We start from the raw sequence: 53,437 nt of genomic DNA on the forward strand, positions 1-53,437 counted from the left end.
GGTGGCCGGGGCCGAGTACCAGCCGGCCCAGCTCGCCAACGGTGCGAGCGAGCTGCTCACCGAGGTGTCGACCTCGAAGGTGACGGGGGAGGAGGACGCGTTCTCGCACACCGACCTCTCCGACTTCGACGCCAACATCGCCGGCGCGCAGCAGGCGTTCGAGCTGCTCAAGCCGTCCCTGCAGGCCAAGGATCCGGCCCTCGCCACCCAGCTGCAGGCGCGCTTCACCGGCATCACCGACGAGCTCACCCCGTTCCGTCGTGGTGAGTCCGCGCCCGGCATCCCGGCCTACGTCGACTACTCGACCGTGAGCGAGGAGCAGCGCCGCGTGCTCGCCGACCGGGTCAACGCGCTGGCCGAGCCGCTCTCCCAGGTGTCTGGGAAGGTGGCGTGACGCTCAGCAGACGTCGGTTCCTCGGCCGCGCCGGGCTGGTCGCCGCCGGCGCCGGCGCGGCCGGGGGCGTGCTCGCCGGCTGCTCCACCGACACCGCGCCGCCGCCCGCGGTGGTGCCGTTCCGGGCCGACCACCAGGCCGGGATCGACACCGCCGCGCAGGACCGCCTGGCCTTCGCCGCGTTCGACGTGGTGCCCGGCTCGACACGGGCGGATCTCGTCGCCCTGCTCAGCACCTGGAGCGCCGCGGCCGAGGCGATGACCGCGGGCCGACCGGTCCCGGGGGAGAACGACGACCAGAACTCCCCGCCCGCCGACACCGGCGAGGCGTTCGACCTGGCGCCGGGGAACCTCACGGTCACCGTCGGCTTCGGGCCCGGGCTCTTCGACGCCCGCTTCGGGCTGGGCGCGAAGCGGCCGGCCGAGCTGGCGGTGCTGCCGGCCCTGCCCGGGGACACCCTCGACCCGGCCATCTCCGGGGGCGACCTGTGCATCCAGGCCTGCTCCGAGGACCCCCAGGTCGCGTTCCACGTCGTCCGCAACCTGGCGCGCCTCGGCCGCGGCACCGTCGTCACCCGGTGGACCCAGCTCGGCTTCGGGCGCACGTCGTCGACCTCCACCAGCCAGGTCACCGCCCGGAACCTCATGGGGTTCAAGGACGGCACGCGCAACCTCAAGGTCGAGGACCCGGCCGCCATGTCCCGCTCGGTGTGGGTCGATCCCGCCGACGTGCCGGACGCGGGCTGGCTGGCCGGCGGCTCCTACCTCGTGTCCCGCCGGATCCGGATGATCCTGGAGACCTGGGACCGGGACGTCCTCTCCGACCAGGAGGACGTGTTCGGGCGGGCCAAGGGGACCGGGGCGCCGTTGTCGGGGGGCGAGGAGTTCACCGCGCCGGACTTCCGCAAGACCCTCGCGACCGGGACCCCCGCGATCCCGCTCAACGCCCACATGCGGCTCGCCGCCCCGGAGAACAACGGGGGCACCGCGATCCTGCGCCGCTCCTACTCCTACACCGACGGCATCGATCAGACGACGGGCATGCTCGACGCCGGGCTGTTCTTCGTCGCGTTCATGCGCTCGCCCTCCCAGTTCGTCACGCTCCAGACGAAGCTGGGCGGGGGCGACGCGCTCAACGAGTACATCCGGCACACCTCGTCGGCCCTCTTCGCCTGCCCTCCGGGGGTGCGGGCGGGCGATCCGGGCGACTACTGGGGTCGCGCGCTGCTCGAGGGGTGAGCCGCTCCCACACGCGGGAGGAAAGCGTCGTTGCTGTCGTCCGGCGGGAGAATCGCCCCGTCGTCGGGCCGGGGGAAGATCACGGTGACCGGCCCGTAACCTTCTCCGCGATGAGCACGAGCGTCGACTCCCACCGCGGAGCGGGCCCGTCCGACGAGGACGGCGAGCCCGACGACGTCACGGCGCCCCTGCGGCGTCCCTCCCCGGGGCCGCGGCTCGACGCGGACACCGAACGCCTCCCACGTCCCGACGTCGGGTCGCGTGGCCCGGCGGCGGTCGGGTGGTTCGACGCCGGCCCCGGGGTCGTGGTCCCGCCCGCCGTCCCGCCCGCGACCCCGGCGGTCGCGCTCGCGGCGACGGCGCCCACGGAGGACCCCGGCGGAACGGCTCCCTCCGACGGGGTGTCTCCCCCCACGGCCGCTCCCGACCCGGCCGCCCCCGACGGGGCGCCCTCCGCGGGAGCCGCTCCCGGCGACCCGACGACCGCCCCGCCCTCGGCACCGGCGACCGTCGACGGCTCCCCGGCGGAGGCCCTCGCCGCGACGTCCCCGGACCGGCCGTCCGACACCCGGCCACGTCGGCGCTCCCGGGGGCTCCGGGTCCCGACGGCCCCCGTCGCCGCAGCACCCGCCGCTCCGGCCCCCGCGGGCGCGGCACCCGCCGGCCCGGCACCCTCCGGCGCGGCCGCCTCCGCCCGGGGCACCACCACTCCGCCGGACCCGGGGCCGCCACCGTGGCGTCCCGGCGACCGGCCCGAGGCGCCGACCACCACGTCGGCCACCACGTCGGTCCGCCCGCGGCCCACGCCCCGGCCCCGCCCGACCCCGTCCCCGCGCCCGACGGGCACGTCGTCCCCGTCGTCGGGAATCGACCTGCTGCCCCCCGTGGGCGGGCCGCCCCCGCCGCGCACGCCGAAGGAGCCGCCGAAGAAGCACACGGCCGCACTCGGGCGACTGGCGCTGGTGCTCGTGCTGGTGGCGGCGGTGGTCGGGACGGTCGTGGTGCTCCAGCAGGGCAGCCGGTTCGGGCGCACGGACGCCGGTGCGGACGAGATCCCGGCCCTCGAGGTGGCGCCGGCGCAGGTCGACCTGAACACGGTCGGGCAGCCGAACGCGATCGCGCCGCCCTCGGCCCTGCTGCCCGGTTCGACGTCGACGCCGCAGGCCGGCCGGCCGCCGACGATCTCGGCCTGGGCGAACGGGCTGGCGCCGCGGACGAACATCCCGCCGATCGCGCTGCAGGCGTACGGCATGGCGGACCTGGCGATGCGCAAGCTCGACCCGGGCTGTCACCTGAGCTGGGTGACCATCGCGGGGCTCGGGCGCATCGAGTCGAACCACGGCCGCTACCGGGGCGCCAGCATCGCCCCGAACGGCGCGGTGACGCCCCCGATCATCGGTGTCCCGCTCGACGGCACGAGCGGGAACCGGGCGATCGCCGGCAGCGACGGCAACTACGACCGCGCCGAGGGCCCGATGCAGTTCATCGAGTCCACCTGGGCGCGGTGGGGCTCGGACGGCAACGGCGACGGCGTGGCCGACCCGAACAACATCTACGACGCCGCGTTCACCGCCGGCCGCTACCTCTGCGCCGGCAACCGGGACCTGGCGACGGGCGAGGGCTGGCGCGACGCGGTGCTCTCGTACAACTTCTCCGACGACTACGGCCGCCGGGTCTACGCAGCCGCCCAGGCGTACGCGAACAGCACGACGCCCTAGCCACCTCCCCCTGGTAGGAAAGCGTCGTTGCTGTCACCGGACGACAGCAACGACGCTTTCCTGCCACCGGGGCCGTTCCTGCCTACCGGGGCGGGGGTTCACGCCCCGCGACGCAGCGCGATGGACGCGCTGACCTCCCCGAGCGCCTCCTGGTACTCGGGCCGCGGGTCCATGGCGGCGGCCATCCGCAGCTGCGCCCGGGCCTCGGGCAGGCGCGACTGGCGCTGCAGGCACCGACCGAGGGCGAACCGGGCGTAGTGGTCGGCGGGGTCGAGCTCGAGGACCCGGAGGAACGAGGCCTCGGCGCGGCGCAGCTGGGCCGACGCGAGGTACGCCCGCGCGGCGAGGAGCTGCACCGACGCGGCCTCGCTCTCGGTCTCGGGCAACGTGCCCAGCGCCTTCAGCGCGTCGAGGGGCCGCCGGTCGTCGAGCAGCTGCTCCGCCCGCCGGAAGGCCGTGACACCGGATTCGGGAAAGTTCGCCGCCCTGCGCTCCGATGACATTCCCGCACGGTAGGACCCGAACGCGCCGGACGCGAGAGCTGAACCGGGCCCCGCGGGGTGTGACGCTGCGTGGCGCACCTCGATCACGGACGAGGAGCGGTTAGAGTCGGCGCCCGACCAACAGCGATCAGCATGGAGGCGGAGCCCGTGGCGGTCATCGAGCAGGTCGGCGCGCGGGAGATCCTGGACTCCCGGGGCACCCCGACGGTCGAGGTGGAGGTGGCGCTCGACGACGGCACGCTGACGCGCGCGGCCGTCCCGAGCGGCGCGAGCACCGGCGAGCACGAGGCCGTCGAGCTGCGCGACGGCGACAAGGGCCGCTACCTCGGCAAGGGTGTCGAGCGGGCGGTCGCCGGGGTGCTGGACGAGATCGGCCCGGGCATCGTCGGGATGGACGCCACCGAGCAGCGGGTCGTCGACCAGAAGCTGATCGACCTCGACGGCACCCCCGACAAGTCCCGGCTCGGCGCGAACGCGCTCCTCGGCGTCTCCCTCGCGGTGGCCCGGGCGGCCGCCGAGTCGGCCGAGCTGGACCTCTTCCGCTACATCGGCGGACCGAACGCGCACGTGCTGCCGGTGCCGATGATGAACATCCTCAACGGCGGCGCCCACGCCGACTCCGGGGTGGACATCCAGGAGTTCATGGTCGCGCCGATCGGCGCCGAGACGTTCCGCGAGGCCCTGCGCTGGGGCGCGGAGGTCTACCAGGCACTGAAGTCCGTCCTGAAGCAGAACGGCCTGTCGACCGGGCTCGGCGACGAGGGCGGCTTCGCCCCGTCCCTGAAGACCAACCGCGAGGCGCTCGACCTCATCGCCACCGCGGTCGGCCAGGCGGGCCTGACCCTCGGCCGCGACGTGGTCCTCGCCCTCGACGTCGCCGCGAGCGAGCTCTTCTCCGAGGGCACCTACACCTTCGAGGGCCAGAAGCGCTCCGCCGCGCAGATGAGCTCCTACTACTCCGAGCTCCTCGACGCCTACCCCCTCGTCTCGATCGAGGACCCGCTCGGCGAGAACGACTGGGAGGGCTGGGCGCGGATGACCGCGGACGTGGGCGACCGCGTCCAGATCGTCGGCGACGACCTCTTCGTCACCAACATCGAGCGGCTCGAGGAGGGCATCGAGCGCCGCGCCGCGAACGCGCTGCTGGTCAAGGTCAACCAGATCGGCACGCTGTCCGAGACGCTCGACGCGATGAGCCTCGCCGGCCAGTACGGCTACCGCTCGATGATGAGCCACCGCTCCGGCGAGACCGAGGACACCACGATCGCCGACCTGGCCGTCGCCACGAACTGCGGCCAGATCAAGACCGGTGCCCCGGCCCGCTCCGAGCGCGTCGCCAAGTACAACCAGCTGCTGCGCATCGAGGAGGCGCTCGGCGACGCCGCCCGCTACGCCGGCGACCTCGCCTTCCCGCGCTTCGACCCGGAGGCCTGAGCCCCCGCATGGCCGCCACCGCGCCCGACCAGCCCCTATCGGCGTGCTCGTCTGAATCGGGATCCTTCCCGACGACGGGTGCGGGCGCGGCGCGGTCGCGCGGTCGCCAGCGCGCCCGTCAGGGTCCGCGCCGCGATCCGCAGCGGGCCGCCCTGCGGCGGCACCCGCTGTCCGGCCGCGGGAAGAACACCCCGGCGGCGGCGCAGGCCGCGGCGCGGGCGGTCCACGCCACCCGCGGCGCGCTGGGCCTGTCCACGGCCCGCCGCGCGGCCCTGCTGGCCGTGGTGGTCTGTGCGCTCGCACTGACCGTCGCGGTCCCACTGCGCAACTACGTCTCGCAGCGTCACGAGATCGCGGCGGTGGCGGCCCAGCAGCAGCGGCTCGACGCCGAGGCGGCGCAGCTGCGGGGCGAGCGCGCGGCGATGGACGACCCGGCGCACGTCGAGGCGCTCGCCCGCGCCCGCCTCGGGTACGCCCGGCCGGGGGAGACGCCCTACCGCGTCGAGCTGCCCGGCGACGCGGCCCGCGCCCCGGAGCAGGACACGCCGATCGCGCCGAGCGAGGCCGACCTGCCCTGGTACACCCGTGTGGCCCGGGGAACGCTCGGTACGGCGGGCGCCCAGCCCTGATGGAACCCGTCCGTGCGGGCGATCGCGAGGCGATCGCCGCCCAGATCGGCCGTGCCCCGCGTGGGCTGCGTGGCGTCGCGCACCGCTGCCCCTGCGGGCTGCCGGACACGGTGCAGACCGCCCCGCGCCTCGAGGACGGCACGCCCTTCCCGACGCTCTACTACGCCACCTGCCCGCGCCTGACGTCGCGGATCGGGTCGTTGGAGGCCGACGGGCTGATGCGCGAGCAGCAGGACCGGCTCGCCACCGACCCGGAGTTCGCCGCCGCCTACCGCGCGGCCCACGAGACCTACCTGGCCGAGCGCGACGCGATCGAGCCGCTGGGCACCGACGTCAGCGCGGGAGGCATGCCGGAGCGGGTGAAGTGCCTGCACGTGCACGTCGCCCACACCCTGGCGGCCGGCCCCGGCGTCAATCCGGCCGGCGACGAGGCCCTGGCGCTGCTCCCCGCGTGGTGGGCGGCCGGGCCCTGCGTGGCGGTCGCCCCCGAGGAGTGAGCGGTCCGGTCGCCCGCGACGGGATTGGCGGACACCTCGGACGGCACGCAGCGTCGCGGCCGCGCACGACACGGGTGATCACGGGCCACGGCCCGGTGTCGGAACCGGTTCCGGATTGCCGTCGGGGGTCCCGGCAGGCGACGATGGTGGCGTCGCCGGCGACGGCGACCCGGTTCCCGGTGGTGCGGACGGCCCACCGGACCGCGGGGTTCTCCGCCGGACCCCGCGTGCCAGGACCGGCTACCGGGAGGCGACACCCGCCGTCCGCCTCCCGGTAGCCGGTCGTAGCCGGTCGTAGCCGGTCGTAGCCGGTCGGGCAGCCCCGGCGCGGCGTCGCGGCGGGGCCCCTGCCGTAACCTCACGCGCGACCATCCGCCGGAGGGAGCGCCCATGCCGCGCGTCGCGGCCATCGACTGCGGGACCAACTCGATCCGCCTGCTCGTCGCCGACGTGACCATCCGCGAGGACGGGTCGCAGTGGCTCACCGACGTGCACCGCGAGATGCGCGTCAACCGCCTCGGCCAGGGTGTCGACGCGACGCACCGGATCGCGCCGGAGTCGCTCGCACGGACGAAGGAGGCGCTGCTCGCCTACGGCGAGATGCTGCGGCGCACCTCGACCACCACCGTGCGGCTGTGCGCCACGTCGGCGTCCCGCGACGCGGAGAACCGCGACGAGTTCTTCACGATGGTCCGCGACATCCTCGGGGTCGAGGCCGAGGTCATCACCGGCGAGGAGGAGGCCCGGCTGTCGTTCGCCGGCGCCGTCGCCGACCTCGATCCCGACGAGGGCCCGGCCGTGGTCGCCGACGTCGGCGGCGGCTCGACCGAACTGGTCGCCGGGACGTGGGATGCGGTCGCCGCCGAGGTGGCCGCGGCGTACTCCGCGAACGTGGGCTGCGTCCGGCTCACCGAGAAGGTGCTGCACGACGACCCGCCGTCCGCCGCGCAGGTCGCGGAGGCCGAGGCCTTCACCCGCGAGACCCTGGCGCCGGCCTTCGACGCGGTCGACGTCGCCGACGTGCAGACCTGGGTGGCCGTGGCGGGGACCGCGACCACGATCGCCGCCGTCGCGATGGGGCTGCGGAGCTACGCGCCGGAGAAGATCCACCTGGCGCGCCTCGGGCTCGACGAGGTCCGGGAGACCTGCCTGCGCCTCGAGGCGATGCCGCGCGCGGAGCGCGCCGCGCTCGGCCCGATGCACCCGGGGCGGGTGGACGTCATCGGCGGCGGCTCCCTCGTGGTGCGGGTCCTGGCCGAGGAGCTGGCCGAGCGGGCGGGCATCACCGAGCTCGTGATCTCCGAGCACGACATCCTCGACGGCATCGCGCGCGAGTGCGCCCGGGCGAGCCGCACGCAGTGACCGCGCTCGCGGACCTCGACGCCGAGATCTGCGCGTGCCGGGCCTGCCCCCGCCTCGTCGCCTGGCGCGAGCAGGTCGCCCGCGAGAAGCGGGCCGCGTTCCGCGACCAGACCTACTGGGGCCGGCCCGTGCCCGGCTTCGGCCCCGGCGACGCCCGCCTCGCGATCGTCGGCCTCGCCCCCGCGGCGCACGGCGCCAACCGGACCGGGCGGATGTTCACCGGCGACCGCTCCGGGGACGTGCTCTACGCCGCCCTGCACACCGTCGGCCTCGCCTCGCAGCCCACCGCGACGTGGCCGGGGGACGGGTTGGAGCTCCGGGGGGTCCGCATCGTCGCGCCGGTCCGCTGCGCGCCGCCGGAGAACAAGCCGACCCCGGCCGAGCGGGACACGTGCCGGCCGTTCCTCGAACGCGAGCTGGCGCTGCTCACCGCGGTCCGGTCCGTCGTCGTGCTCGGCGGCTTCGGCTGGCAGGCCCTCCTTCCGGTCCTCGACGCCGGCTGGGTCGTCCCGCGGCCGCGCCCGCGGTTCGGCCACGCGGCCACCGTGACGCTCGAACCGCGGGACGAGCGCGCCCCGTTGGAGCTCTTCGGCTGCTACCACGTGAGCCAGCAGAACACCTTCACCGGGCGGCTCACCCCGGCCATGCTGGAGGAGGTCCTGGCCGCGGCCGCGCGGGCGGCGGGCCTGCGAGACTGACGACGGCAAGGCCCCTGTAGCCCAATCGGCAGAGGCAGGCGACTTAAAATCGCCGCAGTGTGGGTTCGAACCCCACCGGGGGCACGTCACACGACGTTCACGCGCCGTCGGCCCCGTGTCGGGCGTGTCGTCGTCACCCCGTCACCGCATCGTCGCTCCGGCGAGAGACGGCCGTCGTCCCGGCCTCACCCGGCCGCGCCAGCATCGTGGCAACGGGAGGACGGCGGTGCAGCAGGGCGTGACCGCTCGCGTCCCGGCCCGGACCGCTCGGCGTTCCCGTCCGTGTGCTGCTCCGATCGGGCGAGATCCATGGTCCAGACTTGCGAAGGGGAGGTGAGCAGGGTGGCTGACTTCGCGGGACCGTCCGACGCGCTCCGGGACGCGGGCGCGTCCGTGCGGGCGCCCTGGAGCGCGCTGGAGACGCTGCGTCCGCTCACCCTGCGCTCGTGCCGCCGCATCGTGGTCGTCGCACCGCACCCGCGCGACGAGATCCGCGCCGCCGGTGGGCTCCTGCGGCGGCTCGCGTCGCGGCACGCCGAGGTCGACGTCCTCAGCCTCACCGAGCGGCCCACCCTGAGCTGCCCGCCCACCGGGCCGGTCGACGACCCGGCGCCCGACGGCCGGGTCAGCCTCGACGACCTCGTGGCCGGCGCCCTGGACGACCTCCCCGAGGACGGCGAGGACGACAGCACCGACGGGCCCGTCGACCCCGACGAGGCGGCCGCCGAGGCCGCGTACCGGGCGCTCGGGCTCTCGGTCGTGCGCCGGCACCGGCTCGGGCTGCCCGACGGCGGGGTCGCCGCGGCCGAGTCCGACGTCGTCGCCGCCGTCAGCGAGATCGTCGGGTTCTCCGACGACCCGGGCGGCCTGTGCGTGCTCGCGCCCTGGTCCGGCGACGGGGACGACGACCACGAGGCGGCGGGTCGCGCGGCCGAGGTGGTCACCGCCGCGTACCGGGTGCGCCTCGTGCGGTGGCTGGACCGGGCCTGGACGTGGGCGGGGCCGGACTCGGCGGAGGTCCCGTGGCGCCGTGCCCGCCAGGTGCTGCTCACCGACACGCTGATCGAACGCAAGCACGCCGCGAGCGCGGCGTTCACCGCGGCGCTGACCGCGCCCGGGCGGGACGCGGGCCACGACGGCGAGCACGACGCCGAGCTGCCCGACGGCTGGGCGCCCGGGCCGCGCGAGGTCTACCTCGTCTGATGGCCCGTCCGCCCACCCCGTTGCATCCCAGTCCGACGCAACGCCGAGGGGGCCCCGGTCCGGGTCATTCCGCGCATCCGTGTCGGGCCGAGGTGGCGCGGGGTGGCTAGGCTGCCCGAGGTGACGAGGAGGTCGAACGGAGACGGTCACGCCGACGACGGCGCGGTCGTGGCGTCGGCGCGTCCCCGGGACGTCCGCGACGCAGGGGTGACGGGAGGAGTCGGGATCGAGCACGTGGAGACCGCAGACGGCGCGCAGCGGGGCTCGGCCATCGACGCCGGCGATCCCGGGCGTGCCGACGGCGTCGGCGCCGACCCGGGGATGGCCGACGAGGCCGCGCGCGTGCGCGACAGCCTGACCTTCGACGCGAGCAGCGGCGACCTCCCGCAGGTGTTGCACACCGCTCCCGCCGCCGTCGCTCTCATCGATCTCGATGCCGGCACCGTCACCTACGCCAACGGCTCCGCGCAGGACCTCACCGGCGGCAAGGCCCAGCTCCCGCTCGACATCGACGCCTGGAGCGAGGCGGCCGGCCTCACCGACCTGTCCGGCCGCCCGATGCGCGACACCGCGTCCCCGCTCTCCCGCGTGGCGCAGGGCATCCCGGTCTCCGGGGAGCCGGTCGCGGTCGCCGACGCCGCCCGCCGTGGGTCCGAGGCGACGGTCGAGGAGCGGGAGGAGGCCGAGGGCCGCCTGCTCTGGGTCACCGGCTTCCCGCTCTCCGAGGCCGAGGACGACGAGCGCCGCCGGCTCGCCCTGGTGGTCTTCCTGCAGCTCTCCGGGGCGGGCGCACAACGCCACCTCGAGATGATGCGCGACCGCGCCGTCGTCGCCACCGAGCTCTCCTTCACGATCTCCGACCCGGGGCGCGAGCAGAACCCGCTCGTGTGGGTCAACCCGGCGTTCACCCGGCTCACCGGGTACGACCTCGACGAGGTGCTCGGACGCAACTGCCGCTTCCTGCAGGGACCGAACACCGACCCGACCTCGATCTCGCGGATCCGGGCCGCGCTCGCCGACGAGCGTCCGATCACCGAGGTGCTGCTGAACTACCGGCGCGACGGCACCGCCTTCTGGAACCAGGTGTCGATCTCCCCGGTGTTCGACGGCGGCGGCCGCGTCGTCAACTTCGTCGGCGTGCAGGCCGACGTCACCGAGCGCGTGATGGTGGAGAACGAGCGCCGCGCCGCGCTCGCCGCGGCCGAGGAGACCCGGGAGCAGCTGCGGTTGCTCACCGACTCCACGGCGGCGATGACCGCCTCGCTCGACTCCGGGGGTGCGGCCCGGGCGCTCGCGCGCATCGTCGTGCCTGCCCTCGCGGACTACTGCTGCGTGGACCTGCTCGACGAGGTGGGCGACCCGTCGTCGTCGACCCGCGTGGCGGTGAACCACCGCGACGACTCGAAGACCGGGACGGTGTCGGCGCTCGGCCGCTGGATCACGCCGACCGAGGACGGCGACGACCCCGTCGACCGGGTCCTCGCGGGCGGCGCCCCGTCGCTGCTGCCCGAGCTGCCCGTGCGCCCCGAGGGGCTCCGCGACGACCCGGAGCTCATCGCGCACTACGAGCAGCTCCGGCCGCGGTCGGCCATCGTCGTGCCGCTGCGCGCCCGCGGCCAGGTGCTCGGCGCGCTGACCCTCGGCACCGAGCTGCCCTACGGGCGCCGCTACTCCCAGCGCGACCTCTACCTCGCGAGCGACCTCGCGGCCCGCGCCGGGCTCGCCGTCGACAACGCCCGCCTCTACGCCCGCGAGCACGGCGCGGCCGAGACCCTGCAGCGCAGCCTGCTGCCGGCGGTCCCCGAGGTCCCGGGGCTCGTGGTGGCCTCCCGCTACCTCGCGGCCACCGACGGCGCGCAGGTCGGCGGCGACTGGTACGACCTGCTGCCGCTGCCCGACGGGGCCGTCGGCATCGCCGTGGGTGACGTCGTGGGGCACGACCTGCGCGCCGCGGCGGCCATGGGCGAGCTGCGCGGTGTGCTGCGCTCCTACGCGTGGGAGGGCCTCGGCCCCGACGCCGTCATCGACCGCTGCAACGACCTCGTGCAGGGCATGCACATGGCCGCGGCGATGGCCACGGCGGTGTTCGGGCGCCTGGAGCGTCCGCAGGACGGCGGGGACGGCTGGATCCTCGGCTACTGCAACGCGGGCCACCCGCCGCCCCTGCTGCGCCGCGGTGACGGCAGCGTCGAGCTGCTGACGGGCAACCTGTCCCCGCTGATCGGCGCCACCCGGGCCGCGGCGCGCGACTGCACCGAGGTGCACCTGCACCCGGGCGACCTGCTCGTGCTGCACACCGACGGGCTGATCGAGGCCCCGGGCACCGACCCCGACGAGCGGACGGACCTGTTCGCCCGCACGCTCGCCCAGGCCCCGGACGTCGACGACGTCGGCGCGATCTGCGACCGCGTGCTCGAGGTGCTCGGCGCGGACGGGCTGCGCGACGACGCGGTGCTGCTCGCGGTCCGGATCGACTGAGCCGCGACCCCCGGTCACGACGACGGCCGGTGTCTCTCCTGCGCGGAGGGGCACCGGCCGTCGTCGCGGTGGGGCCTACTGCTGCGGCGGGGGCGGCGGCTGCTCGCCCTCGGCCGGCGGGGGCGGAGCCTGGCCGCCCTGCGGGCCGTGCAGGTAGTCCTTGGCCTTCTGCGAGGCCTGGTCGAACTGCTGGTCGTGACCGGCGAACTTGCCCTTGAGGGCGTCGCTCCCCTTGTCGACGAAACCGTCGGCCTTGTCGGGGTTCTTCCCCGCCCACTCCTTGGCCTTGTTCACCATGTCGCCGAGGCCTGCCACGACGAACCTCCTGGTGCTCTCGGGTACACGTACTCCGGACACCCCGAGAGTGACCCGACCGGCAGGGTTCCATGCCCCATCACGCGCATCGGGGGTGTCGGAATCCCCCGTATGCTGGACACCGTCACGGACCGCGCAGGCCGTCTGTCCGGATCGCCGGTTTCAGGGCAAAAATTCTTTTACCCTCGCGGGAACCCGAGGCCGGGGTCGTGCGTTGGAACCAGTGTGAGCGGTCGCGGTGACCGCTCTCGTGCACGTGGAGGAGGACGAGTGCGCACCAGCAGCAACCCGGCGTTCCGGAACCTGCCGACGTCACCCGGTGGGTACGCGCGGTTCGGTGACGCGCCGGCGGGCCTGGGCGGCGCCTTCGGGGGAGGTCCCGCGGGGCAGCCGCCGATGGCGGGAGCCTCGGACCGGCCGCTGACCGTCGACGACGTCGTCCAGAAGACCGCGCTCAACGCCGTCATCACCATCGGTGTCGGCATCGCGGCCGCGATCCTGCTCAGCCCGGTCCTCGGGATCCTGGGCTTCGTCGTGGGCCTCGTGGTCTCGCTGATCATCATCTTCAAGCAGAGCACCAGCCCCGCGCTGGTCCTCACCTACTCGGTGTCGCAGGGCCTGGCCCTCGGCACCATCACCGGCTTCCTCGAGGCCTCCAGCAACAGCTACGCGGGCATCGGCTTCCAGGCCATCGTCGGCGTGGTCGGCGTCTTCGTCGGCATGCTGGTCGTCTACAAGACCGGCGCGATCCGGGTCACCCCGCGCCTGACCAAGATGGTCATCGGGGCGGCGATCGGCGTGGTCGTGCTCATGCTGGTCAACCTGGTGGTGTCGTTCTTCTCCACCGGCGGTATCGGGCTCCGTGACGGCGGCCCGCTGGCGATCGTCTTCTCGCTGGTGTGCATCGCGGTCGGCGCCTTCATGCTGCTGCTCGACTTCGACCAGGCCGACCAGGCCGTCAAGGCGGGCGTGCCGGCGAAGTTCGCCTGGTACCTCGCGTTCGGGTTCATGACGACGCTGGTCTGGCTCTACATCGAGATCCTGCGCCTGCTGAGCTACTTCCGCGGCGACTAGCCGCAGCGACACGACGACGAAGGCCCGCCCCGGGATCCCGGGGCGGGCCTTCGTCCTCCTGGTCGTGGGACCCGTCGTCAGGACAGACGCTCGAGGACCATCGCCATGCCCTGGCCGCCGCCGACGCACATCGTCTCGAGCCCGATCGTCGCGTCCTTCGCGCGCAGGCCGTTGAGCAGCGTGGTGGCGATGCGCGCGCCGGTCATGCCGAACGGGTGCCCGACCGCGATCGATCCGCCGTGGACGTTGAGCTTCGACTCGATCGTCTCGTCGGTCAGCCCGAGGCCGCGCGCGGAGGGCAGGACCTGGGCGGCGAACGCCTCGTTGATCTCGACGAGGTCGACGTCGTCGATCGACAGCCCGGCCCGGCGCAGCGCCTGCTGCGAGGCGCCGACCGGCCCCAGGCCCATGATCTCGGGCGAGAGCCCGGTCACGCCGGTGGACACGATCCGGGCGAGCGGGGTGATGCCGAGGTCGGCCGCGCGCGTCGAGGACATGACCACCACGGCGGCGGCACCGTCGTTGAGCGGGCACGCGTTGCCGGCGGTGATGCGCCCGTCGGGGCGGAACACGGGCTTGAGGCCGGCGACCGCCTCGTAGGTGGTGCCGGCCCGCGGGGAGTCGTCGGCGGCGACGACCGAGCCGTCCGGGAGCGTGACCGGCGTGATCTCGCGGGCCCAGAACCCGTCGGCGGCCGACTGCTCGGCGAGGTTCTGCGAGCGCACCGCGAAGCGGTCCATCTCCTCGCGGGAGACGTCCTCGAGCAGCGCGACGTTCTCCGCGGTCTGGCCCATGGCGATGTAGGCGTCGGGGAGCAGGCCGTCGGCGCGCGGGTCGTGCCACTCCGACGCGCCGGCGGCGGCGGCCTCCGCGGTGCGGGCCTGCGCCTCGTCGAACAGCGGGTTCTGGGTGTTCGGCAGCCCGTCCGAGGAGCCCTTCTCGAAGCGGGAGACGGTCTCGACGCCGGCCGCCACGAAGACGTCGCCCTCACCCGCGCGGATGGCGTGCGCGGCCATGCGGATCGTCTGCAGCGAGGAGGAGCAGTAGCGGGTGATGGTCGTGCCGGGCACGGTGTCGAGCCCGAGCGCCACAGCGACGATGCGACCCATGTTGTAGCCCTGCTCGCCGCCGGGCAGACCGCAGCCGAGCATGAGGTCCTCGACCTCGGCGGGCGGCAGGGAGGGCACCTGGTCGAGGGCGGCGCGCACCATCTGCGCGGCCAGGTCGTCGGGGCGCATGCCGGCGAGCGTCCCCTTGCGGGCCCGGCCGATGGGGGAACGGGCGGCGGACACGATCACGGCGTCGGGAGTGGCCATGACCTGCACCTTAGGCGGGCGTTCCGCTCCCGGTCGGCGGTGATTCGCGCGACAGTCCGGCCGCGGTCGACGGCGTTCGGCAGGATGGGGGCCATGCAGTACGCCGAGCACATCGCCGACCTCGTCGGACACACCCCGCTGGTGAAGCTCAACAAGGTCGTGCCGACCGGGCCCGACGCGCCGCTCGTGCTCGCGAAGGTCGAGTACTTCAACCCCGGCGGGAGCGTGAAGGACCGCATCGCCGAGAAGATGATCGACGCGGCCGAGGCGTCGGGGGAGCTCAAGCCCGGCGGCACGATCGTCGAGCCGACCTCCGGAAACACCGGGATCGGCCTCGCGATCGTCGCCCAGCAGCGCGGCTACCACTGCATCTTCGTGTGCCCGGACAAGGTCTCGCCCGCCAAGCGGGACGCGTTGCGCGCCTACGGCGCCGAGGTCGTCGTGTGCCCGGCCGCCGTCGAGCCCGACCACCCCGAGTCGTACTACTCGGTCTCCGACCGGCTCGCCCGCGAGACCGAGGGCGGCTGGAAGCCCAACCAGTACGCCAACCCGGCCAACCCGGCGTCGCACGTGGAGTCGACCGGCCCCGAGATCTGGGAGCAGACCGACGGCCGCATCACCCACTTCGTCGCGGGCGTCGGCACCGGCGGCACCATCTCGGGCACCGGCAAGTACCTCAAGGAGATCTCCGGCGGCCGCGTGCAGATCGTCGGCGCGGACCCGCTGGGCTCGGTCTACTCCGGCGGGGACGGGCGGCCCTACCTCGTCGAGGGCGTCGGCGAGGACTTCTGGCCGAGCACGTACGACCGCGGGATCGCCGACCGCATCCTCGCCGTCTCCGACGCCGACTCCTTCCACATGACCCGGCGGCTCGGCCGGGAGGAGGCGCTGCTCGTCGGCGGCTCCTGCGGGATGGCGACCGTCGCGGCGGCGCGGCTGGCCGAGGAGCTCGGCCCCGACGACGTCGTCGTCGTGCTCCTCCCCGACGGGGGGCGCGGGTACCTGAACACGGTCTTCAACGACCAGTGGATGCAGTCCTACGGGTTCCTGCGTGCCGACACCGCGGAGTACACCGTGGGCGACGTGCTGCGGCTGAAGGACGGCTCGATCCCCGACCTCGTGCACGGGCACCCGAACGAGACGGTCTCGGACATCGTCTCGATCATGCGGGAGTTCAGCGTCTCGCAGATGCCGATCGTGCAGGCCGAGCCGCCGGTGATGATGGCCGAGGTCCGCGGTGCGGTGACCGAGCGCGACCTGCTCGACAAGCTGTTCACGGGCAAGGCGGCGCTGACCGACAAGGTCGCCGACCACCTCGCGCCCGCGCTGCCCTCCGTCGGCATCTCGGAGCCGCTGTCGGAGGCGATGGAGAAGCTGCAGGGCGGCGACGGGCTGCTGGTCATCTCCGACGGGCGCCCGGCGGGCATCGTCAGCCGAGCCGATGTGCTCGCGTTCCTCGCCGGTCGATAGGGAACACTGACCAGGTGAGTCAGGACCACGGTTTCGCCACGCGCGCCATCCATGCCGGCCAGGAGCCGGACCCGGCCACCGGTTCGGTCGTCGTCCCCGTGCACGCCACGTCGACGTTCGCCCAGGACGGGGTCGGCGGGCTGCGCTCGGGCTACGAGTACGCCCGCACCGGCAACCCCACGCGGACCGCGCTGGAGACCCAGCTGGCCGCGCTCGAGGGCGGGCGGTTCTGTCGGGCGTTCGCGTCGGGCATGGCGGCCGAGGACACGCTGTTCCGCGCCGCGCTGCGCCCGGGCGACCACGTCGTCATCCCGATCGACGCCTACGGCGGCACCTTCCGCCTGGTCTCGACCGTCCTCGCGGACTGGGGCGTGCGCTTCTCGGCGGTCGACCTCTCCGACCTCGACGCCGTCCGGGCCGCGGTGCTGCCCGAGACGAGGCTGCTCTGGTGCGAGACGCCGACCAACCCGCTGCTCTCGATCGCCGACATCCCGGCGCTCGCGTCGATCGCGGACGAGGCCGGCATCCGGCTCGTCGTCGACAACACCTTCGCCTCGCCCTACCTGCAGCAGCCGCTGGGCCTGGGCGCGCACGTGGTGCTGCACTCGACGACGAAGTACCTCGGTGGGCACTCCGACGTCGTCGGCGGCGCGGTGGTCACCTCCGACGAGGCGCTCGCGGCCGACCTCGGCCGGCTGCAGAACGGCATGGGCGCCGTCCCCGGCCCCTTCGACTGCTTCCTCACCACCCGCGGCATCAAGACCCTGGCCGTGCGGATGGACCGGCACTGTGACAACGCCGAGCGGGTCGTCGAGGCCCTCACGGCGCACGACGCCGTGTCGACCGTGCTCTACCCGGGCCTCGCCACGCACCCCGACCACGAGGTCGCGGCGAAGCAGATGCACCGCTTCGGCGGGATGGTCTCGATCCGGCTCGCCGGCGGGGAGCAGGCGGCTCGGGCGCTGTGCGCGGCGACGAAGGTCTTCACGCTGGCCGAGTCGCTCGGCGGGGTCGAGTCGCTGATCGAGCACCCGGGCGCCATGACCCACGCGTCGACGGCGGGCTCCCCGCTCGAGGTGCCCTCGGACCTCGTGCGGCTGTCGGTCGGGATCGAGGAGGCCGACGACCTCGTCGACGACCTGCTCACCGCACTCGGGCGGCTCTGAGGCTCTCGCGGGTCTTCGCGACGCCGGGGCGACTCAGCCCCGGCGCGCGTCCGCCTGGTCCTCGGCGGAGCCGTGCGGCGCCGTGTGACCCGGCGTGACGAGCGCCGGGACGCTGCAGCCGCCGACGAGGACGGGCCCGTGGTGGGTGATCACGAGCGAGCCCGGGTCGTCGCAGCCGGCCCGTTCGACCGTGAACACGGCGGCCCCGGTCAGCGCGGCGGCCAGGACGAGGGGCGCGACGAGGCCCAACCGGGCGGCACGGCGTCGCGTCTCCATCGGGGTCCTCCCAGAAATCTCACGCTCTCACCACAGGCTACCGACGACGTCCGGTACGCACGCCCGAACGGTTCGGGCGGTCCGGTCGGCGTCGGGACCCGCGCGGCGACCGGACCGTGGGACGGCCCGGACGTCCCTCGGTTGCCCGTCCGTCGTGGGCGGGAACCGGTCGGCGACATCACCGTGTTGCCGGGAACTCGCCCGCGATCGGCCCTCTCCTCCCGCGTGAGGGGAACCCTCATGCCACAAGAGCGCTCGATTCCTCCCCTCACGCGGGACGGGGGTCGCGGGGCGGGGGCGGCGGTGGGGCACCATGCCCTGCGTGCCGACCCTCGTCACCCGCGCCGACGTCGAGGCCGCCCGTGCCGAGCAGCACGGCGTCGTGCGCCGGACCCCCGTCGAGCCCTCGCGGGTGCTGTCGGTCCCCGCGGGAGGCCCGGTGCTGCTCAAGTGCGAGAACCTGCAGCGCACCGGGAGCTTCAAGATCCGGGGCGCGTACCGGCGGATCCAGCGGCTCTCCGACGCCGAGCGGGCGCGGGGCGTGGTGGCGGCGAGCGCCGGCAACCACGCCCAGGGCGTCGCGCTCGCGGCGGGCCTGCTCGGGGCCGAGGCGACCGTGTTCATGCCCGCCGGTGCGCCGCTGCCGAAGCTCGCGGCGACCCGCGGCTACGGGGCGCGGGTCGAGCTCGTCGACACCTTCGACGCCACTCTGCTCGAGGCGCAGGCGTTCGCCGACCGGACCGGGGCGGTGCTCATCCACCCCTTCGACCACCCCGACATCATCGCCGGGCAGGGCACCGCCGGGCTCGAGATCGCCGAGCAGGTGCCCGACGCCCGCACCGTGGTGGTGTGCACCGGGGGCGGCGGTCTCGTGGCCGGGATCGCGGCTGCCCTGCACAGGACCGGGGTGCGGGTCGTCGGCGCCCAGGCCGAGGGGCTCGCCGCGTGGCCGGCGTCCCTGGCCGCCGGCACCCCGACGTCCGTCGCGGGCGCCACGATCGCCGACGGCATCGCCGTGCCCCGCCCCGGCGACCTCACCTTCGCGCAGGTGGCCGCCCAGGTCGACGAGATCGTGACCGTGTCCGAGGAGGCCCTGAGCCGGGCCGTGCTCCAGTGCCTGGAGCGCAGCAAGCTGCTGGTGGAGCCGGCGGGCGCGGCGGCGGTGGCGGCGATCGCCGAGTACCCGGGCCGCTGGGAGGCGCCCGTCGTCGCGCTGCTCTCGGGCGGGAACGTCGACCCGCTGATGCTCGCGGAGTTCGTGCGCCGGGGCATGGTGGCGGCCGGGCGCTACGCCGGCCTGCGGGTGCGCATCCCCGACCGGGCCGGCTACCTCGCCGACCTGCTCGCCCTCGTCGGCCGCCTGGGCGGCAACGTCGTGGACGTCGAGCACCGCCGCCTCGGGGCGTCGGCCGATCTGGGCCCGCTGGCCCTCGGCACCGTTGAGGTGGCGCTGACGCTCGAGGCCCGCGGCCCCGAGCACCAGGACGCGATCCTCATGGCCCTCCGCGACGCGTCCTACGTGGTCGCGGAGGGAGCGGTCTGAGGATCCGGGGTACGGATCAGGGGGAGTACGGCTCCGCGGAGACCAGCGTGACCTCCATCGACCCGCCGTCGGGGAGGTCGTAGCTCACGGTGTCGCCGGCCTTGGCGCCGATGAGGGCGGAACCGAGCGGCGAGTTCGGCGAGTAGACCTCGATCGACCCGGCCGAGCCCTCCTCGCGGGACCCGAGCAGGAAGGTCTCGGTGTCGTCGTCGCCCTCGAAGCGGACGGTGAGCACCGTCCCCGGGACGGCGGTCCCCGACTCGGTGGGCGTCTCGCCGACCTTCGCGGTGTGCAGCAGTTCCTGGAGGTGCCGGATCCGGGCCTCCATGACGCCCTGCTCCTCACGGGCGGCGTGGTACCCGCCGTTCTCCTTGAGGTCGCCCTCCTCGCGGGCCGCGTTGATCTTCTGCGCGATCGCGGGACGCTGCCCCACCAGGTCGTCGAGCTCGGCCTTGAGGCGGTCGTGGGCGTCCTGGGTCAGCCAGGTCACCTGGGTCTGCGTCTCGGTCACGGCGATCAACTCCTCGGGGTCCGGTCCCGCGGGTGCGGGGCGGCGGCCTGCACGCACCGCGCCGGGCACGGGGCGTCCACAGACGGAAAAACACGACCCGCGGCATGCGGGCCGTGTCGGTGGACACTAACACGGTCGGGGCCCCGTCGAGCCGGTACGAACTTCCCGACCGAGAGGTTCCCGGATCTCGGGAGAAAGTCACAGGACCCCGCTCACCTGCGACGATCCGCTCGACGGGGGTCACGGGGGCGGTGGGCGCGGCGGGCTGTCGGGGGGTCGGGGGATGATGGAGTACGTGGGAGACCAGCTGCGACTGATGTCGGTTCACGCGCACCCCGACGACGAGTCGAGCAAGGGTGCCGCGACGTGCGCGCGCTACGTCGCCGAGGGCGTCGAGGTCATGGTCGTGACGTGCACCGGGGGCGAGGCCGGGAGCATCCTCAACCCGGCCATGGACCGCCCCGAGGTGCTCGCCGACATGGTGGGCGTGCGGCGGGCGGAGATGGCGCGGGCCGCGGAGATCCTCGGGGTCGAGCACCGGTGGCTCGGATTCGTCGACTCCGGGCTGCCCGAGGGCGACCCGAAGCCGCCGCTGCCGGAGGGCTGCTTCGCGCTCGAGCCGCTCGAGGTGCCCACCGAGGCCCTCGTCCGGGTGATGCGCGAGTTCCGGCCGCACGTCGTGGTGACCTACGACGAGAACGGCGGCTACCCGCACCCCGATCACATCCGCTGCCACGAGGTGTCGATGGCGGCGTGGGAGGCCTGCGGCGACCCGGACCGGTTCCCCGCGGCGGGCGAGCCGTGGCAGCCGCTGAAGCTCTACTACTCGCACGGGTTCTCCCGGGCTCGCATCGTCGCCTTCCACGAGGCGATGCTGGCGTCGGGCGAGGAGTCGCCCTACGCCGAGTGGCTGGAGAACTGGGACACGTCGTCGCGGCCCGACCCGGGCGCGCGGGTGACCACGCGGGTGCGGTGCGCCGAGTACTTCCCGGTGCGCGACCGGGCGCTGCTCGCGCACGCCACCCAGATCGACCCCAACGGCCGCTGGTTCCAGACGCCGATGGAGCTGCAGCAACGGGTCTGGCCCACCGAGGACTACGAGCTCGCGCGGTCCCTCGTCGGCGACCCCGCCACGACCGAGTCCGCCGAGGACGGCGACCTCTTCTCCGGCGTGCGCGAGCGGGTGCTCACCTCGTGATGCCCGCGAGCCTGGTGATCCTCCTGGCGCAGGCCCAACCGCCCGCGCCGGGCTCCGACCGCGGGGAGGAGTTCGGCAAGACCTCCCCGATCGCCCTCGTGGTCATCCTGCTGCTCGGCATCGCGACGTTCCTGCTCATCCGCTCGATGACCAAGCGGCTGCGGAACGTGCCGGAGTCGTTCGACGCCCCTGGCGAGGGCGGCGAGGAGGCGCCGGCCGCGGACGGGACGCCCGACCCGTCGTCGGGACCCGTCGACTCCCCGTCACCGCGCGGTCGGTCGGCGCCCGACGGCTGACCCGGCGGCTCACCCGACGGCGCAGCCGTGCGGTGACGCCGTGCGACGATCGACGGCATGGCCAACCGGCTCGCCGACTCGACCAGCCCCTACCTGCGCCAGCACGCCGACAACCCGATCGACTGGCGGCCGTGGGAACCCGCCGCGTTCGCGGAGGCCCGTGAGCGCGGGGTCCCGGTGCTGCTCTCGGTGGGCTACTCGGCCTGCCACTGGTGCCACGTCATGGCCCACGAGTCGTTCTCCGACCCGCAGGTGGCCGCGTTCGTGAACGAGCGGTTCGTGGCGATCAAGGTGGACCGCGAGGAGCGCCCGGACGTCGACGCGGTCTACATGGAGGCCACCCAGGCCATGACCGGCCAGGGCGGCTGGCCGATGACCTGCTTCCTCACGCCGACGGGTGAGCCGTTCCACTGCGGCACCTACTACCCGCCGGACCCGCGCGGGGGCATGCCGTCGTTCACGCAGCTCGTCGCGGCCGTGGCGAAGGCGTGGGAGACCGACAACGACACCGTGCGCGAGGCGGCGTCGGGCATCGCCGCGCGGCTGGCGGGCGTCGCCCGGTCGCTGCCCGCCGCGTCCGTCGACGCCGAGGTGCTGGCCGGGGCCGTCGCCTCGCTGGAGTCGGAGTTCGACGCGAACCACGGCGGCTTCGGCGGCGCGCCGAAGTTCCCGCCGTCGTCGGTGTGCGAGTTCCTGCTGCGCCACCACGAGCGGACCCGCAGCGCCGCGGCCTGGCGGATGGTCACGGCCACGCACGAGCGCATGGCCCGCGGCGGCCTGCTCGACCAGCTCGCCGGCGGCTTCGCGCGGTACTCGGTCGACGCGCGGTGGGTGGTGCCCCACTTCGAGAAGATGCTCTACGACAACGCCCTCCTGCTGCGCAGCTACGCGCACGAGGCCCGGCTCGGCGGCACCCTCGCCCGGCACGTCACCGAGCTGACCGCCGCCTTCCTGCTCCGGGACCTCCGGACGCCCGAGGGCGGATTCGCCGCGGCCCTCGACGCCGACGCGGCCGGGGTGGAGGGCTCGACCTACGTCTGGTCGCCCGCCGAGCTGGTGGACGTCCTGGGGCCCGAGGAGGGCGCGTGGGCGGCGGATCTGCTCGGCGTCACCGCCGAGGGCACCTTCGAGGAGGGCCGCTCGACCCTGCAGATGCCGGTCGACCCGGCGGACCCCGCCCGGTGGCAGGCCGCCCGCAAGGCCCTGCTCGCCGCCCGGGCGACGCGGGCGCAGCCGGCGCGCGACGACAAGGTCGTCGTCGCGTGGAACGGGCATGCGATCACCGGGCTCGTCGAGGCGGCGGCGGCGCTCGGACGGTCCGACCTGCTCGCGGCCGCCCGGCGTGCCGGAGGCGTGCTGCTCAAGGTCCACGTCGTCGACGGGCGTCTGCGGCGGACCTCGCGGGACGGGGTGGTGGGGGACGCCCCCGGTGTCCTCGAGGACCACGCCGCGCTCGCCGAGGCCCTGCTCGCGCTCCACCAGGCGACCGGCGAGGCCCGGTGGCTCGACGAGGCGTGCCGGCTGCTCGACCTGGCGCTCACCCACTTCGCCGACGCCGACCCCGGGCTGTTCTGGGACACCGCGGACGACGCCGAGGCGCTGGTCACCCGGCCGCGCGAGATCACCGACGGCGCCACCCCGTGCGGGTCGTCGGTGCTGACGTCGGCGCTGCTCACCGCCTCGGTGCTGGTCGGGCCCGAGCGCTCCGCCCGGTACCGGACGGCCGCCGACGCCGCGCTGACCACCGCCGGCACCCTGCTGGCCCGCCACGCCCGGTTCGCGGGCGGCTGGGCCGCGGCGGCGGAGGCGGCCCTGGCCGGCCCGCTGCAGGTCGCCGTCGTCGGGACGACCCCCGGGGACCGGGAGGCGCTGGTCGGGACGGCCCGGCGGCACGCGCCCGGTGGCACGGTGGTCGTCGCGGGGGAGCCCGACGCGCCGGGGGTGCCGCTGCTGGCCGACCGCCCGCTCGTGGACGGGGCGCCCGCCGCCTACGTCTGCCGCGGTTTCGTGTGCGACCGCCCCGTCACCACGCCGGACGAGCTCGCGGGTGCTCTGCACGTGGGGTGAGCCCCGCGCCGTGGCAGGAAAGCGTCGTTGCTGTCAGCCAGTGGCAGCAACGACGCTTTCCTGCCACCGGGGAGGGGTGTCCGTCCGCTCCTCGCGAACCGACTCGACCGCTGTGCCTGCGTAATGCTGTAATCAGTGCATCGGCAGAGCACGCTGAAGGAGTCGATGATGATGGTGGGACGTGGACACCGGGGCCGCCCGAGTGGCGGCGGACGTGTGAGCCGGGGCGGTCGCCCCGCGGGGGACCTGCCCCCGACCGACGACGTCGAGGCCTGGCTGACCGGCCGCCTGCCCGAGGGCTGGTTCCTGGAGGCCCCCGAGGTGACGGTGGACCGCGAGGAGATCCTGATCGTCGGGCAGCTGCCCGCCCCCGAGGTCGAGGGCGACGCGGCGGCGCGCGCGGCCAGCGCGGTCGGGCGCATCAGCCGCTTCCGGGAGGAGACCCGCGAGGACCGGATGGAGATCGCCCGGCAGGCCGAGCACCGCTACGGCCGCAAGGTCGCCTGGGGCGCGCGGATCGCGGACGGCAGCGACGACACGGCCGGCGTCGAGGAGCTGTTCACCACGCTGTCGGTGCCGGTCATGACGCGGCTGCGCCAGCCGGAGCGCCGGGTGCTGGACACGCTGGTCGACGCCGGGGTCGCCCGCTCCCGGTCCGAGGCGCTGGCGTGGGCGGTCGCGCTGGTCGGCGAGCACACCGAGCCGTGGCTCGCCGAGCTGCGCGAGGCGATGAGCACGGTCGACGAGCTCCGCACCCGGGGGCCGCGCCTGGACCCGCCGTCGGGAACGCCCGGCGAGGGTGACCCGGGCGAGGGTGACCCGGGCGAGGAGACCCCGGACGACGGTCAGGCGTAGAGGACCAGCCAGATCGCGACGTGGTGACAGATCGCGGCGACGACCGTCGCCGCGTGGAAGAACTCGTGGTAGCCGAACGTCGCGGGCCAGCCGGCCGGGCGGCGGAAGGCGAAGCAGAGCGCGCCGGCGGTGTAGAACGCACCGCCGACCACGAGCAGCACGAACGCCGCGACACCCCCGCGCGCGAGCAGGTCGGGCAGCACGAACACCGCGACCCATCCCAGGGCGAGGTAGATCGGGACGCCGACCCAGCGCGGGGTGTGCGGGCGGAACAGTTTGAGGGCCGCGCCCGCCACTGCGCCGGTCCACACGACGGCCAGCACCACCAGGCCGGTCGTCTCGGGCAGCGCCAGGACGGCGAACGGCGTGTACGTACCCGCGATGAAGATGAAGATCATCGCGTGGTCGAGCCGCTTCATCGTGGTGTGCGCGCGGGGCGAGACCCACGACCGGCGGTGGTAGAGCGCGCTGATCCCGAAGACGCCGAGGACCGTCGCGGAGTACACGGCGACGGCGGCCGCGGCCTCCCCGGAGACCGTCGACCCGGCGAGGGCGATGAGGGTGGCGCCGGCGGCGATCCCGACGGCGAAGGACCACAGGTGCAGCCAGCCCCGCAACCGCGGCTTGGCGGGCCCCGTCGGTCCGGTGTCGACGATGGTCACGCCTGCAGAGCGTAGGACAGCCGGCTGTGGAAGCGGAGAAGTCCGGGCGACGGGCGGGTGACGAGGGGTCGGCAGCTCGGCCCGGCGGCGTAGCCTGGCCGCCCGTGAGCGTCCGCGCAGGAGTCCGTGAGGTGGCCGTCTCGCTCTACGAGCGACGGCTGCGTCGCAAGGTCGCCGCGAGCCACCCGCCCCGCCACGTCGGGGTGATCCTCGACGGCAACCGGCGCTGGGCGAAGGAGGTCGGGCTCACCGACCCGAGCGACGGCCACCGGGTCGGTGCCCGCAAGATCGTCGACATGCTCGACTGGGCCGACGAGGCCGGCGTCGAGGTGGTCACGCTCTTCCTGCTCTCCACCGACAACGTCGGGCGGCCGCCGGAGGAGCTCGAGCAGCTCCTGGAGATCATCGCCACGGCCGTCGAGGGCCTCGCGGCCCCGGACCGGGACTGGCGGCTGCGCATCGTCGGCTCGCTGGACCTCGTCCCGGCGCCGACCGCGGCGCGACTGACGGCCGCGGCCGACTCGACCGAGGGCCGGGGTGGCCTGCAGGTCAACGCGGCGGTCGGGTACGGCGGGCGCCAGGAGATCGCGGACGCGGTGCGCAAGCTGCTGCTGCGGCACGCCGAGGCCGGGACCTCGATCGAGGAGCTCGCGGAGGTCCTCGACGTCGACCACATCGCCGAACACCTCTACACCAGCGGCCAGCCCGACCCCGACCTGGTGATCCGGACCTCGGGTGAGCAGCGACTCTCGGGATTCCTCATGTGGCAGTCGGTGTATTCGGAGTTCTATTTCACCGAGGCTTTCTGGCCGCAGTTCCGCCGCATCGACTTCCTGCGGGCGCTGCGGGACTACTCGGATCGCCACCGTCGATTCGGCGGCTGATCGGCCCCGGGACGAGAAAACGCACCGGCGCACCCGTGCCATCCCCCGATGGGCACGGATACGCCGGTGCGTGAGTCTTCCCGACGGCGGGCGTGGGTCCGCTCCCACGCTGTCCGCGCCCGCCGTCAGGAATCCGGATCAGGAGGCGTTGTTGTAGCCGCTCAGGATGCCGAGCTGGTTGATCGGCAGCTGGGCGACGACGTTGTTCACGCCGATGAGCTGGTCGCCGAAGTTGGCCTGGTCGCCGCTGCGGGCCGAGGCGTTGCCGTTGCCGCCGCCATCGCCGTCGCGCCCGTCGCGGTCGCCACCGGTGCGGGCGTTGCCGTTGCGGCCGCCGCCGTTGTCGTCGCTGCTGTTGTCGTAGGAGCTCAGGAGGCCCAGCTGGTTGATGGGGGCCTGGACGGCGATGCAGTTGAGGCCGACGAGCTGGTCGCCGAAGTTCGCGCAGTCGCCCGTGCGGGCCGAGGCGTTGCCGTTGCCACCGTCGTGCGAGTGGTGGTGGCCGTGGTCGCGGTCCCAGCTGTGGCCGTGGTCGCCGCCGGAGGTGCCCTGGTAGTCACCCGCGAACGCGGTCCCGGAGAGCGCCGCCACGCCCGCCGCGGTACCGAGGACGACCATTCCCGCCTTCTTGAGCAGCATTCGGAGAAGTTCCCCTCGTCAGAGTGCGATTTCCCGATCCGGGATCGGGGGACCGCTTTCGTGTGTTCCAGCCTCACGGACGGTGCGGCTGATGACATGAAACCTAACGGGCGACCTCGGCCGTGGGTATCGCCGGATCCCCGATCGAGTGGCACCTACTTCGTAGGGCGACTTGAGTGCATTCTCCGGGTGAGACGTGGGTGGTGTCGCGTTCGGCGCGGTGCCCGGAGAGCGCATTCAGCTGGCGCTGCGTGATCCACCTCGACACCCGTCCGTCGTATTCAGCGACGCGGTGTCCGCTCCGAGGCCCGATCCGCCCACGACGGGTAACCTCGCCCGACGGTGGACGGATCGGCGGACGAAGGCCTCGACGGGCTGGCGCGGACCTACGTGCAGCTCGGGCTGCGCCTCGGACGCGTGGTGCCCGGCCTCGTCGACGCCCACCTCGGTGACGCCGCCGCGGCGGAGCGTGCGGACGACGGCCCGTCACCCGCACCGGAGGACCTGCGCCGCGAGGCGGTCGCGCTACGCCGTCGGCTCGTCGAGCACCCCGGGCCGCGGGCGGACTACCTCGACGCCCAGCTCGCGGCGTGCGAGGTGGTCGCCGGGCGGGCGGCCGGGGAGCGGTTCGCCTTCGTCGACGAGGTCCGCGGCTGCCTCGGCGTGGACGTCGCACCGGGTCCGGAGGACCGCTACCGGGCCGCGCACGACGCCCTGGCCGCCCTGCTCGGCGTGCCACTGCGCCGGCTCCCGGCCGCGATGACCGCGTTCCGCGACGCCGACCGCGTGCCGCCGGAGGCGCTGCGCGACGCGACCGCCGCGGTCCTGGCGGGCCTGCGGGAGGCGACCGCGGCCACGGTCGGGCTCCCGTCCGGGGAGGCGGTCGATCTCGAGGTCGTGGCGGGCGCGCCGTGGGCCGGGTTCACCCGACGGGTCGGGCCCCGCCGGTCGGTGATGCAGGTCGCGGTCGACGCCGGCCACCGCTGGACCCACCTGCCGCTGCTCGCCGCTCACGAGGCGTACCCCGGCCACCACACCGAGGCCGCCCGCACCGAGGGCACCGTTCGCCCGGAACGGACCCTGCTGCTCGCCCGGACCCCGCAGAGCCTCGTCGCGGAGGGGGCCGCCGAGCTCGGGCTCGAGGCCGTCGTCGGGACGGGGTGGGGGCGATGGGCCGCCGACCGCCTCGTCGGGATCGCCGGCGCGCCCCGACCCGAGCGCGCCGCGCTGGGGGAGGCCGTCGAGGCCGCGAGCGAACCGCTCACGAGCGTGCGGCAGGACGCCGCGCTGCTCCTGCACGGCTCCTCCGCCGTCGACCGCGAGGAGCGGGCGCGGGCCCACCTGCGGCGCTGGCTGCTCGTCGACGACGACCGCGCCGATCGGATGCTCGAGTTCCTCGGCCACCCGCGCTGGCGGATCCACACGACCACCTACGTCGAGGGCGCCCGCCTCGTCCGGCGGTGGCTGGCGGCCCGCCCGGCCGGGACGCCCGCCGGGTCCCGCTTCGCGCGGCTGCTCGACGAGTCGTGGACGCCGGAGATGCTGCACCGGGACCTCCGGCCGACCGGCGACGGTGAGCGGTACCCCCGACACGTCCGCGACACGCCGATGTCGCCCAGCGTGTGATGCCCGACCCGAAATTGTCACGCTTGGCGCGCGACAACGACCGGTCACCGGCTGTACCGTCCGCCTCGACGGCGCCGTAGCGGATGCGGACCGTCCGGGGAGGCCGGAGAACGTGACGGGTCGGAACGGGACGCGGTGCCGCAGCACCGCCGGGGCGTCCGCCCCGGTGGGCGTGCACCTCGGCCCGGTCGACCCGGCGGGAGGGCCGGCACCCGGCCCTCGCGCGCGGCGCCGGAGAGGCAGGTCCCCCGGCGGGGGACCGCCCCGACGGCACCGGATCACGACGTAGGTCTTCTCGTCCAGCGAGGACACGTGGTCGTGGGTGTCGCGACCGCCACGAGGGAGTAGCCGTGAGCGCAGAGCACGTCGCACAGCCCCCGTCGGTCACCCCGATCACGTACGTCCTGGACACCTCGGTCCTGCTCAGCGACCCGTGGGCCCCCACCCGCTTCGCCGAGCACGAGGTCGTCGTCCCGCTCGTCGTGATCACCGAACTCGAGGGCAAGCGCCACCACCCGGAGCTCGGCTGGTTCGCCCGGGAGGCCCTGCGCCTCCTCGACGACCTCCGCATCACCCACGGCCGCCTGGACCAGCCGATCGAGATCACGCCCGAGGGCGGGTCGCTGCGCATCGAGCTGAACCACACCGACCCGTCGGTGCTCCCGGCGGGTTTCCGCACCGGTGAGAACGACGCGCGCATCCTCGCGTGCGCCGCGAACCTCGCGGCCGAGGGCTCGACGGTCACCCTGGTCACCAAGGACATGCCGCTGCGGGTCAAGGCCGCGGCGGTCGGTCTCCCGGCCGACGAGTACCACGCCCAGGACGTCGTGACCTCCGGCTGGACCGGCATGGCCGAGGTGGCCGCCGACCCGCGCGAGATCACCGACCTGTTCGCCGAGGGACTCACCGAGGTCGAGGCCGCCCGCGACCTGCCCTGCCACACCGGGCTGCGTCTGCTCGGTGGAGGCTCCTCCGCCCTCGGACGCGTGACCCCGGACAAGCAGGTGCGCCTCGTCCGCGGCGACCGCGACGTCTTCGGGCTGCACGGCCGCTCGGCCGAGCAGCGGATCGCGATCGACCTGCTGACCGACCCCGAGATCGGGATCGTCTCCCTCGGCGGTCGCGCCGGCACCGGGAAGTCCGCCGTCGCGCTGTGCGCCGGGCTCGAGGCCGTCCTCGAGCGCCAGCAGCACCGCAAGATCGTGGTGTTCCGCCCGGTGTACGCGGTCGGCGGCCAGGATCTCGGCTACCTGCCGGGCGGCGAGAACGAGAAGATGGCGCCCTGGGCGCAGGCCGTCTTCGACACCCTCGGCGCGCTGGTCTCCACCAACGTCGTGGAGGAGGTCATCGAGCGCGGCATGCTCGAGGTGCTCCCGCTGACCCACATCCGCGGGCGCTCGCTGCACGACGCGTTCGTCATCGTCGACGAGGCCCAGTCCCTGGAGCGCAACGTCCTGCTCACCGTGCTCTCCCGGCTCGGCACCAACTCGCGGGTCGTGCTCACCCACGACGTCGCCCAGCGCGACAACCTGCGGGTCGGCCGCCACGACGGCATCGCCGCGGTGATCGAGAAGCTCAAGGGCCACCCGCTGTTCGCCCACGTCACGCTCACCCGCTCCGAGCGCTCGCCGATCGCGGCGCTGGTCACGGAGATGCTCGAGGGCGAGGCGTACGGCGGCTGACCCCGCCGGCTTCGAGCGAACGGCACTCTCGCGCACATCGATGCTGCGAGAGTGCCGTTCGTTCCCGACGGCGGGCCGGTGCCGGCCCGGTCGGCTCCGCTCGGCTGACCGGTCGGCTCCCGGTCGCGAGGGTGACCTCAGGCAGGCCGGTGGGCGGCCGGACCTGCCTGGTGTGTACCTCGGTGGAGGCTCACCACCCCGTCGGGAGCGGGCGACCCTCCGCGAAGCCGGACGCCGACTGGATGCCCAGCACGGCGCGGTCGTGGAACTCCTCGAGCGTCGTGGCGCCGGTGTACGTGCACGCCGACCGGACGCCCGCGCAGATCGAGTCGAGCAGGTCCTCCACCCCGGGCCGGGCCGGGTCGAGGCGCATCCGCGACGACGAGATGCCCTCCTCGAACAGTCCCTTGCGGGCCCGGTCGAACGCCGAGTCGGTGCGGGTCCGTGCCGTGACGGCCCGCTTCGAGGCCATTCCGAACGACTCCTTGTACGGGGCGCCGTGCTCGTCGCGCTGCAGGTCGCCCGGCGACTCGTAGGTCCCGGCGAACCAGGAACCGACCATCACCGCGGACGCCCCCGCCGCGAGGGCCAGCGCCACGTCGCGCGGGTGGCGCACCCCGCCGTCGGCCCAGATGTGCTTCCCGCGGGCCCGGGCGGCCGCGGCGCACTCGGCGACGGCGGAGAACTGGGGGCGGCCGACCCCGGTGGCCATGCGGGTCGTGCACATGGCGCCGGGGCCGACCCCGACCTTCACGACGTCCGCGCCCGCCTCGATCAGGTCGATCGTGCCCGCGGCGGTGACGACGTTGCCGGCGACGACGACCGCCTCCGGACCCGCGTCCCGCACCGTGCGCAGCGCGGAGATGGTCTTCTCCTGGTGGCCGTGGGCGGTGTCGACGACGAGGACGTCGACCCCCGCGGCGACGAGTTCCTTGGTGCGGGTCGCCACGTCGCCGTTCACGCCGAGCGCCGCGGCGACCCGGAGCCGGCCGTCGGCGTCGACGGCCGGCGCGTAGACCTCGGCGCGCAGGGCGCCGGTGCGGGTGAGGACCCCGGCGAGCCGGCCGTCCGCGTCGATCCCGAGGGCGAGGTCGCCCGCGCCCGGAGCGGACAGGGCATCGAAGACCTGGCGGGGCTCGGTGCCCACCGACACCGTCACGGCCGGCACCAGGACGTCGGCGAGCCGGGTGAAGCGGTCGACGCCGGCACAGTCGGCCTCGCGGACGACGCCGAGCGGACGCCCGCCGTCGTCGACCACGACCACCGCCCCGTGCGCCCGCTTGCTCACGAGGTTCAGCGCGTCCGCGACCGCCTCGCCCGGGTGCAGGACGACGGGGGTGTCCCACACGGTGTGCCGCGACTTCACCCCGGCGACGATGTCGGCGACCGCGGCGACGTCCACGTCCTGCGGGATGACCGCCATGCCCCCGCGGCGGGCCAGCGTCTCGGCCATGCGCCGGCCGGACACCGCCGTCATGTTGGCCGCGACCACCGGGATCGTGGCCCCGCTGGGGTCGGCCACCGCGAGGTCGACGTCGAAGCGGGACGCGACGTCCGAGCGCTCGGGGACGAGGAAGACGTCGTCGTAGGTCAGGTCATGGGCAGGGACGTGCCCGTCGAGGAACCGCACGTGCGCACAGGTTACCGGGCGCGCGGGCGGTCAGCGACGAGCTGCGTCGACCCGGGCCTCGGCCTCCTCGACGAGGGCGTCGAGGTCGACGCCCACGACCCGCTCACCGCGGTGGGCCTCGAGCAGCGCCTCCACCTCCTCGGCGACGGCGGTGTCGACGAGGCGCACCTCGTCGGGCATGTCGTCGGCCTCGCGCGCGAGCGAGATCGCGACGAGTGAGGTGGGCTCGTAGCTCGCCAGGCGCAGTTCCATACCTCCGAGTGTGCCCTCGCGACGGTCACGATCACAGGTCGTGCCGGTCACGCTCGGACGAGGGACTCCGCGAGGTCGACGAACGACGCGACCGGGGGCAGGGCCAGCATGGCCCGCTGGGCCGCGCGGACCGTGCGGTGCACCGCCCCGTCGGCGAGGACGCCGGACAGCCCGGCGGCGAGGGAATCGCCGTCGACGTGGCGCCCGAGGCCGAGGGCGGCGATCCGGCCGGCACTCGCGAACTGGTCGCCGAACTGCGGGAACGCCACCATCGGCACGCCGTGGCGGACCGCCTCGCGGACGGTGTTGTAGCCGCCGTGGGTCACCATCGCGTCGGCGACCTGCAGCAGCAGGGGCTGCGGCACCCACCGCTCGAGGTGCACGTGGGGCGCCGGCTCGACGTCGCACTCCAGGCCTGCGGTCGCGACGACGACCTCCGCGTCGACCTCGTTCGCGGCCCGGACCAGTGCCCGGAGCCCGGCGGCGGGGTCGGCGGGCGGGCCGCCCGGGGCCGCCTGCCGGTCGGTGCCCTGCATCATCGGCAGCGCCGTGCCCAGCGACGCCAGCACCAGCGCCCGGCCCGCGGGGAGGTCCGCGATCCACTCCGGCAGCCGGCCGCCGCGGTCGACCTCGTCGTCCTGACGGAACGCGTGCGCCGCCGGCAGCCACGACGGGGCGAACGAGAACGCGGGCGGCATGCAGTCGAGCCGGCCGTAGGGAGCGAGCGCTCCGGCGTCGGCCACGGCCGGGAGCCCGAGCTCGGTACGGCAGGCCGTGAGCAGCGGGCCGACGTGCAGCGGGTCGAGGACGTGCGCCGCTCCCGACGGGGCGGGCAGGTGCGGCACCCCGAGCTCCTCGGCGTAGAGCATTCCGGCGAACTCGCCGCCGTCGCGCAGCACGAGGTCGAACCTCCCGAGCCGTCGCAGCGCCCGGACCTCGTCGACGAGGTGCTCGCCCGCGAACACCCGGGCGACCACCGCCGCCGGGTCGGGATGCTCGCCCAGCGCCTCGATCCGCGGCGCGAATCGGGCGGCGGCCTCGGACATCGGGACCAGCACCGGGGCCACCCGCACCGGCGATCCGTCGAAGGACGCGGCGAGGTCCGGCGGGCAGGCCACCACCACCTCGTGACCGGCGGCGCCCACCGCCCGGGCGAACGGCAGGACGGCCCGGGCGTGGGACGGGGACCCGGTGACGGTCGCGAGGATGCGCACGGGACCCGGGTGCCCCGTCGTCGGGACGGTCAGCGCCGCAGCGCCCGGAGTGTGTCGAGGGTGTCGGTCTCCGTGAGGGGCTTGTCGTCGCGGTAGCGGACGACCCGCGCGAAACGCAGGGCGACGCCCCCCGGGTAGCGCGTGGAGGTCTGCACCCCGTCGAGCTCGATCTCCACGACGATCTCCGGCCGCAGGTACACGGTGTGCGCGTCCCGCGAGGTCTCGTACCGCGGGAACGTCTCGGTCTGCCAGCGCAGCGTCTCGTCGGTCATGCCCTTGAAGGTCTTGCCGACCATCACGAAGCCGTCGTCGGTCCGCGCCCCGAGGTGGATGTTCGAGAGCCACCCCCGTCGCCGTCCGGAACCCCACTCGCACGCCAGGACCACGAGGTCGAAGGTGTGCGAGGGCTTGATCTTCTGCCACGCCTTCCCGCGCCGACCGGCGGTGTAGGTCGAGTCGAGCGCCTTGACCATCGAGCCCTCCTGGCCCGCCGCCAGCGCCTCGCGGATCGCCTCGGCGGCCCGCTCGGGCGTCGGCCGGACGACCGACGGGATCACCCGGTCCCCGACGATCTCCGCCAGTTCCCGACGACGGGTCTCCAGGGGTTCGTCGACCAGGTCCCGGCCGTCGCGGTGCAGGCAGTCGAAGTACCAGGGCTGCATCGCCCCGTTGCCCAGGCCCTTCATCGACTCCTGGAAGGCGCGCGGCCGCCCGTCCTCCGCGACGGCGAGGGTCTCGCCGTCCAGGACGACGGTGTCCACGGGGAGCTCGCGGGTCAGCGCGACGATCTCCGGGACGGCGTCGGTGATCTCGTGCAAGGTGCGCGACCAGACCCGCACCTCCTCGCCGCGGCGGTGGACCTGGATCCGCGCGCCGTCCAGCTTGTGCTCGACGACGATCTCGGTGCCCAGGTCGGCCAGGGTGTCCTCGAGGGAGTCGCCGGGGGAGGCCAGCATCGGCCGGACCGGGCGCATCACCGCGAGCCCGACCGCCTCCAGGGCGGCCACCGGGTCCTCGCTGCTCAGCGCCGTCTGCGCGGTCTCGGGCAGCTGCCCGGAGAGCATGAACGCCCGGCGGACGACGTCGGCGGGCACCTTGGCCGCGGCAGCCACGGCCTCCACCATGAGCCCCTCGAGCGCCCCCTGCCGCAGCTCACCGCCGAGCAGCCGGACGAGGAAGCGGCCCTCGTCCTCGGTCGCGGCGCCCAGCAGCGACGACAGCTCCGCCGACCGCCGGGCGCCGACCCCGCTGCCGGAGCCGGCGAGCGCCGCGAGCCGGTCCAGGGACGCCTCGACGTCGGGAACCTCCAGCGACGGCTCGACGGCGGGGGAGACGTCGAGGCCGGACAGCGTGCGCCACCCGATCCCGGTGCGGCCCTGCTGCATGAACCCGGCGAGCCACGCCGTCACCGGCGCGACCTCGTCGGGCGCCGCGTCGGCCAGGATCGCCGCGAGCGCGGCGGTCTTGGCCTTGCGGGACCGGGTCGCCCCGACCTCGCCGGAGGTCGCGGCGACCCGGGAGAACAACACGGCCGCTGTCTACCCCGACGCCGTCAGGAATCCACGCGGGTCATGGCCAGCACGTCGAGCGCGGTGTCGAGCTGCTCCTGGGTGAGCTTGCCGTCGCGGACGTAGCCGTCGGCCTCGATGACCTCGCGGATGGTCTTCCGCTCCTTCATCGCCTTCTTCGCGATCTTCGCGGCCTCCTCGTAGCCGATGAGGCGGTTGAGCGGGGTGACGATCGCCGAGGACGACTCGGCGTAGCGGCGGCACGCCTCCTCGTCGGCCTCGGTGCCCTCGAGGACGCGGTCGGCGAGCAGGCGCGCGGCGTTGGCGAGCAGGCGGGCCGACTCGAGGATGTTGCGCGCCATGACCGGCATCATGACGTTGAGCTCGAGGTTGCCCTGGGTGCCCGAGAAGGCGACCGTCGCGTCGTTGCCGATGACCTGGGCGCAGACCATCATCGTGGCCTCGCAGATCACCGGGTTGACCTTGCCCGGCATGATCGAGCTGCCCGGCTGCAGGTCCGGGATGCGGATCTCGGCCAGGCCGGTCGACGGGCCCGAGGACATCCAGCGGATGTCGTTCGCGATCTTGTAGAGGCTGACGGCGACGGTGCGCAGCGCGCCGGAGACCTCGACGAGGCCGTCCCGGGCGCCCTGGGCCTCGATGTGGTCGCGGGCCTCGGTGAGCTCGGGGATCCCGGTGGACTGACGCAGCTGCTCGACGACCTTGCCGCCGAAGCCCTCCGGGGTGTTGATCCCGGTGCCGACGGCGGTGCCGCCGATCGGCAGCTCGCCGAGGCGGGGGAGCGTCGCGCGGAGCCGCTCGGCGCCGTGGGTGCACTGCGTGGCCCAGCCGCCGGCCTCCTGGCCGAGCGTGATCGGCACGGCGTCCATGAGGTGGGTCCGGCCCGACTTCACCACGTGGCGCCAGTCCTGCGCCTTGCGGTTCAGCACGGAGGCGAGGTGGTCGAGGCCGGGGACGGTGTCGCGGACGACGGCCTCGGTGGCGGCCAGGTGGATCGTCGTCGGGAAGACGTCGTTGGAGCTCTGCGAGGCGTTGACGTGGTCGTTCGGGTGGACCTTCGAGCCCGACGCGCGGGAGGCGAGGGTCGCGATGACCTCGTTCGCGTTCATGTTCGAGCTGGTGCCCGAGCCGGTCTGGAACACGTCGATCGGGAACTCGCCGTCGTGCGCGCCGGAGGCGACCTCGTCGGCGGCCGCGGCGACGGCGTCGGCGATCCCGGCGTCGAGGACGCCCAGGTCCTTGTTCACCCGGGCGCACGCCCCCTTGACCAGACCGAGCGCGCGGATCTGGGCCGGCTCGATCGGGCGGCCGGAGATCGGGAAGTTCTCCACCGCGCGCTGGGTCTGGGCCGCGTAGAGCGCCTGGGCGGGGACCTGGACCTCGCCCATCGTGTCGTGCTCGGTCCGGTACTCCTGTGCGCCGTTGCTGCTCATGGTCGTCATTGTGCCTGGCGGCAGGTGAGCACTAATCCGTGTCCTGGCACGGAGAAGTGCTCACCTGAGCGAAGCTCACACCCAGGGCGTCTCGTCCACGCCCTCGTCGTCGCCACCGAGGTCGAAGCTCGAGTACTCGCGCAGCTTCGACAGCCGGTGGTAGCCGTCGACGAGACGGACCGTGCCGGACTTCGACCGCATCACCAGCGACTGCGTGGTGGCCCCGCCCGCGCGGTAGTGCACGCCGCGCAGCAGGTCGCCGTCGGTGACGCCGGTGGCGCAGAAGAAGATGTTGTCGCCCTTGACCAGGTCGCCGGTGTGCAGGACCCGGTCGAGGTCGTGCCCCGCGGCGAGGGCCTTCTCGCGCTCCTCGTCGTCCTTCGGCCAGAGCCGGCCCTGGAAGGAGCCGCCGAGGCAGGTGATCGCCGACGCGGCGATGATCCCCTCGGGTGTGCCGCCGATGCCGAGCAGGATGTCGACGCCGCTCTCGGAGCGGGCCGCCGCGATCGCCCCGGCGACGTCGCCGTCGGAGATGAAGCGGATGCGCGCCCCGGCGTCGCGGATCTCCTGCACGAGCTGCTCGTGGCGGGGCCGGTCGAGCACGCAGACCGTGACGTCGGGGACGCCGCCGCCCTTGCGCTTCGCGATCGCGCGCAGGTTGTCCTTCACCGAGCGCGTGATGTCGACGACGTCGGCGTACTCCGGCCCGACCGCGAGCTTCTCCATGTAGAAGACCGCCGACGGGTCGAACATCGCGCCCCGCTCGGCGACCGCGAGCACGGCGAGCGCGTTCGGCATGCCCTTGGCCATGAGCGTGGTGCCGTCGACGGGGTCGACGGCGACGTCGCACTCCGGGCCCTCGCCGTTGCCCACCTCCTCGCCGTTGAACAGCATGGGCGCCTCGTCCTTCTCGCCCTCGCCGATCACGACGACGCCGCGCATGGTCACCGAGCCGATGAGCTTGCGCATCGCGTCGACGGCCGCGCCGTCCCCGCCGTTCTTGTCCCCGCGACCGACGAAGCGGCCGGCGGCCATCGCGGCCGCCTCCGTGACCCGGACGAGTTCGAGGGCCAGGTTCCGGTCCGGGGCCTCGGGACGACGGCGGGCGGGAGAGGTCACCGGGTGCGCTCCTTCTTCCTGCATGGGTGAGGGCCGCCATCCTCCCAGATCAGGGCCTCGTCCGGCGCCGCGTCGATCGCCACTGGAACGATGGAGGCCATGAGTTCGCCGCAGCCGGACCGCACCGGTGGCATCAGGCCGTTCGCGATCGGCACGATCGTGCTCGCCGTCATCGTCCTCGCGCTGACCGGACTCACCCGTGCGTGCTCGGTCTCCGCCCCGGGAACGGTCGACCGCGGCTCGGTGCAGCGCATCGACGTCGCGGGCGTGACCGCCTCGGCGGCCGGCTCGGTGCCGTTCCGCGTGCGCGGCCCGCAGCTGCCGGCCGACTGGATCCCGCAGTCCAGCGACCTCCGCGACGTCCCGGGTGGCCGCGCGTTCCGCCTGGGCTGGCTGACGCCGGACAACACCTTCGTGCGTCTGGTCCAGTCCGACGGCACGGCGGAGGGGCTCGTCGCGTCCGAGCAGGGCGCGCCGCAGGCGGGGGCGCCGGTCAGCGCCGACGGCCTCACGTGGGCGACCTACCGCGGGCTGCGCAACGAGCCGATCTGGGTGACCGACGTCGGCGGGGTGCGCTGGCTGGTCACCGGGGACGCGACCCCGGCGCGGTTCGTGCAGCTGATCACGGCGGCACGGCAGTCGCCGTAGACACCTGGGCGTCAGCGGTGGCACACGGCTGACCCCGGACGTCAGCGGTGGCACACGGCTGACCCCGGACGTCAGCGCGGTGGCGGGCCCCAGCCGGCCTCGTCGCGGGTGACGTGCTCGCGCCACTCCTGCTCCCACCCCGCGGTCGGGTCCGTCGCGGGCGCCGAGCGCGGCAACCCTTCCCGACGGCGGGTGCCCTCGGTGGCGGCGGGTGCGTTCCCGTCCGCGGCCGCCACGTGCGCAGCAGCCGGCGGCGCGGGCTGCTCGACCCGCCGTCCGGAACCCTCGGCGTCGGCGTACGCGGCCGCCGCGACCCCCTCGCGGGCGAGCGAGTGGACGCTCTCGCGCATCGCGCGGGTCGACGCGGCGCGCAGCTCCGCGGAGAAGACCGGGAGGGGAGCGAAGCGGCCGAACGTGTCGCGCAGGAAGTGGGCGAGCAGCGTGGCCGTGGAGCGCGAGCGCCACATCGTCCAGCCGACGTAGAGGTCCCGGCCGTAGGGCTGCACCAGCAGCATCGCCCGCTCCGAGCGCTGCCGGAAGAGCAGGACCGGCACCCCGGCGACGGTGCTCGGCGCGACCTCGGCAGGCGTGCGGCGGGCCCGCGCGGCGCGGCTGACCCAGTCGTAGGCGCCCCGGGCGGCGCCCGCGCGGTTCTCCAGGAGCCGGGAGTACTCGGCGATCGGTTCCTTCGCCGGCGCGAAGAACGCGGCGACGCCGGCGAGGTAGAGCACCACGAGCACGGCGAGGAGCACGTTCATCACGAGCCGACCCGTGATCGACGGCCCGGACGTGGACGCGAGGTAGCCCAGCAGCAGCCAGATCACGAGCAGCACGGTCGGGGCGACGAGGAACGCCAGCGCCCGCATCAGGTGCGGCGAGAGCATCCGCCAGGAGACGACGTCCTCGACCAGGACGTCGGGATCGCGGTGGAGCCTCGTCTCGTCGTGGTAGCCGTCGTGCGCGTCGGCGATCGCGCGCTCCCAGGCCTCCTCCGGCGGGCTGCTCATGGGGTCCCATCCTGACGGACGTCGTCGCTTCCCGACTCCGCCTCCCGGAGCACGGCGTCGACCTTCGCGCGGGCGCCCGCGAGGTGCCGCTCGCACACCCGGGCCAGCGCCTCGCCGCGTTCCCACAGCGCGAGCGAGTCCTCGAGCGACAGCCCACCGGCCTCGAGCTTCGCCACGACCTGCGCGAGCTCGTCGCGGGCCTGCTCGTAGCCGGGGTCGTCGTCGGCCATGGTCCCTCCTCGAGCGTGTGCCGTTCCTGACGTCCAGTGTCAGCGGTGGACCACCGCTGCGGTCACTCGGCGGCCTCGACCCGCGCGGTGACGGCGCCGTCGGCGAGCCGCACCCGGAGCAGGTCGCCCGGCTGCGCGTCGGCGGCGGCGCGCAGGACCGGTGAGCCCACCTCACCACCGCGCTGCACGATCGCGTACCCGCGGGTGAGCGTCGCGGCGGGCCCCAGGGCGGTCAGCGAGGCGCGCCGGTGGCTGATGTCGGCCTCCCGCTCACGCAGGCCGCGGTCGACGGTGCGGCGGGCCCGGTCGGTGAGCACGACGACCTCCCCGGTGCGGGCCTCGATCGTGCGCAGCGGGTCGGCGAGGACGGGCCGGGCGCGCAGTCGCGCGATCAGCGCGTCCTCGCGCTCCACCCACGCGTGCAGCGCGCGCCGGGCGCGGGTGCGCAGGGCGGCGAGGTGGGCGGTCTCCTCGGCGAGATCGGGGACGATGCGCTTCGCGGCGTCGGTGGGGGTGGCGGCGCGGACGTCGGCGACGTGGTCGACGAGCGGGGTGTCGGGCTCGTGCCCGATCGCGGTGACCACCGGCGTGCGGCACCGGGCGATCCCACGGCACAGTGCCTCGTCGGAGAACGGCAGCAGGTCCTCGACGCTGCCGCCGCCCCGGGCGATGACGATGACCTGCACGGCGGGGTCGCGGTCGAGCGCGTCCAGGGCGTCGAGGATCTGCGGCACCGCCTGCACGCCCTGCGTCGCGGTGTTCTCCACCCGGAAGTGGACGGCCGGCCACCGCGTCGTCGCGACCGTGACGACGTCGTGCTCGGCCGCGCTCGCCCGACCGGTGATCAGCCCGACGCAGGTCGGCAGCCGCGGGAGCCGGCGCTTGCGGGCGGCGTCGAACAGGCCCTCGGCGGCGAGCAGCGCGCGGAGCCGCTCGATGCGCGCGAGTAGCTCGCCGACCCCGACCGCCCGGACCTCGTCGACGCGCAGCGACAGCGTGCCGCGACCGAAGAAGAACGAGAACTTGCCGTGCACCACGACCCGCTGGCCCTCGGTGAGGGCCTTCTCCCGCACCAGCGCACTCGGTGCCGTGAGCGAGAGCGAGACGTCGGCCGCGGGGTCGCGCAACGTCAGGAAGGCGGTGCCGGTCCGGGCCGAGAGCTGCGTGAGCTGCCCCTCGACCCACACCGGCCCGAGCCGGTCGATCCACTTCGAGACCTTGAGCGCGACGGTGCGCACCGGCCACGGCGCGTCGGCGCTCGTGGCCGGCTCGACACCGCCCCCCGTCGCTGCGCTCGCTCCGGTCACTGCTCCGCGGTGAGCGTGGCGATGCGGTTGGTCAGCATGGTCACGAACGGCGGCCGGTCGGCGTGCGCGGACTCCCACGCGAGCAGCTCGGTGAGGTCGTCGACCGACAGGGTCCGCAGCCGCGCCCGCAGCTGCGCGATGGTCATCGACTCGTAGCCGGGCAGGGCGTCCGGCGTGATGCTCGGGGTCGCCTCCGCCTTCCCGACGGCGGGTGCGCCGGGGCCGGTCGGGCGGGCGTGGCCGTTGGTCGCGGCCTGCTCCAACGGCGGGCGCTTCGCGGCGGTGACCGCGCGGCCGGTGTCGACGTCGTCGTCGAAGCGGGCCCACGAGGGTGCGTCCTCGACGGGGCGGCCGCCCTCGAGCGCGGTGTCGCCCTTGATGGCGAGCTCGGTGACGACCTGCTGCGCCCGCATGGAGAGCTGCAGCACGGTGCTCACGGCGGTGATCGGCAGGCCGACGATCGTCCGCGGGAGGGCCTGGACCTCCTCGACCGCGGTGACGACCAGGCCGGCGGCGACCCGCACCGGGAACGGGAGGGAACTCATGGCCCCACCCTGCCAGCACCCGGCGGTGGTGTGCGAATCGCCACGGGGGTCCCGGTCACACGTCACGAGGCGCGTCGTCACGCGCGGGTGATCCGTACCCTCGGGGACATGTCCGTCACCTCGGGACCCGCGACCACCACGCCCAGGGTGCTGCTGGCCAAGCCCCGCGGCTACTGCGCCGGTGTCGACCGCGCCGTCGTCGCCGTGGAGAAGGCCCTCGAGACCTACGGCCCCCCGGTCTACGTGCGGAAGGAGATCGTCCACAACCGCCACGTCGTGAACACCCTCGCCGCCCGCGGTGCCGTGTTCGTCGAGGACACCGCGCAGGTGCCCGAGGGTGCGACCGTGGTGTTCTCCGCGCACGGCGTCTCCCCGGCGGTCCACGCCGAGGCGGCCCAGCGCGAGCTGAAGACGATCGACGCCACCTGCCCGCTGGTCACCAAGGTGCACCAGGAGGCGAAGCGGTTCGCCCGGGAGGACTACGACATCCTGCTGATCGGGCACGAGGGCCACGAGGAGGTCGAGGGCACCTCCGGGGAGGCCCCCGAGCACATCCAGGTCGTCGACGGGCCGGCCGCGGTCGAGTCGGTGGAGGTCCGGGACCCGGAGAAGGTGATCTGGCTCTCGCAGACCACGTTGTCGGTCGACGAGACGATGCAGACCGTCGCCGCCCTGCGCGAGCGCTTCCCGGCGCTGTCCGACCCGCCCTCGGACGACATCTGCTACGCGACCCAGAACCGCCAGGTGGCCGTGAAGGCGATGGCCCCGCAGTGCGAGCTGGTCATCGTCGTGGGATCGACGAACTCGTCGAACTCGGTCCGCCTGGTCGAGGTGGCGCTGCAGGCCGGGGCGAAGGACTCCCACCTGGTCGACCACGCCGGCGAGATCGACGAGGCGTGGCTGGCGGGCGTGCAGACGGTGGGCGTCACCAGCGGCGCGTCGGTGCCGGAGATCCTCGTCGGCGAGGTCCTGCACTGGCTCGCCGACCGCGGGTTCGCCGAGGTCGAGGAGATCACCACCGCGAACGAGAAGCTGACCTTCTCGCTCCCGCGCGAGCTCAAGCGGGACATGCGCCCCGACGCGGTGCGCTGACTGTTCGCGGTGCCCTCGCGAGGGTGACGTGAAGCAGGATTGCGGGCCCGGCGGCCTGCCTGGTGCGCCCCTCGCGGGCCGGCCCGTCAGCGCGGTGGCCGCTCGGGCGGACGTTCCCGCACCGGGTGCACCCCGGGCGGTCGGGGACCGCCGCGGCGTTCCTCGCGGAGGCGCTCCTCCCGCATCCGGTCCTCGCGGCTGCGCGCGTCGCGCGACGGTGGCGGCTGCTCGCGGGGCGGGGTCTTCTCCCGGGCGGGCGCCTCGTCCCGGCCGGCGCCCTTGAGCGGCGAGCGCTGCGGCGTCGGGCCGGGCGGGACCTCCGCCGCGCCCCGGGCCAGCCGTTCCCGGTCGCCCTCGGGGCGGGCGCGGTCGTCGGCGCGCTCCTCGCCCCGGTCCTTCGGCCGCTTCGACGGGCGTTCGCGACGGGCGCGGTCACGCTCGGCGAGCTCCTGCTCCTGACGTTCGCGCTTGGCCCGGTCGCGTTCGGCCATCTCGCGGTCGCGGTCGGCGCGGGCCCGCTCCTGCGCCCGCCGACGGTCACGCTCGGCCTGCTCACGGCGTTCGGCGGCCTCGCCGCGGTCGCGCTCGTCGCGGCGGTCGCGCTCGGCCCGGGTCCGCTCCCGCTCGGCGGCCTCACGGCGTTGGCGCTCGTCCCGCGCGCGGTCCCGGTCGCCCCGGGGTCGGGCCTCGCGCGCGGGCGTCCCCGTGGGCCCGGACCGCACCGGCTCGCGTCGGTCCTCGGCGTCCGCGGGGCGCCAGCGCTGCACCCGGATCCGCACGACCCCGATGAGGACGCACACCAGGGTGGTCACGGCCATCGCGGGGAAGCCGTTGATGAGCGGCGCGCCGATCGCCAGAGCGGTCGACACCATGCCGCCCGAGCCGGGCAGCGTCCCGGTCGCCGCGATGGCCACCGGGACCGACACGGCCAGCAGCAGCGGCGGCTGCACCATCGGCACGAAGATGTCGCGGCGCTGGGCGAGCACGGCCGCGAGGATGCAGCCGCCCGGGTAGGCCGCGAGGAAGATCACCCCGAGCGTCCCGCTGCGCAGGACGTCGGCGGCCACGCCCCCCGCGGTGAGGACGAGGGCGAGCAGCAGCACCGCCCACCAGCGCATCCCCCGCACCCCGGGGAAGGCCGACGCCTCGCCCACGTCGGTGGGACCCGCCGACGGCGTGGCGTCGTCCCGCGTCGTGGTCACCCGATCACGGTAGCGGGCGCGCCGCCACGCTCCGGCCCCCCTCGGCGCGAGACATAGCACGTGGGACGCCGGCGTGCCGGGCACGGACGGCTCCGGATTCGGCTCAACCGGTCAATCGACGCACCCCGCCCTCGTCCACGCCGGCGCCGTCGTCCTCCGCCTCGTCGCCGGCGAGCTCCGGGGCGCCCGGCACCCGCGCGCGCCGGTCGACCTGCTCGACCTCCTCGAGCGTGCCGCGCGTGACGGACAGGTCCGAGAACCGGCGCGCCGTGACCAGCACGCGCGACTCCAGCGAGCCGACCGTCTCGTTGTACGCGCGGACCCCCGCGTCGAGCGAGCGGCCGAGCTTGCCGAGATGCCCGCCGAGCGTGCCGAGCCGGGCGTGCAGCTCCCGCCCGAGCGCGTGGATCTCGGCCGCGTCGCGTGCGAGGGACTCCTGACGCCACGCGTACCCGACCGTGCGGAGCAGGGCGATCAGCGTGGTGGGCGTGGCCACGACGACGTCGGCGGCGAACGCGTGCTCGAGCAACGACGGGTCCGCCTCCAGGGCGGCCGACAGGAACACCTCGCCCGGCACGAACATCACCACGAACTCGGGCGTCGGGTCGAAGCTGCGCCAGTACGCCTTGGCCGACAGGCCGTCGACGTGCGCCCGGAGCTGCCGCGCGTGCGCGACCGCCCGCTCGCGGCGCGCCCCCTCGTCGGGAGCCTCCAGGGACTCCAGGTAGGCGGCGCACGGCACCTTGGCGTCGACCACGACCTGCTTCCCGCCCGCCAGTTGCACGACCATGTCGGGGCGCTGCGCCGCGCCCTCCGCCCCCGCTGTGGACTGCCGGGTGAAGTCGCAGTGCTCGACCATCCCCGCCAGGTGCACCACGCGCTCGAGCTGCATCTCGCCCCACCGGCCGCGGACGTGCGGGGTGCGCAGCGCGGAGGCGAGCGCCCGCGTCTGCCCGGCGACCCCGCGCGCCGACTCGGCCACCGCCCCGACCTGCTCGCGCAGCCCCGCGAACGCCGCCTCCCGTTCGGACTCCGCGCTGCGCATCTGGCCCTCGAGCCGCGCCAGGGTGGCGGCGACCGGGTCGAGCAGGGAGGACACCGCCCGTTCCCGCTCGCGCATCCGCGAGTCGGCCAGCCGGGAGAACTGCTCGGAGTTCGCCGCCAACGCGTCCGCCGACAGGGCTGCGAACGACTCCCGCGCCACCGCCCCCGCACGGCGCTCGGCCTCCAGCTCGGCCCGCGCCGCGGACGCGGCCGCCCCCGACCGGCGCGTGGCCTCCGCGATCGCCGCGTCCTGGCGCGCGAGGGCGAACCGCGACGCCACCAGGGCGCCGCCGAGCGCGCCGAGCAGCAGGCCCAGGAGCAGGCCCACGAGGACGCCGGTGATCGTCATGGCCGGAAGGCAAGCACAGGGGTCGGACAGTCACGGCCAGTTCGCCTCCGTCTCCATCAGCTTCGCCTTCACCTCCAGGCCCCACCGGTAGCCGCCGAGCGAGCCGTCCCCCTTCCGGACGCGGTGGTCCGGCACGAACAACCCGATCGCGTTGGCGCCGCACGCCTGCCCCGCGGCGCGAGGGGCCAACGGCCGGCCGGCCAGCGTGGCGAGCTCGGTGTAGGAGACCGGCGACCCGGCCGGGATGTCCCGCATCCGCGCCCACAGCTCCTGCATGAACACCCCGCCGTGCTGGCGGACCGGGACGGCCGCGGCCGGCGCCGGATCGCCCGCCAGCCAGGCCCGCACCGCCGCCGTCACCGTCCCGAGGTCGTCCCGCTCGACGACCTCCGCCGGCATCAACGACGCATGGATCAGGGGCAGGAGCCGCACCTCGGGCTCGGTGGTGAAGCCGGCGGCGAGGACGACGCCGTCGGCGTCGACGACCGCGGTGAACGGGCCGAAGGGGGTGTCGAGGGTGGAACGCGAGCCGATCACGGGGGTCTCCGCATCCGTCGTCGGGAAAGGCCTTCACCCGCTCCGACGCACGCCCGACCGCTGCGGATCCATCCGATCCCTAGACTGGACCCCCGTGAGCTTGACCCTCGGCATCGTCGGCCTCCCCAACGTGGGCAAGTCGACGATGTTCAACGCCCTGACCCGCAACGACGTGCTCGCCGCGAACTACCCGTTCGCCACGATCGAGCCGAACGTCGGTGTCGTCCCGCTGCGCGATCCGCGGCTCGACCGGCTGGCGGCGATGTTCTCCTCGGAGAAGGTCGTGCCGGCCACGGTGAGCTTCGTCGACATCGCCGGCATCGTCGCGGGCGCCTCCGAGGGCGCAGGCCTGGGCAACAAGTTCCTCGCGAACATCCGCGAGGCCGACGCGATCTGCCAGGTCGTGCGCGTGTTCACCGACGACGACGTGGTGCACGTCGACGGCCGGGTCGACGCCGCCGCCGACATCGAGACGATCGCGACCGAGCTGGTCCTCGCCGACCTCCAGACCGTGGAGAAGGCGGTGCCGCGCCTCGAGAAGGAGTCGCGGATGCAGAAGGACCGCCGGGCGGTGCTCGAGGAGGTCCAGAAGGCGGCGGAGGTGCTCAACGAGGGCCGCACCCTCTTCTCGGCGGGCATGAACTCGCCCGCGCTGCGCGAGCTGAACCTGCTCACGGTCAAGCCGTTCCTCTACGTCTTCAACGCCGACGAGGGCGTGCTCACCGACGACGCGCGGCGCAAGGAGCTCGCCGAACTCGTCGCGCCCGCCGGGGCCGTGTTCCTCGACGCGAAGGTCGAGCAGGAACTGCTCGAGATCGACGACGAGTCCGCCGCCGAACTGCTCGAGTCGATCGGCCAGACGGAGCCGGGCCTCGATGCGCTCGCCCGCGCGGGCTTCCGCACGCTGGGCCTGCAGACCTACCTGACGGCGGGTCCGAAGGAGTCGCGCGCCTGGACGATCCCGGTCGGCGCCACCGCGCCCGAGGCCGCCGGCGTCATCCACACCGACTTCCAGCGCGGCTTCATCAAGGCCGAGATCGTCTCCTACGACGACCTCGTCGCCGCCGGCTCCATGAACGCCGCCAAGACGGCGGGCAAGGTCCGGATGGAGGGCAAGGACTACGTCATGCAGGACGGCGACGTGGTCGAGTTCCGCTTCAACGTCTGACCCCTTCCCGACGACGGGTCGCGCGGCACTGTCGGACCCCCGTCCTACGATCCCGCCCCGAGGTCGACACAGGGGGGCGCGGTGGGCACGACGAGGGTGTTGGTGGCGGGGGCGAGCATCGCGGGCCCGGCGCTCGCGCACTGGCTGCGGCGGCACGGGGCCGAGGTCACGGTGGTCGAGCGGGCGCCCGCGCTGCGGCCCGGCGGCCAGGCGGTCGACGCGCGTGGGGTGGCCCGTGAGGTCATCCGGCGCATGGGACTCGACGCGGGGGTGCGGGCGGCGCGCACCGAGACCGCGGGCGCCCACACGGTGGCCGCGGACGGGACGGTGCTGCAGACCCAGCGGGCGGACGACCACGGCGGCGACGGATACATCGCGGAGATCGAGATCCTGCGGGGCGACCTGTCGCAGGTGCTGTACGACGACACCCGTGAGGGCGTCGAGTACCTCTTCGGCGACCGCATCGCCGAGTTGACCCAGCACGCGGACGGCGTGGACGTCACCTTCGCGGGCGGCGACCGGCGGCGCTTCGACCTGGTGATCGGCGCGGACGGGTTGCACTCGGCGCTGCGCGCGTCGGTCTTCGGGGCGCACGAGGAGTTCGTCCGCCACCTCGGGCTCGTGCTCGCCTTCTACAGCGTGCCGAACGAGTTCGGGCTCGACCGCTGGCTGCTCGAGTACCAGGACCCGGCATCCGGGCGGTCCGCGCTCCTGCGTCCGATCGCCGACGCCACCCGGGCGATGGCCATGTTCTCGTTCCCGCAGGCCGACTTCGCGGTCGACCACCGCGACATCGACGCGCAGAAACGGCTGCTGCGGGAGCGTGTCGCCGACCTCGGCTGGGAGACCCCGCGGCTGCTCGCGCACCTCGACGACGCCCCGGACTTCTACCTGGACCAGGTCGCCCAGGTGATCCTTCCCCGGTGGTCGCGCGGGCGCGTGGGCCTGCTCGGCGACGCGGCGTGCAGCGCCTCACCGATGTCCGGGCAGGGAACCGGGATCGCCCTGGTCGGCGCCTACCTGCTGGCGGGGGAGCTCGCCGCGGCGGGCTGGGACCCGGAGGTCGGGTTCGTCCGGTACGAGGAGCGGATGCGGCCGTACGTCGAGGCGAACCAGGAGATCGGCCGCCTGCACGTGGCGAGCCTGCTGCCACCGGACCCGGACCCGAACACCGGTCCGCCCCCGGAGCCCGACATGGAGGCGCTCACGGCCCTCGTCGAGCGGGCGATCAACGGCGTCGAACTCCCCGACTACGCGGGCGTGGCCACCTGACCCTGTGATCGGGGACACTCCACCCATGGACAAGTACCGGGTCCTCCTGATGACCGACCTGACCCGCCTCGACGACGACGGGCTCGCCGATCTCTACGAGCGGCTCACCGAGATCGGTGGCGTCCCGACGGTTCCCTCGGGTGTCCTGGAGGTCACGGGCACCACGAAGGCCACCGACGCGCGGGAGGCCGTCGCGGAGGTGGGTCGGGTGCTGGAGAACGCCCTGACGGCGATGAACCGCCCGTGCCGCGTGATCGGGGTGCAGGCCGGCGAGGTCCCGACGCCGAGCGCCTGACGAGCACCCGACGACGGAGCCGGACCCGGCCCCGTCGTCGGGACGAGGATCAGCGCCAGCCGAGCTCGGGGGCGAGGTGGGTGAGAACACTCTCGAGGACGTGGGCGTTGTAGTCCACGCCGAGCTGGTTGGGCACCGTGAGCAGCAGCGTGTCGGCCGCGGCGACGGCCTCGTCCTCGGCGAGTTCGGCGACCAGCTTGTCGGGCTCACCGGCGTAGGTCTTGCCGAAGCGCGCGTTGCCGCCGTCGAGGTGGCCGACCTGGTCGGTCGAGTGCCGCTCGCGCCAGAACAGCTGCTTGTCGAGGTCGGAGACGATCGGGAAGACGCTGCGGCTCACCGAGACACGGGGCGTTCCCTCGTGACCCGCCGCGTCCCAGGCGTCGCGGAAGCGCTGGATCTGCTCGGCCTGCAGCCGGTGGAACGGCACGCCGGTGTCCTCGGTGAGCAGGGTCGAGCTCATGAGGTTCATGCCCTGCTCGCCGGCCCACTCGGCGGTCGCGCGGCTACCCGCGCCCCACCAGATGCGCTCGCGCAGGCCCGCCGAGTACGGCTCGATCCGCAGCAGCCCGGGCGGGTTGGCGAACATCGGTCGCGGGTTGGGCTGCGCGAACCCCTCGCCCTTCAGGGCGTCGAGGAAGATGCGCGTGTGCTCGCGGGCCATGTCCGCGTCGGTCTGCCCCTCGGCGGGGGCGTAGCCGAAGTAGCGCCACCCGTCGATGACCTGCTCGGGGGAGCCGCGGCTGATGCCGAGCTGGAGCCGGCCGCCGGAGATGAGGTCGGCCGCGCCCGCGTCCTCCGCCATGTACAGCGGGTTCTCGTAGCGCATGTCGATGATCCCGGTGCCCAGCTCGATGCGGCTCGTCCTCGCGCCGGCCGCCGCGAGCAGCGGGAACGGCGACGCGAGCTGCTGCGCGAAGTGGTGCACGCGGAAGTTGGCGCCGTCCGCGCCCAGCTCCTCGGCCGCGACCGCGAGCTCGATCGACTGCAGCAGGGAGTCCTGGGCCGACCGCACCATCGAGTGCGACGACGGCGACCAGTGCCCGAAGGACAGGAACCCGATCTTCTTCACGGTTGAAGCAACAACTCTCTCGTGCGGCTGATTCCCGACGGCGGGAGCGATGATTCCCGACGCCGGGTCCGGTCCCACCAGCATGACGCGTGTGGCGATGCTCGACGACGTGGCCTCCGAACGGCTCGCGCTGGCCGACGAGTTGTCGGGCCTGACCGACGGGGAGTGGGCGACGCCCTCGCTCTGCGCCGGCTGGACGGTGCGGGACGTCGCCGCCCACCTGACGCTCTCGACGCGGACGAGCGTGCCGCGATTCGCGTGGGCCGCTCTGAAGGCTCGGGGCGACGTCGACCGGGCGTTCGCCGACGAGGCCCGGGAGCGGGCGGGGCGGTTCACGGCGGCCGAGCTCATCGCCCAGCTCCGGGAGATGGCGCGTGTCGACCGGCGGCTGCGCCTGTCGGGCCCGCTCGATCCCCTGAACGATCTTCTGGTCCACCGCCAGGACATCGCGATCCCGCTCGGACACGCCGTCGAGGCACCGGTCGACCGCGTCGAGCCGTGCCTGGCGCACACCTGGTCCGCGCCGTTCGTCGGCGCCGCCAAGCGCTTCGCCGGCGTGCGCCTGGTGGCCACCGACTGCGGCTGGACCGAGGGCGAGGGACCCGAGCTGCGTGGCCCGGCGTCGGGAATGCTCCTGGCGCTGAACGGTCGAGCGGCCGGGCTGGACCGGCTCGAGGGACCTGGCCTCGAGATCGCGCGGAGCCGACACTGACCGGCGTGTTCACGGAGATCCACCATGTGCAGCTCGCCATGCCTGCGGGTCGGGAGGACGAGGCGCGGGCGTTCTTCGTCGGGGCGCTCGGGATGCGTGAGGTCGAGAAGCCGCCGGTGCTCGCCGCGCGCGGCGGGGCGTGGTTCCGAGGCGGGGGCGTGGAGCTGCATCTCGGGGTCGAGGAGCCGTTCTCTCCGGGGCTCAAGGCGCACCCGGGCCTCGTCGTGCGTGACATCGAGGAGGCCGCGCGCCGCGTCGGGCAGGACGTCACGTGGGACACCGACTTCCCGGGCTACCGCCGCTTCTACGCCCACGACCCGTTCGGCAACCGTCTGGAGTTCCTGCAGCCGCTCCGATGAAGCGGCGAAGCTGCCACTGGATGACAGCAACGACGCTTTCCTGTCACGGGGGGTGGGCGGCCGGCCTGCCACCGGGGGTGGGTCAACGGGTCCCGACGGCGAGCCCGAGCAGCTCGGGCAGGTCGGCGACCCCGTCCAGGACGTGCGTGGGCCGGGCCGCCTCCAGCTCCCTGCGGGTCTGCGCGCCCGTGAGCACCCCGACGACGAGGCCGGCACCCGCGGCGAGGCCCGCCTCGACGTCGAGGACGGTGTCCCCGGCGGCCAGGACCTCCGCCGGGTCGTCGACCCCGGTCAGCCCCATCGCCCGCCGGATCATCGCCGGGGACGGGCGGCCGGCTCCGACCTCCTCGGCGCACACCACGCCGTCGACCTCGAGCCCGACGACCTCGAGCAGGGGGTCGGTGACCTGGCGGTCGAAACCCGTCGTCAGGACCACCGCGACACCCCGCGCTCGCAGGGCGGCCAGCGCTTCCGGGACGCCCGCGCAGGGACGCGGCGGCACCTCGGCATAGGCGGCGCGGAGTCGGTCCACGAACTCGGTGTGCAGGTCCTCGACCTCGGCCCGACCGGTCAGGGCCCGCAGGGCCTCCCGCTTGTCGGCCCCCATCCAGCGGCGGATGTCCTCGTCCTCCGGGGTGGCGCCGTGGTCGGTGACGACCTCCGCGAGGACGCGGTAGACCGCGCCGCCCTCGTCCACGGTGGTGCCGGCGATGTCGAGGGCGGCCAGGCGGACGGCGGTGCTCACGAGGTCTCCGGGAGGGTGTCGAGGACGCTGGGGGCGAGGCCGAAGGCCGTCGTCATGCCGATCCCGGAGGTCACCGAGACGGCGACGACGCCGGGTGCGAGCGGGGCCCGCAGGAACTCGCCGGGCGCGGAGGCGTAGGTGCCCTGCCATCGGCGGACGACACGCAGGTCGGCCTGCAGCAGGGCGCGGGTCTCGGCGAGGAGCAGCTCGTCGAGGGACTCCTCCGACCAGGGCTCGGGGGTCCGCGCGTAGCGGTGGGTGTCGCCGACGACGAGGTCGCCGTCGGGGAGCTGGGTGAGCATGTGGTTGACGACGGCGTCGAGCATCTCCGGGCGCTCGGTGCGCCAGCGCTCGCGGAGCGCGGCGGCGCCGGCGGTCGCCGCGAGCGCCGGGTACCGCAGCATCGAGCTGCCGGTGAGCACCGCCGGCGCGACCTGCACCGGGGTGACCGGTCGGAGCTGGAGCATCTGCAGCGTGCACCGCTCCAGGCCGGCCTCGTCGGCGGTCCCGGGAGCCAACCGGTCGAGGTCGTGACCGACGCAGACCACCACGTGGTCGGCTGTGAGGTCGCCCCGGCCGGTGCGCACACCGCCGGCCTGGACGTCGAGGACGGGCGTCCCGCGCAGCACCGTCACCCCCGGTTGCTGCTCGAGGTGGTCGAGCAGGCGTGGTGCGGCGACCCGCTGCTCGACGCGGACGTCCCGCGGCAGGAACGCGCCCCCGCGCAGGCCCTCGGGGCGGACCGGGAGCCGGTCGACGACCTCGGCCGCGCTCAGCACGCGGACCTCGTCGCCGCGGACGTCGGCCAGCTCCTCCAGGGCCGCCAGCTCCTCCTCGGCCCGGGCCACGACGACCGTGCCGCACTCGGCGACGTCGAAGCCCGCGGCCTTGCCGGCGTGCAGCCACGTCCTGCGCGCCCGCTGCGCGAACTCGAGCGCCTCCCCGGCCTGGGCGGTCAGGCATCCGTGCCCGAAGTTGCGGATCGAGGCGCCGACCGGGTGGTCGTCGCGTTCGACGACGGTCACGGACAGGCCGCGCTCGGTCGCCTCCAGGGCGTGGGCCAGGCCGACGATGCCGCCGCCCACCACGATCAGGTCGCTCACGTGGAGCCACGGTCGTCCTGGTCCCGGTGCTTGTCAATACAAGTTGGCGTAGTGTTCACCCGTGGCCACCGCAGCGTTGCACCGCACCGTCGCCACGGCCCTGCGCGCGCGCATCGGCCGCGGGGAGCTCGCCGTCGGGAGCCCGGTGCCCTCGGAGGCCGAGCTGTGCCGGGAGTTCGGCGCCTCCCGCGGCCCCGTCCGCCAGGCGCTCGCGGCGCTGCGCGACGAGGGGCTGATCGGCGGGGGACAGGGCCGACGGGCGGTGGTGCTCACGGACGTGCCGGGGCAGCCGTTCGAGTCGTTCCAGTCGTTCACCCGCCGCGCCGAACTGACCGGGCACCGGCCCGGGCAACGGACGTACGACATCGACCGGCGGGTCCCGGATGCACCTGCCGCGGCCGCGCTCGGGCTCGGGCCGGGCGAGCCCGCCGTCGTCCTGCTGCGCCTGCGCCTGCTCGACGACCGCCCGGCGATGGTGGAACGGACGACGTTCATCCCGTCCGTCGGCGACCTGCTGCTCGACGCGGACCTCGACGCCGGGTCGATCTACGCCATCCTGACGGCGGGTGGGGTCGATCTCCACGCCGCTCGCCACACGCTCGACGCCGTGCCCGCCGACGCGACCGACGCCCGGCTCCTCGAGGTCACGCCCGGCACGCCGCTGCTGCGCGAACGACGCGTCACCACCGACTCCCGGGGGACGCCGCTGGAGTGGTCCGACGACCGCCACCGGCCCGACGTCACGACGATCACGCTCACGACCGTGCGCGGCCGCTCGTGACCCCGCTGCTGCCGAAGGCCCACCTCCATCTGCACCTGATGGGCTCGATCCGGCCCTCGACGTACGCCGAGCTCGGGGGAGAGGCCGCGTTCCCGGAGCGGTACGGCTCGTGGGAGGAGTTCGTCGCTGCCTACCGGGCGACGAAGGACGTGCTGCGTCGGCCGGACGACCTGCACCGGCTCGTCGTCGAGCTGGTGGCCGACTCGGCCGCGGACGGCGCCGTGTGGACCGAGGTGAGCATCTCGCCCTCGGGTCGGCACCGGGCCCTGACCGGGTCGGACGAGGCGACGATGGAGATCGTCTGCGACGCGGTGACGGCGGCGGGCGCGCCGGGGGGCGTCGTCGTCGGGATCGACCGGGAGCGCGACGCGGCGGACCCCGACCGGATGGCGCTGCTCGCGGCGGCGTGGGCCGGTCGTGGCGTGGTCGGGCTCGGGATCGCGGGGGACGAGACCGCGCCGATCGCCCCCTTCGGCCGGGCGGCGGAGGTCGCGCACGACGCGGGACTCCTCGTCGTGCCGCACTCCGGCGAGCTGTGCGGGCCGGAGTCGATCCGCGAGGACCTCCGCGTAGTGCGACCGGACCGCCTGATGCACGGGGTCCGTGCCGTGGAGGACCCGGAGCTCGTCCGGGAACTGGCCGACCGCGGGATCACGCTCGACGTCGGGATCAGCTCGAACGTGGCGCTCGGGGTGGTGCCCGACCTGGCGTCGCACCCGCTGCCCGACCTGGTCCGGGCGGGCGTGCCGTGCTCGGTCAACGCCGACGACACGTTGCTGTTCGGCACCGGGCTGGCGCACGAGTACGAGCTCGCGCGCCGGCTCGGCCTGACCGACGCCGAGCTCGCCGCCGTCGCGCGGGCGTCGGTCGTCGGCTCCGCGGCGCCGGCGTCCGTGCGGGAGGTGCTACGCCCGTGAGCACGTGTCCGTGCCAGGGCACGGTGTGATGTCTCAGCACATCCTGGACAGATAAGTCTCAGCACATCGCGGACAGGTTGGTGTTCCGCTGGTAGCGGACGCTGCGGTCAAGGGTAAGGCTGGCGGCGATCGCGTTATCGATGA

53 protein-coding genes and 1 tRNA gene (1 of these 54 running past the window's edge) are annotated in these 53,437 nt (G+C 74.4%); 31 read left to right on the forward strand and 23 right to left on the reverse strand.

What is annotated here, in order from left to right:
* The 3 genes from efeO to QSK00_RS23890 form a co-directional block, all read left to right on the forward strand.
* On the forward strand, window positions 1-394 hold the 3' portion of the coding sequence (gene efeO / locus QSK00_RS23880; RefSeq protein WP_285594824.1) for an iron uptake system protein EfeO. 758 nt of this gene lie to the left of the window's left edge; the window shows 394 of its 1,152 coding nt (coding positions 759-1,152); the start codon falls outside the window, past its left edge; its stop codon occupies window positions 392-394.
* Entirely contained in the window at window positions 391-1,632 is a 1,242-nt protein-coding gene (efeB, locus tag QSK00_RS23885; protein ID WP_285594826.1) for an iron uptake transporter deferrochelatase/peroxidase subunit, read from the forward strand. The genes efeO and efeB overlap by 4 nt, the downstream gene beginning before the upstream one ends.
* A gap of 110 nt (window positions 1,633-1,742) precedes the next feature.
* Window positions 1,743-3,350 (forward strand): lytic transglycosylase domain-containing protein, encoded by a 1,608-nt coding sequence (locus QSK00_RS23890; protein ID WP_285594828.1) that lies wholly within the window; start codon window positions 1,743-1,745, stop codon window positions 3,348-3,350.
* 98 nt (window positions 3,351-3,448) lie between these two features.
* Here the strand turns inward: QSK00_RS23890 and QSK00_RS23895 are convergent, their stop codons facing one another.
* Window positions 3,449-3,853: a tetratricopeptide repeat protein gene (locus QSK00_RS23895; RefSeq protein WP_285594829.1), complete on the reverse strand. Its 405-nt coding sequence runs from the start codon at window positions 3,851-3,853 to the stop codon at window positions 3,449-3,451.
* A 147-nt stretch (window positions 3,854-4,000) separates the two neighbouring features.
* Between QSK00_RS23895 and eno the strand changes: the two genes are divergently transcribed.
* The 8 genes from eno (at window position 4,001) to QSK00_RS23935 (ending at window position 12,154) form a co-directional block, all read left to right on the forward strand.
* Window positions 4,001-5,287 carry a phosphopyruvate hydratase gene (eno, locus tag QSK00_RS23900; protein WP_285594831.1) on the forward strand — a complete coding sequence of 429 codons (1,287 nt, stop codon included), beginning with the start codon at window positions 4,001-4,003 and terminating at the stop codon, window positions 5,285-5,287.
* An 8-nt stretch (window positions 5,288-5,295) separates the two neighbouring features.
* Complete coding sequence (locus tag QSK00_RS23905; protein WP_285594833.1) at window positions 5,296-5,916, forward strand: FtsB family cell division protein; 621 nt, start codon at window positions 5,296-5,298, stop codon at window positions 5,914-5,916.
* Window positions 5,916-6,413, forward strand: coding sequence for a DUF501 domain-containing protein (locus QSK00_RS23910; protein ID WP_285594834.1), 498 nt, complete (start codon window positions 5,916-5,918; stop codon window positions 6,411-6,413). Before QSK00_RS23905 ends, QSK00_RS23910 begins: the two co-directional genes overlap by 1 nt.
* Window positions 6,414-6,803: 390 nt before the next feature.
* Window positions 6,804-7,775 (forward strand): Ppx/GppA phosphatase family protein, encoded by a 972-nt coding sequence (locus QSK00_RS23915; RefSeq protein WP_285594836.1) that lies wholly within the window; start codon window positions 6,804-6,806, stop codon window positions 7,773-7,775.
* The gene (locus tag QSK00_RS23920; protein ID WP_285594838.1) at window positions 7,772-8,473 is read left to right on the forward strand and encodes a uracil-DNA glycosylase; all 702 of its coding nucleotides are present in this window, start codon (window positions 7,772-7,774) and stop codon (window positions 8,471-8,473) included. Before QSK00_RS23915 ends, QSK00_RS23920 begins: the two co-directional genes overlap by 4 nt.
* 10 nt (window positions 8,474-8,483) lie before the next feature.
* Window positions 8,484-8,557 (forward strand) — tRNA-Leu (locus QSK00_RS23925).
* A 258-nt stretch (window positions 8,558-8,815) separates the two neighbouring features.
* Window positions 8,816-9,676, forward strand: coding sequence for a PIG-L deacetylase family protein (locus QSK00_RS23930; protein ID WP_285594840.1), 861 nt, complete (start codon window positions 8,816-8,818; stop codon window positions 9,674-9,676).
* Between the two features lie 234 nt (window positions 9,677-9,910).
* On the forward strand, window positions 9,911-12,154 hold the full coding sequence (locus tag QSK00_RS23935) for a SpoIIE family protein phosphatase (RefSeq protein WP_285594842.1): 2,244 nt from the start codon (window positions 9,911-9,913) through the stop codon (window positions 12,152-12,154).
* A gap of 75 nt (window positions 12,155-12,229) precedes the next feature.
* Here the strand turns inward: QSK00_RS23935 and QSK00_RS23940 are convergent, their stop codons facing one another.
* Complete coding sequence (locus QSK00_RS23940; RefSeq protein ID WP_285594844.1) at window positions 12,230-12,469, reverse strand: antitoxin; 240 nt, start codon at window positions 12,467-12,469, stop codon at window positions 12,230-12,232.
* Between the two features lie 270 nt (window positions 12,470-12,739).
* Here QSK00_RS23940 and QSK00_RS23945 point away from each other — a divergent pair, with 270 nt between their 5' ends.
* Entirely contained in the window at window positions 12,740-13,543 is an 804-nt protein-coding gene (locus QSK00_RS23945) for a Bax inhibitor-1/YccA family protein (RefSeq protein ID WP_285594845.1), read from the forward strand.
* Between the two features lie 77 nt (window positions 13,544-13,620).
* Here QSK00_RS23945 and QSK00_RS23950 read toward each other — a convergent pair whose 3' ends face one another.
* The gene (locus QSK00_RS23950) at window positions 13,621-14,859 is read right to left on the reverse strand and encodes an acetyl-CoA C-acetyltransferase (protein WP_285594847.1); all 1,239 of its coding nucleotides are present in this window, start codon (window positions 14,857-14,859) and stop codon (window positions 13,621-13,623) included.
* A 93-nt stretch (window positions 14,860-14,952) separates the two neighbouring features.
* Here QSK00_RS23950 and QSK00_RS23955 point away from each other — a divergent pair, with 93 nt between their 5' ends.
* Window positions 14,953-16,329 (forward strand): cystathionine beta-synthase, encoded by a 1,377-nt coding sequence (locus QSK00_RS23955; protein WP_285594849.1) that lies wholly within the window; start codon window positions 14,953-14,955, stop codon window positions 16,327-16,329.
* A gap of 14 nt (window positions 16,330-16,343) precedes the next feature.
* Complete coding sequence (locus tag QSK00_RS23960; protein ID WP_285594851.1) at window positions 16,344-17,495, forward strand: cystathionine gamma-synthase; 1,152 nt, start codon at window positions 16,344-16,346, stop codon at window positions 17,493-17,495.
* Window positions 17,496-17,528: 33 nt separating this feature from the next.
* On the opposite strand, the gene QSK00_RS23965 is transcribed toward QSK00_RS23960, so the two are convergent.
* Window positions 17,529-17,771, reverse strand: a complete 243-nt coding sequence (locus tag QSK00_RS23965) for a hypothetical protein (protein ID WP_285594853.1) — start codon at window positions 17,769-17,771, stop codon at window positions 17,529-17,531.
* Window positions 17,772-18,084: 313 nt separating this feature from the next.
* Between QSK00_RS23965 and QSK00_RS23970 the strand changes: the two genes are divergently transcribed.
* A complete protein-coding gene (locus QSK00_RS23970; protein WP_502872071.1) occupies window positions 18,085-19,314 on the forward strand; it encodes a threonine ammonia-lyase in 1,230 nt (409 codons plus the stop codon).
* A 16-nt stretch (window positions 19,315-19,330) separates the two neighbouring features.
* On the opposite strand, the gene greA is transcribed toward QSK00_RS23970, so the two are convergent.
* The gene (gene greA / locus QSK00_RS23975; RefSeq protein ID WP_179796656.1) at window positions 19,331-19,825 is read right to left on the reverse strand and encodes a transcription elongation factor GreA; all 495 of its coding nucleotides are present in this window, start codon (window positions 19,823-19,825) and stop codon (window positions 19,331-19,333) included.
* A 286-nt stretch (window positions 19,826-20,111) separates the two neighbouring features.
* Here greA and mca point away from each other — a divergent pair, with 286 nt between their 5' ends.
* The 4 genes from mca to abmR all read left to right on the forward strand — a co-directional run bounded on the left by mca (window position 20,112) and on the right by abmR (window position 24,241).
* Window positions 20,112-21,023 carry a mycothiol conjugate amidase Mca gene (gene mca, locus QSK00_RS23980; protein WP_285594857.1) on the forward strand — a complete coding sequence of 304 codons (912 nt, stop codon included), beginning with the start codon at window positions 20,112-20,114 and terminating at the stop codon, window positions 21,021-21,023.
* On the forward strand, window positions 21,023-21,319 hold the full coding sequence (locus QSK00_RS23985) for a hypothetical protein (RefSeq protein ID WP_285594858.1): 297 nt from the start codon (window positions 21,023-21,025) through the stop codon (window positions 21,317-21,319). Before mca ends, QSK00_RS23985 begins: the two co-directional genes overlap by 1 nt.
* A 57-nt stretch (window positions 21,320-21,376) precedes the next feature.
* The gene (locus QSK00_RS23990) at window positions 21,377-23,386 is read left to right on the forward strand and encodes a thioredoxin domain-containing protein (protein WP_285594860.1); all 2,010 of its coding nucleotides are present in this window, start codon (window positions 21,377-21,379) and stop codon (window positions 23,384-23,386) included.
* A gap of 171 nt (window positions 23,387-23,557) precedes the next feature.
* A complete protein-coding gene (gene abmR / locus QSK00_RS23995) occupies window positions 23,558-24,241 on the forward strand; it encodes an ATP-binding transcription factor AbmR (protein ID WP_285594935.1) in 684 nt (227 codons plus the stop codon).
* Here the strand turns inward: abmR and trhA are convergent.
* Window positions 24,232-24,903 carry a PAQR family membrane homeostasis protein TrhA gene (trhA, locus tag QSK00_RS24000; protein ID WP_285594862.1) on the reverse strand — a complete coding sequence of 224 codons (672 nt, stop codon included), beginning with the start codon at window positions 24,901-24,903 and terminating at the stop codon, window positions 24,232-24,234. The genes abmR and trhA overlap by 10 nt on opposite strands.
* A gap of 104 nt (window positions 24,904-25,007) precedes the next feature.
* Between trhA and QSK00_RS24005 the strand changes: the two genes are divergently transcribed.
* Entirely contained in the window at window positions 25,008-25,787 is a 780-nt protein-coding gene (locus QSK00_RS24005) for an isoprenyl transferase (RefSeq protein WP_285594863.1), read from the forward strand.
* 138 nt (window positions 25,788-25,925) lie between these two features.
* Here QSK00_RS24005 and QSK00_RS24010 read toward each other — a convergent pair whose 3' ends face one another.
* Entirely contained in the window at window positions 25,926-26,426 is a 501-nt protein-coding gene (locus tag QSK00_RS24010; protein ID WP_285594864.1) for a hypothetical protein, read from the reverse strand.
* A gap of 342 nt (window positions 26,427-26,768) precedes the next feature.
* On the opposite strand from QSK00_RS24010, the gene QSK00_RS24015 reads away from it, so the two are divergent.
* Window positions 26,769-28,052, forward strand: coding sequence for a DUF885 domain-containing protein (locus QSK00_RS24015; protein ID WP_285594865.1), 1,284 nt, complete (start codon window positions 26,769-26,771; stop codon window positions 28,050-28,052).
* Between the two features lie 350 nt (window positions 28,053-28,402).
* Window positions 28,403-29,734, forward strand: coding sequence for an RNA 5'-3' helicase PhoH2 (gene phoH2 / locus QSK00_RS24020; protein ID WP_285594867.1), 1,332 nt, complete (start codon window positions 28,403-28,405; stop codon window positions 29,732-29,734).
* Between the two features lie 190 nt (window positions 29,735-29,924).
* Here phoH2 and QSK00_RS24025 read toward each other — a convergent pair whose 3' ends face one another.
* The 6 genes from QSK00_RS24025 to glpX form a co-directional block, all read right to left on the reverse strand.
* The gene (locus tag QSK00_RS24025; protein WP_285594869.1) at window positions 29,925-31,364 is read right to left on the reverse strand and encodes a GuaB1 family IMP dehydrogenase-related protein; all 1,440 of its coding nucleotides are present in this window, start codon (window positions 31,362-31,364) and stop codon (window positions 29,925-29,927) included.
* Between the two features lie 30 nt (window positions 31,365-31,394).
* On the reverse strand, window positions 31,395-31,616 hold the full coding sequence (locus QSK00_RS24030) for a hypothetical protein (RefSeq protein ID WP_285594871.1): 222 nt from the start codon (window positions 31,614-31,616) through the stop codon (window positions 31,395-31,397).
* 47 nt (window positions 31,617-31,663) lie between these two features.
* Entirely contained in the window at window positions 31,664-32,830 is a 1,167-nt protein-coding gene (locus QSK00_RS24035) for a glycosyltransferase (RefSeq protein WP_285594873.1), read from the reverse strand.
* 29 nt (window positions 32,831-32,859) lie between these two features.
* Window positions 32,860-34,359, reverse strand: coding sequence for an ATP-dependent DNA ligase (locus QSK00_RS24040; RefSeq protein WP_285594874.1), 1,500 nt, complete (start codon window positions 34,357-34,359; stop codon window positions 32,860-32,862).
* Window positions 34,360-34,382: 23 nt separating this feature from the next.
* Window positions 34,383-35,792 (reverse strand): class II fumarate hydratase, encoded by a 1,410-nt coding sequence (locus QSK00_RS24045; RefSeq protein ID WP_285594876.1) that lies wholly within the window; start codon window positions 35,790-35,792, stop codon window positions 34,383-34,385.
* Window positions 35,793-35,867: 75 nt separating this feature from the next.
* On the reverse strand, window positions 35,868-36,935 hold the full coding sequence (glpX, locus tag QSK00_RS24050) for a class II fructose-bisphosphatase (protein WP_502872072.1): 1,068 nt from the start codon (window positions 36,933-36,935) through the stop codon (window positions 35,868-35,870).
* 75 nt (window positions 36,936-37,010) lie between these two features.
* On the opposite strand from glpX, the gene QSK00_RS24055 reads away from it, so the two are divergent.
* On the forward strand, window positions 37,011-37,559 hold the full coding sequence (locus tag QSK00_RS24055) for a DUF4245 domain-containing protein (RefSeq protein WP_285594881.1): 549 nt from the start codon (window positions 37,011-37,013) through the stop codon (window positions 37,557-37,559).
* A 71-nt stretch (window positions 37,560-37,630) separates the two neighbouring features.
* Here QSK00_RS24055 and QSK00_RS24060 read toward each other — a convergent pair whose 3' ends face one another.
* The 4 genes from QSK00_RS24060 to QSK00_RS24075 all read right to left on the reverse strand — a co-directional run bounded on the left by QSK00_RS24060 (window position 37,631) and on the right by QSK00_RS24075 (window position 40,648).
* On the reverse strand, window positions 37,631-38,566 hold the full coding sequence (locus QSK00_RS24060; protein ID WP_285594882.1) for a hypothetical protein: 936 nt from the start codon (window positions 38,564-38,566) through the stop codon (window positions 37,631-37,633).
* The gene (locus QSK00_RS24065; RefSeq protein WP_285594885.1) at window positions 38,563-38,796 is read right to left on the reverse strand and encodes an exodeoxyribonuclease VII small subunit; all 234 of its coding nucleotides are present in this window, start codon (window positions 38,794-38,796) and stop codon (window positions 38,563-38,565) included. The genes QSK00_RS24060 and QSK00_RS24065 overlap by 4 nt, the downstream gene beginning before the upstream one ends.
* Before the next feature lie 62 nt (window positions 38,797-38,858).
* Window positions 38,859-40,103, reverse strand: coding sequence for an exodeoxyribonuclease VII large subunit (gene xseA, locus QSK00_RS24070; RefSeq protein ID WP_285594889.1), 1,245 nt, complete (start codon window positions 40,101-40,103; stop codon window positions 38,859-38,861).
* Window positions 40,100-40,648, reverse strand: a complete 549-nt coding sequence (locus QSK00_RS24075; RefSeq protein WP_285594891.1) for a lipid droplet-associated protein — start codon at window positions 40,646-40,648, stop codon at window positions 40,100-40,102. Before QSK00_RS24075 ends, xseA begins: the two co-directional genes overlap by 4 nt.
* 108 nt (window positions 40,649-40,756) lie before the next feature.
* Here QSK00_RS24075 and QSK00_RS24080 point away from each other — a divergent pair, with 108 nt between their 5' ends.
* Window positions 40,757-41,740, forward strand: coding sequence for a 4-hydroxy-3-methylbut-2-enyl diphosphate reductase (locus QSK00_RS24080; protein WP_285594893.1), 984 nt, complete (start codon window positions 40,757-40,759; stop codon window positions 41,738-41,740).
* Between the two features lie 86 nt (window positions 41,741-41,826).
* Here QSK00_RS24080 and QSK00_RS24085 read toward each other — a convergent pair whose 3' ends face one another.
* The 3 genes from QSK00_RS24085 to QSK00_RS24095 form a co-directional block, all read right to left on the reverse strand.
* Window positions 41,827-42,942, reverse strand: a complete 1,116-nt coding sequence (locus QSK00_RS24085) for a DUF6542 domain-containing protein (protein ID WP_285594895.1) — start codon at window positions 42,940-42,942, stop codon at window positions 41,827-41,829.
* A gap of 103 nt (window positions 42,943-43,045) precedes the next feature.
* A complete protein-coding gene (locus QSK00_RS24090; protein ID WP_285594897.1) occupies window positions 43,046-44,335 on the reverse strand; it encodes a DNA recombination protein RmuC in 1,290 nt (429 codons plus the stop codon).
* A gap of 30 nt (window positions 44,336-44,365) precedes the next feature.
* Window positions 44,366-44,872, reverse strand: coding sequence for a methylated-DNA--[protein]-cysteine S-methyltransferase (locus QSK00_RS24095; RefSeq protein ID WP_285594899.1), 507 nt, complete (start codon window positions 44,870-44,872; stop codon window positions 44,366-44,368).
* A 94-nt stretch (window positions 44,873-44,966) separates the two neighbouring features.
* Between QSK00_RS24095 and ychF the strand changes: the two genes are divergently transcribed.
* The 3 genes from ychF to QSK00_RS24110 all read left to right on the forward strand — a co-directional run bounded on the left by ychF (window position 44,967) and on the right by QSK00_RS24110 (window position 47,607).
* Window positions 44,967-46,040, forward strand: coding sequence for a redox-regulated ATPase YchF (gene ychF / locus QSK00_RS24100; RefSeq protein ID WP_285594904.1), 1,074 nt, complete (start codon window positions 44,967-44,969; stop codon window positions 46,038-46,040).
* 81 nt (window positions 46,041-46,121) lie between these two features.
* Window positions 46,122-47,312, forward strand: coding sequence for an FAD-dependent monooxygenase (locus QSK00_RS24105; protein WP_285594906.1), 1,191 nt, complete (start codon window positions 46,122-46,124; stop codon window positions 47,310-47,312).
* A 25-nt stretch (window positions 47,313-47,337) separates the two neighbouring features.
* Window positions 47,338-47,607 carry a hypothetical protein gene (locus tag QSK00_RS24110; RefSeq protein ID WP_285594908.1) on the forward strand — a complete coding sequence of 90 codons (270 nt, stop codon included), beginning with the start codon at window positions 47,338-47,340 and terminating at the stop codon, window positions 47,605-47,607.
* Between the two features lie 49 nt (window positions 47,608-47,656).
* Here QSK00_RS24110 and QSK00_RS24115 read toward each other — a convergent pair whose 3' ends face one another.
* On the reverse strand, window positions 47,657-48,676 hold the full coding sequence (locus tag QSK00_RS24115; protein WP_285594937.1) for an LLM class flavin-dependent oxidoreductase: 1,020 nt from the start codon (window positions 48,674-48,676) through the stop codon (window positions 47,657-47,659).
* 97 nt (window positions 48,677-48,773) lie between these two features.
* Between QSK00_RS24115 and QSK00_RS24120 the strand changes: the two genes are divergently transcribed.
* Window positions 48,774-49,388, forward strand: coding sequence for a maleylpyruvate isomerase family mycothiol-dependent enzyme (locus tag QSK00_RS24120; RefSeq protein WP_285594939.1), 615 nt, complete (start codon window positions 48,774-48,776; stop codon window positions 49,386-49,388).
* 5 nt (window positions 49,389-49,393) lie between these two features.
* Window positions 49,394-49,747, forward strand: a complete 354-nt coding sequence (locus QSK00_RS24125) for a VOC family protein (protein WP_285594910.1) — start codon at window positions 49,394-49,396, stop codon at window positions 49,745-49,747.
* Window positions 49,748-49,829: 82 nt separating this feature from the next.
* Here the strand turns inward: QSK00_RS24125 and QSK00_RS24130 are convergent, their stop codons facing one another.
* The gene (locus QSK00_RS24130) at window positions 49,830-50,492 is read right to left on the reverse strand and encodes a phosphonatase-like hydrolase (protein WP_285594912.1); all 663 of its coding nucleotides are present in this window, start codon (window positions 50,490-50,492) and stop codon (window positions 49,830-49,832) included.
* Window positions 50,489-51,595, reverse strand: coding sequence for a TIGR03364 family FAD-dependent oxidoreductase (locus tag QSK00_RS24135; protein WP_285594914.1), 1,107 nt, complete (start codon window positions 51,593-51,595; stop codon window positions 50,489-50,491). Before QSK00_RS24135 ends, QSK00_RS24130 begins: the two co-directional genes overlap by 4 nt.
* A gap of 61 nt (window positions 51,596-51,656) precedes the next feature.
* On the opposite strand from QSK00_RS24135, the gene QSK00_RS24140 reads away from it, so the two are divergent.
* A complete protein-coding gene (locus QSK00_RS24140) occupies window positions 51,657-52,376 on the forward strand; it encodes a GntR family transcriptional regulator (RefSeq protein WP_285594917.1) in 720 nt (239 codons plus the stop codon).
* A complete protein-coding gene (locus tag QSK00_RS24145) occupies window positions 52,373-53,293 on the forward strand; it encodes an adenosine deaminase family protein (protein ID WP_285594919.1) in 921 nt (306 codons plus the stop codon). The genes QSK00_RS24140 and QSK00_RS24145 overlap by 4 nt, the downstream gene beginning before the upstream one ends.
* Window positions 53,294-53,437 lie beyond the last annotated feature (144 nt).

Origin of the sequence: Actinomycetospora sp. NBRC 106378 (assembly GCF_030269685.1) — a bacterium.
Taxonomy (GTDB): Bacteria; Actinomycetota; Actinomycetes; order Mycobacteriales; family Pseudonocardiaceae; genus Actinomycetospora.

Coding starts and splice junctions, on each gene's coding strand:
- QSK00_RS23915 (WP_285594836.1), top strand. CDS start 6,804: ATGCCGCGCGTCGCGGCCATCGACTGCGGGACCAACTCGATCCGCCTG.
- QSK00_RS24055 (WP_285594881.1), top strand. CDS start 37,011: ATGAGTTCGCCGCAGCCGGACCGCACCGGTGGCATCAGGCCGTTCGCG.
- QSK00_RS23970 (WP_502872071.1), top strand. CDS start 18,085: ATGCCCTGCGTGCCGACCCTCGTCACCCGCGCCGACGTCGAGGCCGCC.
- QSK00_RS24030 (WP_285594871.1), bottom strand. CDS start 31,616: ATGGAACTGCGCCTGGCGAGCTACGAGCCCACCTCACTCGTCGCGATC.
- QSK00_RS23905 (WP_285594833.1), top strand. CDS start 5,296: ATGGCCGCCACCGCGCCCGACCAGCCCCTATCGGCGTGCTCGTCTGAA.
- QSK00_RS23990 (WP_285594860.1), top strand. CDS start 21,377: ATGGCCAACCGGCTCGCCGACTCGACCAGCCCCTACCTGCGCCAGCAC.
- QSK00_RS23965 (WP_285594853.1), bottom strand. CDS start 17,771: ATGGAGACGCGACGCCGTGCCGCCCGGTTGGGCCTCGTCGCGCCCCTC.
- QSK00_RS23950 (WP_285594847.1), bottom strand. CDS start 14,859: ATGGCCACTCCCGACGCCGTGATCGTGTCCGCCGCCCGTTCCCCCATC.
- QSK00_RS23890 (WP_285594828.1), top strand. CDS start 1,743: ATGAGCACGAGCGTCGACTCCCACCGCGGAGCGGGCCCGTCCGACGAG.
- QSK00_RS24110 (WP_285594908.1), top strand. CDS start 47,338: ATGGACAAGTACCGGGTCCTCCTGATGACCGACCTGACCCGCCTCGAC.
- QSK00_RS24065 (WP_285594885.1), bottom strand. CDS start 38,796: ATGGCCGACGACGACCCCGGCTACGAGCAGGCCCGCGACGAGCTCGCG.
- QSK00_RS24075 (WP_285594891.1), bottom strand. CDS start 40,648: ATGAGTTCCCTCCCGTTCCCGGTGCGGGTCGCCGCCGGCCTGGTCGTC.
- QSK00_RS23910 (WP_285594834.1), top strand. CDS start 5,916: ATGGAACCCGTCCGTGCGGGCGATCGCGAGGCGATCGCCGCCCAGATC.
- QSK00_RS24045 (WP_285594876.1), bottom strand. CDS start 35,792: ATGAGCAGCAACGGCGCACAGGAGTACCGGACCGAGCACGACACGATG.
- QSK00_RS24090 (WP_285594897.1), bottom strand. CDS start 44,335: ATGACGATCACCGGCGTCCTCGTGGGCCTGCTCCTGGGCCTGCTGCTC.
- QSK00_RS23985 (WP_285594858.1), top strand. CDS start 21,023: ATGCCCGCGAGCCTGGTGATCCTCCTGGCGCAGGCCCAACCGCCCGCG.
- glpX (WP_502872072.1), bottom strand. CDS start 36,935: ATGCAGGAAGAAGGAGCGCACCCGGTGACCTCTCCCGCCCGCCGTCGT.
- abmR (WP_285594935.1), top strand. CDS start 23,558: ATGGTGGGACGTGGACACCGGGGCCGCCCGAGTGGCGGCGGACGTGTG.
- QSK00_RS24010 (WP_285594864.1), bottom strand. CDS start 26,426: ATGCTGCTCAAGAAGGCGGGAATGGTCGTCCTCGGTACCGCGGCGGGC.
- QSK00_RS24080 (WP_285594893.1), top strand. CDS start 40,757: ATGTCCGTCACCTCGGGACCCGCGACCACCACGCCCAGGGTGCTGCTG.
- QSK00_RS23895 (WP_285594829.1), bottom strand. CDS start 3,853: ATGTCATCGGAGCGCAGGGCGGCGAACTTTCCCGAATCCGGTGTCACG.
- QSK00_RS24120 (WP_285594939.1), top strand. CDS start 48,774: ATGCTCGACGACGTGGCCTCCGAACGGCTCGCGCTGGCCGACGAGTTG.
- mca (WP_285594857.1), top strand. CDS start 20,112: ATGGAGTACGTGGGAGACCAGCTGCGACTGATGTCGGTTCACGCGCAC.
- QSK00_RS24060 (WP_285594882.1), bottom strand. CDS start 38,566: ATGAGCAGCCCGCCGGAGGAGGCCTGGGAGCGCGCGATCGCCGACGCG.
- QSK00_RS23955 (WP_285594849.1), top strand. CDS start 14,953: ATGCAGTACGCCGAGCACATCGCCGACCTCGTCGGACACACCCCGCTG.